Below are 57,671 nucleotides of genomic sequence, written 5' to 3' on the forward strand. Positions count from 1 at the left end.
GGCTGGAAGGAACTGGCCAAACCCTGGCTGCGGCCTGCGATCGTGGCGTCTGTCGGCGTGGCTCTTCTCTGCCAGCTGACCGGAATCAACGCCGTGTTGTATTATGCGCCGACGATTTTTTCCGGCGTCGGGTTCGGCGAAGGGTCGGCGCTGCTCGCCTCGATCCCCATAGGGTTCGCGATGGTCGTCGCGACTGTTTTCGGAAGCTGGGCCGTTGATTCATGGGGACGGCGCAAGCTGATGCTCGTGTTCCTTCCGTTCGCGGCGTTGTCGCTCGTCGTGCTTGGGTTTGTCTTCATGATGGGCGCGACGCAGGGCGCTAATCCGTGGGTCGCTGTCGGCGCGCTGGTCGCATATGCAATTTTCAACGCGGGGAGCCTGTCGGTCGCAATCTGGTTGATCGGCGCCGAGGTGTATCCGTTGTCAGTGCGTAGCAAGGGTATGAGCCTTGTCGCGGCCAGTCATTGGGGTGCCGATCTTATAGTCTCGCTGGTGACGCTGTCGTTGATCCAGTTCATGGGGCCGTCCGGCACGTTCTGGCTGTTCGCCGGGGTCAACGCTGCTGCCGCCGTGTTCGTGTATTTCTGCGTGCCGGAAACGCGGGGACGCTCGCTTGAAGAGATCGAGGCAAGCCTGAGGGAGCATCGGTTCACGGAAGCCTGAAAGCTGCTGGGCGCTTGCTCAGCGGGCGCTTCTGTCGGTTTGGTCGTCTGGTTTCCAATTATCGGTCAGGGTGCGCAGAAAGGCTGCGATGTCGTCGACATCCGCATCGGTCAGATGCGGGGCGTCTCCCGGTTTGCCGCCGAACGGTGGATCGTAGTTGATGTTGATCCAATAACGACGAGGCAGGTCGTCATAGGGTCGTATGCCGCGTGGTCCATGCGGGTACCAGTGCGCGGGATCGGTGTCCCGCGTCGCGTAAAACGCGATTGCGTCGCGCAGGTTATTCATGACGCCGTTGTGAAAAAAGCTCGATCGCAGAGCTACGTTACGCAGGGACGGCGTACGGAAAAGGCCACAGTATTCGGAGCGGTCGAGGAAATCTTTCCGCAGGGGACCGCAGAGTCCGAGATCATGGAACTGCGGGTCGCGGTTCGCCGGTATGGCGCGGTTCCTGGGAACCGCAAGCGCGATCATGCCGAAATCGGAAAACAGCGGCGGCGCCCCGTCCTTGCGGGGTTCGCTGATGTGGCAGGACGCGCAATTGCCTTTAGCCGGGTCTTCGAACGCGGCGAGGCCGCGCGTCTCCGCAGGAGACAGCCGCGCCTTTCCGGCCAGATAGAGATCATATTTGCTGTTGAACGGATAAAACGTCTTCCAGTCCTGTTCGTACGCCTCGAACGCGTCCTGCGCGACGGACAGGCGCGATTGCAACGCGCCCGACCGGATCGGCAGTCGGAGTGCGTCCAGTTCAGAGCGGTAACCGGCGCCGACCAGACGCGCCTCGGCGTCCTGCGGCGTTCGGTTCGCCATTTCGTCAGGGGAAAGTAGCGGGATAAGCGACTGAGCCGCCCCCGTGTCGACGCGCCCGTCCCAGGTCAGGCCCCCGGTCGGCCCGTTGTCGATGCTCTCGTCGGCCTCGTCTTCAGAGTCGAAGGCATGTTCGGTGAAGCGTGGAACGGCGGCGAGATAGGTCAGGGACGGCGGGGCGCGAAAGCTGAACCGGGTCATCGCGTCGCCACCGGGCTCGACGGCGCGGGCGTCCGGCGGCGCGAAGCCATGGGCCGGGTCATGGCATGAGGCGCAGGACTGGCGACCGGAGGCGGAAAGGCGGGGATCTCGAAACAGACGCGCGCCCAGATTCGACAGCGTTTCTACGCGCTTGAAGGCGTTTTCACGGGACAGGGCGGCAGCGGACGCGTCGCGGCTGATGGGCATTGCGAGTCCGGCCAGAACAAGTCCTGCCGTAATGTGGCGGGGCAGAGCGATGCGTGCAGCCGCGCCTGTGACTGTCACGCGCGTCAGAGCGGGCTTCGCTGGCGCGTGTTGTTTTGGCGGCGAGGTGGTTGGCCGCAGTTTTCGCTTCCGATACATTGCCTTCGCACCCATCGACGCGGCGTCGCCTCGTTCGAAAATCAGCCGAGGAGACTGACAATATGCGCCGCACCCCGCAAGCCGGGCTAGCCCTGCTGGCCGCCTGCGCTCTTGCGCCGCCCCCGGCGACGGGCGCGACTGCCGCTGCAGACCACGGTCTTGAGCAGATTCAGACGGTCGTCGTCATTTACGACGAGAACCGCTCGTTCGACAGCCTCTACGGGCGGTTTCCTGGCGCCGAGGGGCTGGCGCAGGCGCCGGAGTCCGCGCGTCTGCAACGTGACCGCAATGGTGAGGTCCTGCCGGAACTGCCGCCTGTATGGGGCGGCGTGACGATGCCCGGCGTTACGCCTCCGGTGACGCAGGCCATGAGCGCGCATCTGCCAAATGCGCCGTTTTCGGTTGACGGCAAGAGCGGTTTGAACGTTCCCGATTCAGCTGTGACGGCGGATCTGTGGCATCGGTTCTATCAGAACCAGATGCAGATCGACGGCGGTCTGAATGACAAGTTCGTGGCGTGGTCCGACGTCGGCGCCATGCCGATGGGGAACTGGGACGGCTCCCACATGAAGATGTGGGGGATAGCGCGGCGTTACACGCTGGCGGATCATTTCTTCATGGGAGCGTTCGGCAGCTCCTTCATGAATCATCAGTGGCTGATCTGTTCTTGCGTTGCGTTTTATCCGCACGCGGATCAAAGCCCGGCCCAACCTTTGATCGCGGTGACGACAGCCGACGGACGGGCCTTGCAGGTAGCGGCGAACGCGCCTGAGTCTGCTCTGGGCGGGCCACCGAAGTTTGTACATGACGGCAATCTGACGCCGGATTTCTACGCCGTGAACACGATGCAGCCGCCGTACCAGCCGAGCGAAAACCCACCTGCGCCGGGCGGCGATCCGGCGCTGGCCGACCCCGCGAAGAAGACGACGCTGCCTCCGCAGACCGCGCCGACGATAGGCGACGTCATGACTCGCGCAGGCGTCAGCTGGGCCTGGTATTCGGGCGGGTGGGACTATGTTCTGACTCACGGGTTGCGGTCGCGCGAGGTGCAGTTTCAGACGCATCACCAGCCGTTCAACTACTTTCTCGCCTACGCTCCGGGCACGGCGGCTCGGCGAGAGCATCTGCGCGACGGCGGGATGGCGGGCGCGGCGTTGCTCGCCGACATCGACGCCGGGCGTCTGCCGCAGGTTGCGTTCTACAAGCCGCAGGGGACGTTGAACGAGCATTCCGGTTATGCGGACATCATGTCGGGCGACGCCCATCTGGCGAACCTGATTGAACATCTCGAGCGGAGCCCGCAATGGGGTCATATGCTCGTTATCGTCACGTATGACGAGAACGGCGGCCTGTGGGACCACGTGGCTCCGCCCAGGGGCGATCGCTGGGGGCCGGGCTCCCGCGTGCCGGCGATCATCATCTCGCCCTTCGCAAAACGGGGCTTCGTCGATCACACGCCGTATGACTCTGGTTCCATTCTGCGGTTTTTGACCCGCAGGTTCGGTCTGGACGTGCTGCCGGGGCTGCAGGCGCGCGACGCTGCTATCGCGGCGCACGGCAATGCGCCGTTGGGGGACTTGAGCAACGCGCTGGCGCTGGGGAAATGAGGCCGGGTCGTGCGACATTCACAAACATAACCGGCTGGGTTACAGGATCGAATATGACGCGCTTCCCAAGGCTTCGCCTCTCTTTGCTCACCGCCGCGCTCGCTGGCGGTCTTGCGGTTTTTCCGGCTGGCTCATCCCGGGCGGAGGGCAGCTTTACGCCAGCGCAGCGGCAGGAAATCGTCGCCATCGTGCGCAATGCGCTCAAGACAGATCCGACGATCCTCGCCGACGCGATCACCGCGATGCGGGCGGAGACGGAGGCGCAGCAACAGGCTAAGGGTCTGCAGGCCGTGCGCGCCAATCGCGCCAAGCTTGCGGGATCGTCCGGCGACATCGTCTTGGGCAACCCTAAAGGGTCCCTGTCGGTCGTGGAGTTCTATGATCCGCGGTGTCCGTATTGCCGCAAGGTGCTGCCGGATCTCGACAGGCTGGTGTCGGCTGAGCCCGACCTGCGTCTGGTTGAGAAAGTCGTCCCTGTTCTTGGGCCGGCAAGTCAAATGGAGGCTGAGGCTATTGCAGCCGCAGGGTTGCAGGGCGGTTACCTCAAGCTGCAACAGGCGCTCATGAGCGATTCCCAACCCGCTTCGGTGGCGCGGATACGGGCTTTGGCGACTGCCACCGGTCTGGATGCGGACAGGCTTGAGCGGGATATGAAGGGACCGGACGTCGCTGCGATCCTGCACGAAAACATGGACCTGGCACGTCAGGTTGGGCTTGAAGGCACGCCGACATTCCTGATCGGCGAGAAGGCGATCATCCCGGGGGCGGCGTCGTTCGAGGACCTGAAGTCGGAAGTGGACAGTCTGCGCAAGCCAAGTTGAGCTTTCAGACGTATCCGATGGTTTCGCGAAATCGAAGTTCGGGGCGTTCTTTAGTCAGTCGCCTCCATTATCCTGTAAAAGACGTCCACGCCTTCGGCTTTCGTATCGACGATTGTCGCTTTCAGCGCGCCTGAGTCGGTTCCGGCCGGCGCCTCGACAAAGACGGTGGCAGGAGACGTTCGTGAGCCATAACGGCGTTTCGTCGCGTTGTAGCCGTCGCGCCCATAGCATCCGCTATCCGGTGCGCGCCACGGTTCGAAAATGGTCACATCTGGCGCAACACCCTGAAGCTTGCTGACAAGAGCTGGTCTGGTGTTGCGAGGAGCTATGAGCGTCTGCTGGATTCGCGTGATATATGCTGCGTCCGTTTCGGAAGTAATTCGTACGAGATCGCTTCCAAAGTAATCTGCGGCTGCAGCGTCAATAAAATTTCCTGTACTGCTTTGCAGACGCGCCTGATTCGCAGTGTAGGCGAGCAGCGCGTGCAATTGAGCCCAGGGCCACGCGAACCCGGTCAGCAGGCCGTCCAGAACGGGCGTGCTGTTTTCTTCGGTTGACGGAAACCATCCTTGCGGCAGCACTGCGCGGATACGCGCGGCCATATCGTCAAGATCGCCGATCGCCATGAGTTTTCAGATCCTGTACTGGTATATATTCCGAATAATCACGAACTGATCAGTGTGACCGTCACCGATGCGGCGCGCACGACACTTCCTGTGTCGCCGCCGATGTCCGCTGCAGCTCCATTGACGGTAACAATCCCCACACTCTTTACGAGGGTTCCCGCCGCCGTAAGTGCAGCGCTGGAGATTCTTGTGTAACTGCAGGTGGCGCCGACCGCGAGGGCGTTGACGTATGCGAGAACGCCACTTTCCACGGAGGTTTGCACAGACGCCAGCACGACGCCGTCGGCGAGCGTGACAGGCACGACGATTACCGCCGGAACCAGCGCTGCGCGGATGGTGGCCGTCTCGACGCCACAGGCGCGTTGCGCTTCGATCGCCGCCTCGACGCTTGCTACGGTGGCGTCCGGAGCGTCACCAGAGCCGTCGTCGATCGCTGCGAAGAAAAACCCAGGACGATAGACACTATTGGGCGTAGTATTTTCGATGACCTGATAAGTCAGGTTAGACGATACGCCAGCGATGGCGCCCTCAACGGCCTTCAGGGTCGCGGAAGACAGGGACGCGAACCAAAGAGTCACGCGCGCTTTCACAGCCGCGTCGCTCTCCTGATTGGATCCGTTTGTGGCGGCTGCGAGATTGGAACAGGTGTCGATACCAGAGATCTGCGTGCCCAGGAGATTGAGCACGCCTGCTGTCACGTTCCCTGTTGTTCCAGTGGCCAAACATTGAACCGGGCAGGTGATGGACGCCACTCCCTTTGCCCGGATATATCCGCCGGCGGACGTCGACCAGTAAGGATTCGACGTGTCGGATACTACGGAAAATGAAATTGTTCCATCTGAGGATTTTACGATCGCTCCGACGGGCACGACGGCGGACGAACTCTGTGGCGCGAGGCAGATGAATGTCTCGGTGGTGGTAGCGGCAGTCGCGCCCAATCTGCTCATGCCGAACTGGGCGATCCATGAATCGACATCGTCGCCATAAGAAGACGCCAGACGCGTCGTGGCCAGCACCTGGAGCAGAAGGTATTGAAGCCACAATGCGACTGTCGCATTGGCTTCCATCAGGGAGCGTGAGACAGAACCAGTTGTAAAGTCGAGAAGGGACTTACAGGCGCCCTGAGCGGCGGCTGCAGCGTTAGACACCATGGTCGAAAAATTCTGGAGTGAGGGGGTCATGTCAAAGTTCCAGCGCGACCGTGCCGCCTGTTTCTGTGTTGGTGTAGGTGATCGAAATACGCGTACTGCCTTGCCGCGGCCTAGTGACGGCTATGATCGGCGCGGGCGTCGAAGAAACCGATGCCTCAAGCTGGATCTGTTGGGAAATCAATGTTTCCAGATCAGCCGGAACGTCCGCGCCCCCTACTCGACCAGGAAGCCCGGCGCCATAATCGAGAGAAAATATGTAATCTCCCGCATTCGTCGCAAGACGGCGAAGAATTCTCTGGTTCGAAGCGTCAACACCTGACGCCACCGCAATGTCGCCCGAAGAACCCAGCGTCAGATCCGAACCGGGGACATGATAGACGTCAGGCATGTTTTCGTTCCGATCATTTGATGTGCGTGTGAAGCGGTGTCATTCCGAAACCGGAGTGCCGGAGAGGCTTGATCCACTTTGTACGCCACGGTGAATATGCTGTTCCAGGCTAACCCCAGAAGTAGAAATATCGCCTTGAGCGCTGATTGTTCCATGAACGGAAAGATTTCCGCGGATGACGAGGGGGCCTACGACGGTGATTCCGTTTTCAGAAACTACAAATTCAGTATCGGCAATTTTTATGCCAAATTGCCCTGCCTGAAGCACGGCGCCTCCAAGCGCCGAAAAAGCAGGCGGCATTGAGACGGCGTCGAAAATTCTTGTTACTACAATATAGTTGTCCCCATCGCCCTGCACTGTCTCAATAAGGACATGAGACCCCAGTTCCGAGGGCGCGTAGCAGACAGTCGCACCCACGGCGATCGCTGCATCACAGATCCAGCCCGTTTCGGTGTTCTCAGGTTGAAGCCTTACCTTGACCAGTCCTGAAGACGGATCGACGGCGCTCACGACGCCAAGTCGAGCGCGCCCAATCCTGCTGGCATGCGCGTGCATTTGCATGTCGAGAACGCTACGTAAACTATTCACGAGACGTTCCCCAGATTGCTTCTGTTCCTGAGCGTAATACTTTGCGTCACGCGAGGCCCGCTCAATGAAAAAATAACGTCATCGACGGTGTAAGGAACTCCGTCAAACGAAGTGCCGGTTCCTTGAAGGATCACGCGTTGGCGCGGTGATATGGACAGAGAGGGATGGACGTTCATGGACAACGTTCTCGCGTGAGCCATGGTTTCATTATATTTCTGTCGCGCCAGAGCGGCGCATTCATCCAGTGTTGTGCCAACAGCGGCCGTATAAGCATAGCGTGGACCGCCGGTTGATATGTCCGACGGGTAGGTCGCGGAGTGAGACGTTCTTTGCCGGGCGTCCCAAGCAGAAACGGTTACTGCAGTGCTGTCAGAATAGGCGATCCTTCGAGAAAGCGCGAGATTCCACACAGACGAAACGGGGTATTTTGTTTCTGAATCGGCCTGCTTCCAATTCAAATATAAAATTTCATCGTTTTCGTTCGGGGCTTTGAAGTAAAGAGTGTTGCCGTCGACCCATAGGTCGTAACCATACCGTCGCTGCATTCCGACGCAGAAATCCCATGCCGTCTGAAATCGGTGCATGCCTCGAAGGCCGTGAGCTTTGTGCTCGTACTGATAAAATTGCCCGACGAGGCCGGATGTCGTGTCCACGTCCGGTGTCAGGCCAACGTCCATGGCTAACTGAGCAATTGCCTCTGAGGCCGTAAAATTTAGAAACGACTGCCCCGAAAGTTCACGCTCGATGAGTCGCGCTGATCGGTCTCTGCCGGAGACGATCACGCTATTACCTGCTGGAGTATAGTGTGCGTGATCGACAACGCCTCCAAAGAGCAGAGAATAGGGCTGGGTTCCCTCATTTTGGCCGAGTGGGAGGAATCCCAGATAAATCTCTATGGGTAGTTCAAATGTGCCGACATCAGGATCGAACCAGTACGGAGATGACGCCTCCACCGGAAAAGTTACGGAAAATGTTCCAGATTCAGACAATCTGCTCTTTTTAATATGAACATTTGAGGCGGTAGGCAACGCTGTTCCGTTAGTCATGACCAGAAGGCGGGGCTGCGCCACTGAATCGCCTACGGTTGCGGGCAGGTTTAATGTAAGCATGGCTCGCCTCTCGTGATGTAGGGTGGCGTGTGGATTCCACGCTAATTGTGTTGTGCAGTGATCCGAGAATCAGACATCACATAATCATACCTGATCGACGCCTCCGGACTGGGTCGCATCAACTGGCGGCACTGCTATGGTTATGATCTGAGGAATCCAGATGTCGGTAAGTCCATTTAGGCTCATTATTCTGTTGGCTTGGGTTGCATCGCCGAGTAGGCGAGCAGCGACATGCCACAAAGATATATCAGAAGGGCCAATAGTTCGGATGTTCGCCATAGTCAGGGTGTAGTCGTCAAATTTGATGCGCCAGTTGCAATGTTTACATTTGCGGTTGCGCGACTGACGTAGGCGTTGGTAGAGGCGACGGATGCTATGATGCCGGAATGTCCTACGGCAGCCGATAGGGCGCTCATGCCGCCGACGACATCGGGTCCTGAGTTTTCTGCGATAGAAGAAAGTTCCTGCCCTGATAGACCCATCATGGAATACAAAGATGAACTGAGAGAACTCAATTGTTCTCCGACGTTGTTGATAGACGACGTAGAACTCGTGGACGAAAGGCCTCCCGCAACCGTTGCTACGCCGGTTAACTGACTATACAGCGTCGCCATCGAATTCCCCGTTCCAAAGAGACTCGCTAGAGGGGTTATTTGACCGGCATAGACGCCTATTGCTGACGTTACCGCTGCGGCATATGAAGTGAGGGAACTCATTGCGGCAGAGAGCGTCGATACTGCAGTCGCGCCGTCGGAGCCGATAAGGTTGGCCAGCGCCGATTTTGTGCCGTTAAGCGGGTTTGGAACTGAGCGTAAGACCTCACATCGTATGTTGTATGGAACAATGTTTCCATTTTCTGTGTATATAGCTTGAAACGACGTGATTATCACTTGCCTAGACAACGCGGCGCCAGCAAATGAAAGCACGTTACCCGACCGCGCCATGGTTTCAAGGGCTTGGGCGCGTGCTACTGCATTATACCCACGGAAAATGCCACTCCACTCCAAGGGTGCGTCGAAATATCCTTCTAGCGATATAGTCTTGGTTCCGCCGGAACTCCACGAGACTGAGGCGTTCTGAATTCCTCCCCAAGGTAAAAAAGAGGGAACCTCAGTGTCAAGAAAGGCGAAGGAACCGAGGGTAAACGCACGTGCACTTGATAGGGATGCGACAGCCGAGGCCGTCCTCAGGAGATTCGTCATGCGTGCCATCCTGGATAACTAGGTACCGCTTGTGGCCATGACAGGGTGGAGTTTGTTGGCGCGGCAGATAGTCCATTAATCAGATGAGAGGTCACTGCGTCAGCAAATTCGCTTATACTCGGCTGGTAGACTGTTGAAAATTTTTGGTTTTGAAAATTCGAATGTTCCATGTGCATGATTTGTGGAAAATTATAACTATTTCTAAGAAATTCGTGGGAAATTTTAGGATTGATCGTCTTTAGGTCATCTGTTGCCCGTAACTGAGATGTGCTGTAAGCAAGGGGTTGGTACGGAATCGGAGCGAAATGATCTCGTGTCGTACGTAATTTATTTCTGAAAATAGATGAAAAAATCGATGAGTTCTTCTGTTTTGTGGTGGTAGATTTTTTATATGTCGCACGAGATGCTCGGATTCGTTTAATTACCCTGGGTATCACGGTGAGATGTTTGTCAAAGAGATGAATGGGAAGTTGAACATTTCTTTTTTGAATAACATAGTCTGCGAAAGATCGTGTTAAAGAAGAGAGATATAAAAATTTTTTTGGAGTCACGTAGTTAATGTTTGATTTTTTGTGTGGAATTGAGTGTTTAAATATTTTTATAGAATTCGATTTTTTGTTTTCGAAAAAATTTTTATGTTGAAATTGTAAGTGGTTTTTTTTCAGAAAAAACGGAGCTTTCTTTAGGGTAGCGTTTTCCTGTGGACGCGCACCCTGTGCAAAATTACTTGTCGTGTAGAGAATGTTTGCGCGTAACTTACTCAGCGTCGGTATATTTTTTTTGATAAAAATTGAATTGTGTAGGGGGGGGGTAATATTTCTTAGAATGTGAAGAATTTTTTGAATGCGAGCCATGTTGTCTTGAGTATTGGGCGTGGAGAGGTGACAAATGCACGACAGGGGCGGCTTTATAATTTTCGAATTTTCCGAGATATCGAGGATTTTGTGAATGCTGTTTATGGAGAATTTCCTGAAATGTAGCCTTTTGGAATTTAGTTTTTTTTATATGTTTTTTTTCGAAATTTAAAGAAAATGGAAATGGCTTTGTAATTTGATTTATAGATATTTTTGATTTTTGTAATGATTGGCGGGCGATATTTGCGTCGCGTGCCTGTTTTTGATATCTTGCTACTGTTTTCACTTTAGGGTAAATGAAAATTTCCCGTAATTTTGCACTATGTAAGATATTAAATTTACTGTTAGATTGTTTTTGTATGATTTTTTGCAATATAGTTGAAGAGTCATTATGAAAAAAAGCTAAATTATTTTTAAAATTTCTGTTGAGGTCGCGAGGTCTAGAAAATTTAATTGAAGACACAGTTTAGACCTCGCGACCTGTAATATTAGTACAAATTGAATTATTGTCGGGGTAAGATAATTTTTCCATGAATGAAATATTATTTCATATATTTATCAATAAATTTATATGACACAAGAAAATGCGCTAAGTGCCTGCGCCGTCTGCCCATGTGCCGCTCTCCCAATTATAAACCCCTCCGTCCAGTTGACCTGCAACCACTAACGCGGCGGCGCGCAATCGTGGGTCCCAAGTGCAGATCACGTCATAGGGAACATTAGCACGCAACAGACCCATGAGCGTGGACAAGGACGGAGAGTTTGTCAGTTTTTTATTTCATCTTTTATTTTCGAATCGCAGGTTGAGCCGAGAGAGTCAATGTGATTGTGCAACGCGTCGAGTCCCTCGCTTCCGATCTGATTAGCAAGATCTCGGATCGTGGCATGATTGCGAGGAAACGGTACGGGAATTCCATCGATTGCGCGTATTGAGCACCATGTTTGGGCTACGCTTATATACGCCTGATTTTGTGCCCCGTCACCGCATGCGAGCAAAAGATCCAGGATTTCTCCCGGGTTTAACTCCCTATACTCCAGCTTTGTTCCTTTAGTGGTTGTGAGTATAACAACTTCTTTATGAGTGAAGGGCACGGTTAAATCTCGCGACGTTGGCTTGCGAAAAATGTTACTGTTTGCGTAACTATATTTTCCGCCTGAAACGAACCAGCGTTAGTAAATGTTAACGCTATTCCACTATATTCATATTTTGATGTTGTTCCATCTGATTCCTGAATGTAGCAGTAAAGAACGCCAGAAGAAATCGAATTGGCGTTCCAGTAAGCGAGTTCATCCGCATCGAATAATTTATCAAGAGCCGAATTTCCGCGATCGACCGTAAATGAACCGCGCCACCCGGCTGGTGTGCTGAATTCGACTGGCGGCTTGTTAAGGGGGTTTGTTCGTTGTCGACGACTTTCTTGTTGCACAGAAAAATTTACAACATCTTGCAGGTCGATACGTTCACCGTTCCAAATTAGAACGATCGATCCTTGACGGCCGATTGTGTAGGGAGTGCTCATGTATTCGCGGTGACAGTAACGTCAGCGCCTCCATTTATATTGAGAATAAATTTTCTATTGACACCGAAATATGTTACGCTGACGTCAGCTTGAAGATAGCCAAGAGCGATTCTTGATTGCGGGTTATTTTTTGTCGAACAGGTTACAGAGTACGCAGCATTGCCAGACGCGGTTCCAATAATGCCTTGACTTTGAAGGTCGGAAAGAAAACCCGTAAGCGTTGCATCAATGTTTGAAAATAAGGTCGAAGAAATTGGTTGTCCGACATAAACACCCATTCCAGATGCCACCGTGCCAGCGATGAAATTTGTCACACGTGTATATTCATCTCCGTCAATCTCTGCGTTGCTCGACACATTGAAGCCACCCCGTACACACCAGTAACTGCCACCAGGCGCGGGATTGCAGACAACGTCCAGCCCGTTCTGGAACAAAGAGGTCAATTCGGCAGATGAGTAGGTTGTTACTTGTCCCGTGCTTGTGAGTCCAGATTTCTGACTGCCTATTACGCCGTAAATTTGTTTGTTGAGGCTCGGAAGTTGCGGTGAGAGGCAAGATAGACATCCTGCGACGAAGCCCTGAGCCGGAACTAGGCGAGTAACTGCGTTTTCGGTGTCATACCAGTACAGCCAGTCGCCAAACATAACTTTTAGCGCATAAGAATCGACTCCGGCGGAGGTCCGTGTAGACACGGCATTGTTTATTGTGTCGCCAGATGGGCCGGAGGTTATCATATATACCCCCTCCTGAACGCCGAATGAGGCTTGTGTTGACCATGTTGTGGCGTCTGTGACGCCGGCAAGGACGCCGAGGCTGCATTTTTGTCCCCGGAGCGCGTACATTCCTGTGCGTTTGAGGTCGTCAGAACCAATCAACGTTGCGGCGGTTACGCCGGAGGTTCCATCAGAGCCGTTCATGAGATATTGGTCCGTAATGACCGTCGGGGACACGCTTGTCCCGGTTCCCAGTGAGGCGACGACAAGGGTGCTGGGACCTCGTGTGGCTGACTGGCCGCTGTTGATCGCAGCCACGACCGCAGCCCAAAAACTGGCGTTGCCCCCTTCTGTCGAGAGATTATCGAATGATTCAGGAACGGCGTTGGGCATTTGGACAACCAGCTTCCAGGTGCCGGGTGCTGAGCCGGCAGTTAACGCCACGCTGATAGTGTTGCCTGCTGAACCGGTGTAAGCGGCCGACAGCATCATGGGATAACTTGACGACGTGATGTCGTATTGCAAAGCGTATGTTGCTGCGACATCTGTGCCGTCTGTAACACGCACGCCTACAAAGCTGCTGGCGCCCTGAACGATAGCAACTGAGACGGGGGTAGCTAGGTCATAGGATGTCTGCTGCATAGGACCGAACAGGACGAAACGCTCCTGAGAGGTCCCGAAGGTGCAGGGAGCGTTGACTGGGCCCCAGGAGGCTGTTCCAACGACGCCTATAGTGTTGGTGCCGACGCCGGCCAGAGAGGTAGCTCCAGCCGTTTGAATCTGAACGTAGAGGTCGGGTACGGACAACGAAGCGGTGTTTAGTTCACCGCTTTGAGATATGGTCGCCATTAAATCGACGCCTTTTCTTCGGGAATAGAGTCGGTCTGTGGGACAGTGATGGTGATTTGCCGAACGTAACCTGCTTGACTCGATGAGAGGATATCTTCAATTGCATTTGGAGATGAAATTAATTGACCCTTTTTGTAGGATGAAAATGGCGTTGTCACTACGAGGAAGTTATTCATTCCTTCCTTATCCTTTCTATATCGTTACGATATGTAGATTTAATTCACGCGTTATGTGATGATAGGTAGCAATGGATAAAGTGTTTCCTGTTCTAATTTTTGTATAGCTGACCCTAAGGCGGAAACACGTTCGTCATTCGATCCCGATGCTAAATATGTTGGTGCAATCCAACCGCCTTCGGCGAATTCATTCCATGCATAGAGAAGTCCCGCGCCGCATGTAGCGGATGAAGTTGATTGAATGAAATCCGCCATGTTCGCAACATGAGCGGCGAGTGCGTCGGCGGTCGCCGTTTCATAGTAATCTTCAAGACTAAGACTCGGATCGAGAGGATAGAATGCTTGCGGATTTTTTATGAGCGGGCGTTGATCCCAACCGGCCATAGCGGTGGGCATCATTGGAAATCCGGACGCCGCTCGCGCGCTCCAATCTGCCTCTGCGGCCGCGGCTAGCGACGAATACGGTTGCGTCGCGCCGTTAAGTCGCGGCGTACAATATGCGCCGGACGCATCGGCGCCGACTGAATTTGCGGCGGTTGTGTTGTCATAATCTTGAAACGCAGCCCCAGAGAGGTATACTATGTAAGGGTCTTTCCCTGTGCCCTGGCTAACTCTGCTTCGAATGTAAGATACAGCCCCGTTTAATCCAGAGGGTAGCCCGCTAAGTTGAGCGCTGTTTGCGTCCAGCATCAAATACAGCGGTCTTCCGTCAAGCACAGTAAAGTAAAAATCGTCCGACATCAGATCGATATCACGGTGCAGTGTTGCGCTATATCCATCGACCCCACTTGGGTCGCTCCAGTTAGAGGACTGACCAAGCATGCAAAACTGCAAATTTCCTCTTTTTTCGCTGGAAAGATACAGAGAGAGAGCTGAACTCAATGTATTCGATGGCGAATAAGAGTCAAACGCCCAAAACGACAGCCCGGCTGATAGTGCAGCCATGATTTCCTGATCGATAGAGTCCTGGGTCGAGGTCGGCCACATAACAGAGCCATCTGTCGTTACGGACGCGTTTGCAGGCCAGCGATATTCCCATTGTTCGTCGGATAGCGCTGCCGCACATTGTTGATCAATCGTGTTTGCCATATCGTACCACGCGTCAAAGCGAATGGCGCCGATAGGGGAAGCTTTGGGCGGAGTGTATGTGCCCAAAACCCCAAAGGCCCATGCGTCGTTAACTACGCCGACAGGCCATAGAGTGGGCGCTACGGACTGCGTCTCAGTCCAGCCGTATTCAAACGTCCATATCAAATCAAGGCGGTATAGACCTTGATTTAAACTGGCGTCAATTGCATCACGTTTGATAAATTTCAAGGGCCCGCAATCGACGTCAGGCAGTAGGTCGCCCCCGGTTAACAGGGCGGTCATCACACTGCTCTCTAGCGTGTCACGGTAGGCAATTGAAGGTGCGAATAAGGAGACGCAAAATCCGTCTTCGACGCGACACAGCTCCCGCTCTATAGAAATATTGCTGGCGGTTTTTGCATAAAATGTCCGCGCAGAAGAGTTCAATAGGGAGGCGCCTGTGGTTGTAATGGTCGAGTGACCGACCGCCTGGATTTGTGCGCCAATTTTCTGAGCGATGAGGGTTGCGGTATCGCCGATCGATACATGCACGGGATAAGCCACGTCGTCTATGACTGCGCCCGCCACTCCGCTTGCAGAGGCGATACCATTGAACTGCAATACTCCGCTTGATGTTTTTGCTGTAATCCCGATATCACTTTGCACACGGCAGGGGGTCCAACTTTGGCCATACCGCGTTTTGTCACGAGCCATCCCGGATTTCTGATTGACCGTGATCCACGCAATTGCAGATTTGGCCGTCAAATCTACGTTCAACTCTACCGCCGGCGGCCATCCGCGAGCGATTTTGACGTCAAAACCGAAGATGCTTCCGCCGGACGACTCGTTTGGATATATGAATGAGGCAATTTTTGCAGCCAGAGACTGTTCGATATCAGGGGTAGTGATTGTCATAATTGGTCGATTTCAAGATCTGCACGCAGGCCGTAAGGAGAGTATTCTACTCCGGAAATGTGGTAACTTAAACCGAAGTTATCGCGAACGCGCAATCCACTTTTTACCTCTATTGTCGGAATGTTTGGCATTAAAAGTGAGTATGCCTGAGCCGGGAGGTCGGTGGGTAACCTGGCGGCAGGTGGTTTTCCTGAGTGTTTTGCTAAGAGGGAAACTGGCCAATTTTCGGCTATCATAGTATCAGCGCGGAATACGGGGCCTTGAGGAACTGTGAGTCCAACTGTCTTTTCGTTTGTGGGCGAGTCGCAACACCATAGCGATATCGTCGCATTCGTCAGCGTGACAAGGATTGCACGTGCTGATTCGCAGCGGCAAACAAAGTAAGTATCTTGCAAATAATTTTGCGCGGTTGGCGTCGAATTTGTGACCAGATAATCGCCTGGTATTATGCCGGAGTTATCTGGCGCAGCATACCGGAACGCGTGTCCCCATGGTGCGGGAGTTTTGAAGGCAAAGTTTGGTGTGTCGTCAAAAATGCAAAAAAAATCGCCGACCGGGTCATTGTCTAAGGGGGATTGCGAAGAGATTGACCTGTATTGTAAAGTTGGAGCGCCGCATGCTTGGGATGCTTTTTGAAACCCTAGGGCTATCCTGTTTTGTAGGCGGAAAATATCCATTAAACGGTCAATCGAACTGAAAATGTGGGTCTGCCTGGCCCAGGAGGGACGCCTAGAAATTGGACCAACTCCAACCTCTGCTGATTATATAAGTCGACGCGATCTTTCACTTCATCTTTGTTACGAGTCCAAATAGCAGCTTTGTCGGTGTCTATTTGATTGGCCGCGCCAGAAGGTCCCGTCTCAAGAGCAACCAGAGTGGAAAGCATACTTCTGACGACTGAAATTTCTGACATGGTTAGGTTTGTGAGCCGAAATTCAAGTTGGCCATAGTGATCGAAAAACCGCCACGAAGAAAATCCGGCGTCGCCGCCTCCGAAGACCGGATACCAGCAGTATCGACGAACATTGACTCGCTCAATGTCGGTCAGGGCATTTGAGTTGGATGTTCCGCTCATAGGTTATACCCTGACATGCTGTTTTTTATTCGATCACGAGAATTGTAACAATATTTTATTTAAAATCGGTCAGGTATTTAAAATTCAAAAGTGGTGTATCTAAATCACAAGCTTTCGATGACCACACCGCGTTTCAAGTAACTATTCGTAGAAGTAGGGATAATTGAAGGATTCACTGTCGCGTCGGTGGGAAGCGCAAAACCGCCGATCCAGTACCATGATTGGGCAATAATTTGTTTCAGGCGATCGAGGGGCTCTCGGGTAATCATCATGATTCCATCAAGGTTTTCGATCAAGGCCCGATCGCTGTCTGGAATCTCGACAACGCCATTGTAATCGCCCTCGATCAACGCTCCCTGCCCGCAGACAATGGCACGATGAATTACCCCAGCTCCCAAAGATGCTTGAAGAGGCGCTTCTGTGGTCGGGATAAAGCGGACCCCCAGCAACTCAACAACAGATCCGGCGCGATAGGTATCGCTACCGTATGCCCCTCTGTATAGGTACTTGAAATCTCCGTCTCGGAATAGGCCAAGCATCTGCTGATCGTCGAGGTAGCAGTGATATGCGCCGTCGATTGTCGGAACGTTGTTCATGCGCAGAGCGGCGACCGCCGCAAGAACGGTCTGAATGCCCAGCGTATCGCCGGGGACATATGTGCTGGACCCATAATTGCCGGTGGGTGCAACGAGTTGCGCTGTCGTCAGGCGATTATTCGGGCGAAGCACCAGCGGCGCCGTGGAAGCCACCACGGGGCTACCGGCGACCGCGTCGCTGACAGCTACGGAAGTGGAAAAAGTCAACGTGCCCGACTTTCCCAGCGGCGCAGTAGAGACATTCACTGCGTCCGCCGTGGCAGTGATCAAGGTATACGCGTTACTGCCGACTGTTACGGTCATGCCGGACGACTGCCCTACTGACACGACCTGTCCCGAGGAATTCAAGAGCGACAGGAAGCCACGGATATCGTCGACGGCCACGTCAGCGCCGGCAGCGCTGAGCGCAGTGGTCACACGGGTGTTGCCCCCAATGTATCCACCTACGCCTCCGATGCCGCCACCGAACAAGGTATTGCGAGCAATGCGATCGAGCGATTGGAGAGCCTGGATACCGTTCGTATTCGCATTTGCAAGAAATTGATCGGCAATTCCCACACCTTCGCTAACTACATTGAGGTCAATCGTGTCCCCATACTGGTTAATAGAAAGCGTATATTGTTCGACAGACCAGCTTGATGGCGTCAATCCGTTATCGAAGTTGGTGTTCTGAGAGGGATTCATTGGCGTGGTCACTGGGGCCTTGAGGCCCTTGCGTGTCTTTGTAATGCTTTCGCCAATTCGGTTAGGAAAAATCTCTCTGTCGGCAATTGCGCGAAAGGCAATTCGCGACTGGAGTCCTGCAGTGAACTCGCGTGCTAGGTAGCCCTGCTGAATAATGGGCTGTAATTGCGCCGGAAAATTATCAATAGCCAATTTAAATATTCCTTATTTAGTTCGAGCGCCGAGCGTATGATGGCGCAACTCTCTTCAAGGACGCACGATACTCGGCGTCGGTCATGTCGCGGACTGAGGAAAAGACCGGCGTTCTCTCTCGTGGGGCGACAGCCGGACGTGCGGCGCCTGTCTTTCTATTCTCGCCGTCCTTACAGGAAAATAGAAACGGCTTATTTGATTTCAGAGCGGAAAACGCGTCGTCGACGCCGATTATTGACCCGTCTTCAGATATGGAAACTCGCGATGTGTCGAGAAGCGGTAGGCAATCCATGTCGACAAAACCAACGCCAATTGCAGCCTCACGAATTGCAGCGTTACGCTTCATTAGCAAAATTTCCGCTACACGAGCCTCCGCATTAGCCTGTGCTTCGGCATGAGCATTTGTGAGTTCGGTTTCGAGTGCGACTGAACGCGCCCGCGCTTCTGCAAGATCGGCCTGCACTTGAGCAAGTTGCCCCGAGAAAGCGTTTGCAACGCTGTCGGCCGCTGACTGCGCTCCCTGTGATAGGTCGCGACCGATAGTCTCGTTGCCTAAGGATGAGCTGTGTTTGTCGGAACTCATTTATATCTCCGAAGTGTCGCGATCCTCGACCGCAGCTTTGATATTTTTTAAGCGTTGATCATGTTCTGCTAGATCGCTCATGATTTTCTCACGTTCCTCATGAATGTGTGGGACTCTGGTCGCTGGTCTCATCATCTTCACGGCAGTGTCCATCGAAACAGCGTTGGCGGTCCTGGCGGCTTGTACTGCGTGGGCCATAGTCTGCATGTCTCCAAAAGTTGGTTCAAACCATGGAGGCCATATCAAAGATAAATTCTTGGGACTTATTGAGCCGTAAGATTTTCCAGATATTAACACGTCTGGAATTTTTTCAGTAATTTTGCATATTAATCTGAGAAGGGGGAGTAATCCGGAATCGCCGTAAGACCGTCGAAGGCGACCAGTCAACCACGTCAATCCCAGACACATCAACTCCATGGCGCGCCCGGACTGGGCGGCGCTGACACGGTCGCCTTGTGCGCGGTTGCCGTGCATTGCTTCTAGCGCTAGGGAACGAAGCGCTTCCCACATACTCAGCGAAGCGGTGGCTCCGGTGCCGTTAATCTCCAAAAGTTTTGCGTCGCCGCCAGCTGGTACGGATATTGCGTAAGATGGATCCTTTGGAAGCGACGCGGAGATGCCGCCTGACATCTGATATTCATCTCCGGAGAGCACCATTGTAGGGTCGGCCGAGTAACGCAATCCACGAACCGTTTGGGAGAGTAGATAATCAGCGTCTATCATCGCATCAATCCCGGCGGAGAAGGTGCTTTTGCCATCGGGAGCGGTGGGGTCAATTGCGGGTAAATTCTTTATCCATATGATCGGCGTTACACCCAAGCTGTGACTTGTAGAGCGCTCCTGGTCCCTGATGAGATTCGCTTCTCTAGGAGAACCGTCTGCGACGGGCACGGGTTGGTACCAAATTGTCTCTTTCTCGGTGAAGTCGCGGATAAACCAGTAGTTTCCTGGCTCGAAGTAACCGATGTCCGATCTGTTGAGCGAATCTGCATCAACAACATATTGTTCGCGAACCATTATCAGCCGATTGGGCTCTGACAGGGAAAATGTTGGTTCGAGATAACATGTTCTCTTTATTTCTATAACGAGTTCGTTGTCTACTACCTGCACCAATATTGCGACGGAGCCCACCGACCCTATGATCGCGGCTTGTTCCATCAAAGATGGAATGTCGCTGTCGAAAATGATCGAATGAAGCTTCTGTTCACGGACTGGGTCGTCGCTCCCGTCATCGAAGCGGGCGGTGACGAGTGGCCAATGTGAGGCATTAAAAAGTAAGGATGTTGAATCCTCGACAACAATGTTACATAGATGCGTGCGGACTGATGGTCGCCTTCGGTTGATAGGAATATAAGATCCGTCTGCTCCACAACTTTTGAAAAATGGGTGAGGAATGTGATCGTACAGAGTTCCGTCCAGAACACGGCTGAGTGCAAGAAGCTCGCGGGATCGGCCGGACAATCGGGTTGAGAACATCATTCCTTTTTTTAATTCCGACCAATCCATCTTTTATCTTTCAAAAGGAAAAAATTGCATATGTCTAGAAGTGTAATATTGGAAGCATTTTAATATTATAGAGAGTCAACGATTCAAAATATTTGTTTTGATCGTAGAAAATTTATCATTTCCGAATCGTGCAACGAAGTAATACCCGGTGGCATCGACAAGATGGTCGTATCCTCCTGTCTTTTCCGGTTCGCTCGATCCACTTTTATATGAATACCGTTCGTAAGATTCTATACTTTTGGAGCAATACGAAGATACGAACGCCTTCCGAATCCCGAGTGAATTTTGAAACATCGCATTTGTAAAATTTAACCTGTCTCTAACAGGTGGCGCACGATTCATTACGAAAATTTGGAACCCGAAATCACGCAGAATAGATATATCGGTATGACCGCCAGACGAGGTGCGACGCGCCTGACCGGCTGGGTCCGGATATATCGTTATATGTGATAAGGCGACGCGCGATGAAGATGAGAAATCATTTTCATGACGTCCATATCGTCGCTTTATTTCATGGCCGATTTCTGAGGTGTTTGACGTGGAGAGAATCAGCTCGTCCACCTGGTGTGTTATAATTTGTCCGTCAACATCCAGGTTTTCTTGCCAGACAGTAGCCGACATGGGATTTATGTTGAAGTCCAACCCAATATGCAGTGTCAAATGCGGATCGTAGGCTAATTTTTTCACAGACTCTGATCTTGAAAAAGAGTAAAGACAGCGTCCAGAGTAATTTTCGAATGAAGCTTCGTATTCTTGGCGATATTGCCGAGAATCAAGGGTGTCGCGAGCCCCGTTTATTTCATGAGGGGGGACGTTGCCGCCGTCCATGGTTGTATAAAGGCAAGACCACCAGCCTGCGTGCTTAGCTTCGCCCGGTTGTCCGTTCATATAAAAATCGTAAAAATTCCCATATCCTTTTGGAGTGCCGAGAAACAGTGCATGTCCTTGTGTTGTTGACAGCATGGGACGCAGTATTTCAGGCCACACCGCAGCAGCTACGTCCGCCCATTCATCTCCTAGAAAAAAAAACAACCCGGTTCCTCGGAGCGAGTCGTAATTGTCGAGGCCAACGATGCGAATTGTGTGGCCATGAGGCTTGCACCGAATAGTCAGTTCGCTTTCGTTGGGGCTTGCGGCCAGCCAGTGGGCGGGAATGAGTCTCTTCAATCTGGGCCAGAATATTCTCTTGGCCTGTTTGTAAGTGGGAGCGCCATACCATATCTCGTTTTCTGGTGGAACATCACGAGTTATGGCGAGACGCACTGCTCGACGAATCTCCTCGGCAGCGAGGTAGGTTTTTCCGAAACGACGTCCGCAGACAGCGACCCGAAATCGCGAACTGTTGTTCCATCCAGCGTTGTATATGGTCATTTGGGGACGTGTCAGCGCCCGCTGCAAGGCCATCTAATCGTCACTCTTGCCAACTGTGAGCATTACGGGCGGTGGATCCAAACTGATTTCCTGTATGATCGAACTCACGGCATCTTCTGAACAGGCGGCGACGGTCCGTTCTCGGTCACGTTGTTCGGAACGTGTGAGGCGTGCGGAACTCTCCCTCAGAACGGCTGCTATCAATTGTGGATTGGGAGAGCGGTCTATAACAGGTTCTCCATCATCCCCCAAGATGATCGCTCCTTTTTCTCCGCGCCGGATTCCTGGTATGCCCGATATGGCCAAATCTCTTACAATTGCTAAAAAATCATCGTGAAACACGGAGAGCGCCAGCGTGAGGCGCGGGCGTTCGTCTGTATGGTGTCTGAGAAAGTGATAAAGATCGTCCAAGGAACGTCCGATGAGGCGTATGCAGTGTGACGTATTTCCGCTTTTCGCGACGCAGTCGCACAATTGGCCAAATTCGGCCTGCGTCATGGGTCTGCGTTGTTTGCGCATTTAGCCGCCTAGGCGACGATTGGGAGTGCGGCGTCCATTCCAGACAGATGAAGAGCTCATCAGGGCGCCTGCGGGCAGGGCGATCGCGCTGGCGCTGCTTGAGTGCCCAAAATCTTCGGCCTTCCGCGCACGAATTTCCATCGCAGCGATAGATTCGATCTGATCCAGAATATTCAACTCTATCGTTGCACAAACGGCCATATCTGGGTGTCGTGCGGTTCGTCCGAGGACGCACAAGATAGCCGACGCTTCGAAACGAACATTTTCTTCCAGATGTAGCATATCAGGAGTCAAAAATATAAAAGCACGATGATCATATGCGGGTTGAATTTCAAGCGGCGCACAAATAAGTTCGCCATTCGACAGAACAAAAATGACGACTGCAAACTTTTCTCGAAAAGCTATGATATCTCCGCGACTAATTGCACTCACGACTGTAACTCCGTGCGAATGAAAAATGAGGACAAAGAGCGGTCCCGGCGAGTCGAAACGAAACTTTTCATCTGGATGGCGCCGCACGAAATGTAGTTTCCAGCGGCCAGGGGTTCCCAGCCCTGTGCTTTGCGGCGTTCAGAGACGTTTTTCATGGCGCCTTGAGATAATCCGAGCTCAACAGATAATCTATGAATATAGCTTCTACTTACACCAAGACGCTTTGCTGTTTGTCGAACGGATAAACGTTCATGATGACAGCCTGGAAGCGCTAGAGCGCAACGTTCTCTTTCAGAATCATCAAATTTTCGAGCCATAGTTTAATCCGCAAAAGGATGTATGACGTGTGTATTTCCAGCCGCGGGAATGCGACCGTTTATTTCTGCTCTACGCAAGTCACGCGAAGAAGCATCGAGTCGTCGAGGGCGCGTGTAGCCGCGAGTGCAGGAGACGCTCATTTATATTATCCGAATTTGTATTTTGCATTACTTCGTAATGCATATCCTGCCACCGTGCGGGTAATATTGTATTACATGTCCCCAACTATTCATCAAACGACAATTTCCACCACAATCCCTCATGGAACGCGTGTGCGGCCACCTTCTGGGTGACGTGCCCGTTTATATAGCAAAAAATACCCAAATGGAAAACAAAAATCTCGTTTAGGTATTTTCTGTTCGTGCGTAGAGAAATATGCGAGACTTCGGGCCGTATTTTTTGGGGGATGGTTTGTTGAGAGAGTCGAAGCTTTCCGTCGGATCGGATACCATCACAGCGCGCGCTGATCGCCTGAAGGTGGCGATCAGGTTCGGTGGGGGCAATACAAAGGTTGCCGAGCGCTCTGGCGTGCCCTTCAGTACGTTGAGCAATTATCTGGCCGGCCGCGATATGAAGGCGGATGCGATGGTTACGCTCGCTCGCGCATGTGGGGTGTCACTGTCGTGGCTTGCGTCGGGCGATGGAGCAATGACGAATGATCCGCCCGAACTGGCAATGCAGAAATCAGACTCCGTGGTGTTGAAATTTTTTCATGCCGAGCCGTCCGCGGGAAGGGGCGTCACCCCTGATGAGTGGGAAGGATATGACGAATACGAACTGCCCCGTCATTTTCTCGCGGGCGTTTTCGGGACCTGGAAAAAGGATTTATTCTTGGTCCGTGTTCAAGGCGACAGCATGCAGCCGTCTATCAATCCAGGCGATGCGCTCCTTGTGGATTACACTCCCGACGCCTTGGCCCAGGCTATATATGTGATGAATTTCCACGGTATGTTCATCGTCAAGCGGTTGGCGATCAAGGACCGAGAAACCTTCACAGTAACAAGCGATAATGCCCGTTATCCGTCGTTCGATGTGCCTGTGGAGCAGGTGGCCTGGGTGCGTGCTGGCGAGGCGCGTGACCTGACGATTATTGGCCGCGTGGTGGCTAGATTTCAGCCAAATATTTGATGAGGCGGGGGATGTTCTCGATATCGGGCAGGCGGGATTCGAACCCACGACCCCCAGTCCCCCAGACTGATGCGCTACCAGGCTGCGCTACTGCCCGTCATATCGGTGAGCCTGTGTTAGCAGGGCGTGGAGAACGCTGCAAGCCCACGCGTTCGCCACAGTAGTTGCGACTCCGCGATTTCGACCTACCCTAGATAGTGGCGCAAAGCCTCCAGCTCCACCAATATCTCCGACAATTCCTCTCGAAGGCGATCGGCGCTGACGCGAGGAATCGGGGCGACAACGAGCGGGGTAGGGCTCAGATCAGCGGGCGCAGCAAAGCGTTCCCTGTCCAGAACTGTGTCGTGATCCATGGAGTTGGATGTGTGAGACGCATCAGATTGGCTGGCTACATCTTGATCTTCGGGACGTTCGCTCTCCTGTCCGCGCAAAACGCGTTGGACGCCACGAATGGTGTATCCCTGAACGTATAGAAGCGTAGAAATGCGCTTGAGGAGTTCGACATCCTCCGGGCGATAGTAACGCCGCCCCCCACCCCGCTTGAGCGGCTTTACCTGTTCAAAGCGCGCCTCCCAGAAGCGCAGCACATGCTGGGGAACGTTCAGCTCGTCGGCGACCTCGCTGATCGTTCTGAACGCCAGCGGTCCTTTTCGCCCTTTCAGGTCCCCGTCTTCAGACGCCTGATCCGCAGACGGCGGCAAGTCTTCACTGAAATCAGCTGATCCAGCCGTTTCGCTGGTCATTCGTCCAGATCCACATCGGTTTCAGTTGTAAGCTCCTGCCCATTCGCCTTGGCGCGAAGTATCTGGCTCGGCCGGAAAACGATCACGGAGCGCGGAAGGATTGGAATTTCGACGCCTGTCTTGGGATTGCGCCCGCTGCGACGCCCCTTTTTGCGCACCATGAATGTTCCAAAGCCGCTGATCTTGACGGTCTCGCCCGTCTCCAGCGTCTGTCCCATCGTTTCCAGAACAGCTTCAAGCAGGGCGGTCGAGTCGCTTCGCGACAGTCCGACCTGCGTGTAAATCTGCTCCACCAAACTTGCGCGCGTAACAGTGCTCATGGAACGAGGGTAACACGCCATGATCCCTCGTCAATCGGGACACGCAACGTGTGCAGCGCTCTATATGCGGGCGAGCGCGGACCCCCAGGTCAGGCCACCGCCCAGTGCTTCCATCAACACGAGATCGCCGCGTTGGATGCGTCCATCTCGCACGGCTTCATCGAGGGCAAGAGGGATCGACGCCGCAGAAGTATTCGCATGGCGTTCGACCGTCACCACCACGCGTTCGATCGGCATCTGCAGCTTGCGCGCGACAGCCTCGATAATGCGGATATTAGCTTGGTGCGGCACCAGCCAGGAAACGTCCGCGTAGGTCAGTCCCGCAGAATCAAGAGCCTCGTCAACCGACGAGGACAGCTTGGCCACAGCGTGACGAAATACATCCCGCCCGCTCATGCGCAAGTGACCTGGATGCTCGCGGCGTCCAACGGCGCCGTCTACATAAAGCAGATCGCCCGTAGAGCCGTCGGCGTGCAGATGGGTCCCGATCAGTCCGGTCGATCCGTCGCCATCGGTTGCGCGCAACACCACGGCGCCTGCGCCATCGCCGAAAAGTACAGCGGTTCCACGATCAGACCAGTCGAGAATCCGCGAATAAACCTCGCTGCCGATGACCAGAATCGTGCGGGCCTGCCCGGATCTGATGAACGCATCCGCGGACGACAGGGCGTATATGAAACCACAGCACGCCGCTGAAACGTCGAATCCGAAGCCGTGTGCGACGCCGAGTTGGTGCAAAACGCGCACCGCCGTGGATGGAAAGGCTTGATCCGGCGTGGCCGTCGCCACGATGACCGCGTCAACATCCTTCGGCGCGATGCCTGCAAACGTCAACGCCCTTTCGGCCGCCCGAGTCGCCATGCTGACCGCGGTATCTTGTTCGCTGGCGATATGACGCTGGCGGATGCCGGTTCGCGCGCGAATCCACTCATCGGACGTGTCGAACCGTTCGGACAGCTCGTCATTTGTCACTACGCGTTCAGGCAGGTAGCCGCCAAAACCAACCATAGCGGAGCGAGTCGTCATATCTATCTACTCTCAAAGCACGAAAACGGCCCCGCGCTACGAACGCAGATTCGACGCCGCTTCAGGTTGACAGCACCGCGTCCTCACGCTCCTGCCCGGCTGCGGACTTTCCGCCCGTAAGGGACGGCATATGCAGCAGGCCTTCGCGGATGCTTTCGTTGAAGCCGTGCGTGACCATATCCATAGCCACATCGAACGCCGACGCGAAGCCCTCCGCGTCCGTGCCTCCGTGGGATTTGACCACCACGCCGTTCAGGCCGACGAACACGGCCCCGTTGTAGCGCCGGGGATCCAGCCAGTCGCGCATGCGCTCCAGAGAGGGGCGAACCAGAAGATACCCGATTCGTCCCAACAGGCTGCTGGTGAAGACCTGTTTGAACAGGCCTGACGCCAGCTTCATTGTCCCTTCGCCGGTCTTCAGCGCGACATTGCCGGTAAATCCGTCGGTCACGACGACGTCCGTCGTGCCTGCCGTAATGTCGTGGCCTTCGACGAAGCCATAAAACTGCGAGGCCAGAGGGCTTTCGCGCAGCGCTTCCGCCGCCTGCCGCAATTTCTCGTCGCCCTTGAGTTCTTCGGACCCGACGTTGAGGAGCCCTATAGTGGGCGCAGGAAGGCCAAGGACGGCTTTGGCGAAGGCGCAGCCCATGACGGCGAATTCGACCAGATTGCGCCAGTCGCACGTGACGTTGGCCCCGAGGTCCAGCATCACGGCGTCACCCTTCATGGTCGGGTTGATCGCTGCCATCGCAGGGCGCGAAATACCCGGAAGGGTTTTGATGACAATCTTGGCGAGCGCCAACATGGCCCCGCTGTTGCCTGCGGAGACCACGCCAAGGGCATCGCCGTTCGCAACCGCGTCCATGGAGAACCGCATCGACGAGTCGCGAACCCGCAACGCCGCCGTGGGCTTCATGTCCATCGCAATTGCAGAAGCGGCATGCCGGATCGTGCAGATCGCCGCAGCCTTGGGGTGCTTCGGCAGTATCGCCTTCAGACGGGCTTCATCGCCGATAAGGAGAATCCGTACGCCCGGATGACGATCAGCCGCCACCGCGAGTCCCGCGACAACGACCTCAGGGCCGCCGTCGCCGCCCATGGCGTCGATCGCCAGCGCGTAAGGCTCTTCGGGCGTCCCGGACAGCACGTTGGAGCTATCAGTCATGCTCATGAACGGTTTCAGCCAATCCGATCCAAGCTGGCAGCCGCCGCGTCAAAGCGACAATAGTCTCCCCGGCGGCCGTTTTTCAGGCGCGAACTGCGACCTTAAGCGCCTTGCCGGCGGCGATGACTTCACGGCCGTCGTAGTGTCCGCAGTGGCTGCAGATGTGGTGCGGACGCTTCAGCTCGCCGCAGTTTCCGCATTCAGCGCTGGATTCGACGCGAAGAGCCTCGTGGCTGCGACGCATGCCGCGACGTGAGGGGGAAGTTTTTCTTTTAGGTACAGCCATGGGTCCGAGCCCCTCCAAACTGGAATCAGCCCGGAGCCGCATAGCGCGATGCCGGACAAAAACATCAATTGAGCGGGGGCCTCTACCAGACAGACGGTGGTTTCGCAAGAACCCAACGGTCTGTCCGGTTGCAGATCCCCGCGTCTCATTTATTTTTGACGCCGCTTCAACTGCTCCAGCGCCGCGAAGGGACGACGCGTCGAGCCACCGCTCTCTTGCTCGCCGCTCTTGTCCGCGCCGCCTTCCTCCCCCCGCCATTCCGCTGGAACTTCGACGCCTGGCTGACGCGGGTACGGATCGAGAATGAGGCCCAACTGCTCCGTGGCCGCCTCTCCAATGTCGATGTTGTCGCCGGCGTAAGGCGTCTCGTCGATGGAGTCGACATCGCTGAGATCGTCCTCGCGCATGTCTGTCTCCGGGACGAACCTGACAGCGAAGCGCTCGACCAGCGCGTCCTCGAACGGCTCCAGCGTGACGACGCAGATTTGCGTCAGGCGTGTGGTGAGCGTCGCCTCGGCGAGGACGCGCCCGCGGGATTCGGCGCTCAATCGGTAGCGGCATGAAAAGCTTGCGATCGCAGGCAGCCCGAGGCGCCGGGCCATAGCATTTCTCTCGATTTCATTGGCTTCTATCGAGACTTCCCGCGGAGCGCCCGACTGGCTGCTGCGCAACGACCGCACCAGGATCGGGCGGGAGAATTCGAGAGATTCATGATCGGCCATATTCTGCAGTCCCCCAACGCGCCCGGCGCCTGATGGCGTCGCCGTCCGACATGATTGACAGAAAGCATGCTATCAGGCACCGGACAATCAAGTCCCGCGATTTCCGATCGACGCCCGGCACGTGGCGTTAATCGGACCGCAGCGCCTGCGAAGGATAGCAGACCTCTCGATGCCAGCACGCGAAACGCCCCTGTCTCCTCCGTTTGGACTCCGACCGCGCGGCGGCCGCGCTGCGCTGGTGCCGGTGCTGGCTCTGATCGGTTCCGCGTGCCTGCTTTCGGCCTGCTCGTTCTTTCAATCGCCACCGATGCCGCGCGGCTCGCTCATCGAGGCCGATGACTATACCCAACTCAAGCCAGGCGTCAGCAACCGCGCGGACGCGATTGATCTGTTGGGATCCCCGACGACGAAGGCGACCTTCGACGACAATACATGGATTTACATATCCATGATGACCATACCGGAGCCGGCGAGCTTTCCGCGCATCACCAAGCAGCAGGTCGTCGTGCTTAATTTCGATCCGGCTGGCACCTTGCGTTCCTTACGGACGCTGGATCTGAAGGACGCCAAGAAGGTTGGCATGGTTGGCGCCGTCACCCCGACGCCCGGCACCAAGATCAACGTCATGCAGCAGATTCTCGGCAACGTCGGACGCTACAACCCAATGTCTGGCATGGGCAGCACCTTCGGCGGGTCGACTGGCCCCATGGGCAGCAACAACGGTCCTGGTCACGCCGGCTCCGGCAACACCTTGCCGTAATCGGGATTCAACGCGTCAGTTGAGCGCCTGACCACGAACGTTCAGGCGTCAACGTGGAAGCGTAATCTTTACATTGAGGCCGCCCATCCGGCTGCTCTCCAATCGGATTTCTCCCCCATGCGCTCGCGCGATGTCGCGCACGATGGTGAGCCCGAGACCCGTTCCGCCGCCGCCTCCACCGCTGCTGAACGCACGGAAGACATCCTCTCGACGGTCTGCCGGTATGCCGGGGCCGTCGTCGTCGATTTCGATCACCGCCATGTTTCGCTCTCCGCGCCCGGAGAGCCAGACGCCTGCGCCATGTCTGCGCGCATTTTCCGCGAGATTGCCGAGCATCCGGCGCATCGCGTCCGGACGCGCCTGCAGCGTAATGCCGGGACTGCAATCCACCGCATGCACCGCGACGCCGGCCCGCCGCGCCGACGCGGCTACATCGTCGAGTAGTGTGGCCAGATCCATTGTGACGGGGATCTCCGCGCCCTCTCCACGCGCAAATGAGAGGTAGCTTTCGATCATGCGCTCCATTTCCGCGACGTCGGCGACCATGTCGGCGATATCTTCGCGGAGCTCAGCGGCGTCCAGAGAACCTGCATGCGGCAACATCGCCAGAGATAGTCGCATGCGCGTAAGTGGGGTGCGCAGGTCGTGCGACACTCCGGCCAGCACGGCGGTGCGTTGTGACACGAAGCGAAGAATGCGGTCCTGCATACGGTTGAACGCCACTGCGGCCTTGCGCACTTCCTGCGCTCCTTCAGGGCGAATCGGCCCCGGATCGCGCCCAAGGCCGAACTGTTCGGCGGCTTTCGCCAGCCGACGTATCGCCCGCACCTGATTTCGCATGAACAGTGCCGCGACGCCGAATAGCAAAATCGATCCGCTAAGCGCCCACAGCACGAACAGCCAGATCTGCCCGACATCAAGGCGTTTTCGCGGCGCCTCCACGGCGAGCACGCCGTCCGGGACCTGAATATCGATGAACACCGTATGCTCGTCGCGCAGCCAGTCGATGAAAAACGGATAGGCGACGATCTCCTGCATGGCGCGAACGAGGTCATCGTCCATGGGGCCAAGCACATGCGTCGATCCGAACCGCGTTAGCCGTTGTCCGGGTCGCCACGTCATCGCCAATTGAGTGCGATTGCGCGCCGTTGTGATCAGCCACGCCCGATCGCCGCGTGCGTGGTAACGCTCCATCAAATCGAGGGACAGCGCGATCTCCGAAGCAACGCTGTCCGAAAAACGACGTGAGACGACGCGTAGGTAGTTCCCGTAGAAAAGTTCGAGAGCGATGCCCTGCGTCACCAGTAGCGGAAGCAATAGAATCAGCAGTGAACGGGCGAGAAACGAACGGGGCAGCACACGGCGCACCGATCTGTCGACGCGCTCTTCGCTCCACATGCCGCGCCATCGTAACATGCCGAAAATCGTCGCCTCCAATAGGAACCGGTCGTCAGTGGGCCAGCGGCCGCTCGGGCACCTCGAATGTCGTCGGGCGAGGCTGTTTAATCGTCAGGGCAGCCTTTGCTCTGGGCCGAAGGCAGGAGCTCGATCATTGGACCGCCATGAGAGGAACCCATTAATTTTCGCCCTATCATACACGTCCGGCAGATTGGCGGCGTCCATCGAAAGAAGGCATGGCGGCCTCGATATGCGAATGCTTGCTTCAAGAGCGGAGGCAAAGTGGTCGGAAACGTCCTAAAAGCCCGGCTTTAGAACATACCCCTTGCCCCGAATGGTGTGCAGATAGCGTGGCTCTCGCGGGTCCGGCTCGATCCTGCGCCGAAGCCTCGTCACCTGTACGTCGACAGCCCGCTCCCCGATTTCCGTCATGTCCAAGGCTATGGCGATCTCTTCGCGCGACAGCACTTCGTTAGGGCGGCGCGAGAGCGCTGCGAGAAGCGCCGCCTCGCCGCCGGTCAGATGCACCGGGCCATTTTCGCCCGTCAGCACGCCACGCGCCGGATCGAACTCGACCATGCCCAATCTTACGACACGCAGGTTATCCGCTGGCGCCGAGGGCGTTAGTCGCCGCAGATGCGCTTTCAGGCGCAGCAGCAATTCGCGTGGTTCGAACGGCTTGCCAAGATAATCGTCAGCCCCGGCTTCAAGGCCAGTGATTCGGTCCTCTGGTTCGCCACGCGCCGTCAGAAGCAGGATCGGGATGTCCAGTCCCTGTGTCCGCAGTGCGCGTGTCAATTCGAGTCCCGTTTCCCCAGGCATGGTCACGTCGAGCACAATGGCGTCAGGCAGCATGAATCCCAGCGCCTGCCGCGCCTCAAGCGCCGACGCCGAGGCGGTGACACGGAAACCGTGCTCGACCAGATAACGCTGTAACAGCCGCCGCAGGCGAGGATCGTCGTCCACCACCAGCACGTGGGCGCCTGACACGCTTTCGTCGCGCGCCACCTGAAAGGGCGCAGGCCGTTCGTCGAGAACGCTCTTGTCTCCAGCCTGCTCACTTGCCATCGCGAGATCTTCCTTTCATAGGCTCTCTCGTCTGGGGCGAACCTCCCAGAAGCGCCTTGCTCTCAGGCGTCAGCAACCCTCTGAGCACATGGCGGAATCCCGCAACGGCTGGGCCGCCTGCGTCACGATAAGCGGCGACAAGACGCTCCCGCTGCACACCGAATAGCCGTGCTTCGGCGGCTTTTCCCGTCGCAGTCAACTCCAGAAAGCGGCAGCGACGATCCTGTTTCCCGGCGCACGCCGTCACCATCCCCCGATCCTGTAATTCGGACAGCGTTCGCGCAAGACTCTGTTTCGTGACCGCCAGGGCGTCTTGCAGGGAGCCGACGGTCATTCCGGGGTGAAGCGCGAGCATCTGCAGGGCTCTATGCTGCGCGCCGCCAAGTTTCAGTTCTTCAAGCACCGGGGCTATAGCCTCGCCCATGTCGCGCGCCGTCAGGATCAACAATTCCTGCGCGAGCCTGAGCTGCTGTTCGCGTAAAAAAAGTACGCCGTCGCCGGGTGCATCCTCAGCGTCAGTCGATGTCTTGCGCTGCTCGATCGCCATGGTTCAGCCGACGCCTGGACGAAAGCGCGTAGAGAATTTTTGCCGACAGGCGCCAATACGCCGCGCGCGTTCAAGTCCGGCGTCAAGGGTGCGCTCGACTCTTCCTCGATCATCGCTCGCAAGCCACGTTGCGAACGTAGGGGCATATACGGTGGACAGGGACACGCGTTTTGTCGCCCAGGTGAAGCCTGTGGCATCGTCGCCTGCGGCTTCCCAGATCGCATTTACTGTCCTCATCGCAATACGCGCAGCAGCGGCCTGCCCGCCTGGTAGCGTCAGAAACGTCACTGCGCGGCGCTCTGCCGCCTTGTAAGGCGTCAACGCATCCAGCCGCGCCAGCACGGCGCGCCGTACGCGCCGGCTCAGGCGGGGCTCCGTTGCTTCCGCCCCCTCCATTGCGGTGAGCATCCACCGATCGGCCAGATCGCCCCAGGCTTCAGTGACCGCGCGCAGTCCGCCCGGAAACAGGAGGTCGGCGTCGGGGCCAGCAGCTCTCTGAAGGGTCGCTATCGACCAGCCTGCCTGCCCGGCCTCTTTGGCGAACGCTTTCAGCGCCGAGTCGCGTTCCTCGCTGCATTCGATCGCTCGGGGGGCGGCGAGGCGCGTCGCCAGCCCGATCACGAACGGGCGCCTTGAATCTGGTCAAGCCGGAGATGGCGTTCGGCTTCAGTGTCAAAGCCGATGAGACGCAGATCGGTCATGCGCATTGGGTACAGAACGCCATCAAGGTGATCGACCTCGTGTTGCAGCACATTCGCCTGAAATCCGCCGACTTCGCCGGCGACTCGGTCGCCCCGCCGATCATATCCCTCATAGAAGACCCGCGTGTAGCGCGGCACCCAGCCGCGCAGGCCCGGAATAGACAGGCAGCCCTCGAGGCGCAGCGTCGTCTCGACGCCTGAAGGCTTTAGCACCGGATTCACCAGCACCTTGACGCTGTCGTCCTGATCGCTCTCTTCCTCGACGCGGCCAGGTGGTGTGCGATATACAATTATTCTTTTTGAAACATGCACTTGTGGAGCCGCGAGTCCAGCGCCAGCCGCATCAAACATCGTCTCGATCATATCGTCGATAAGGCTCTGCACAGCGGGATCGTCAATCGCGTCGACGCTCTGGGCCGGTGTGAGAAGCACAGGGTGCCCCATGCGTGCTATCTTGAGTAACGCCATAAGACAAAGACCACCCCTGCAGACTGCACGAACGATAGCCCGATGCGCCGTTCAGGAAAACGTGTTCAGCGGAATCGAGTTGTCTTTTCCTGTTCGTCCGTGCTAAGCAGCGGCCCTCTTCGACGTAAGGGCGTCTCAGGTCGCCGCTTTCGTCCTTACCAATCGGCATGAATCCGGCGCGCCGTCACGGTCACCAGGTTCGATCAGGAGTAGACCACGCAGTGCAGGTTCTCGTTCGCGACAACAATGTCGACCAAGCTCTCAAGGCGCTCAAAAAGAAAATGCAGCGCGAAGGTATTTTCCGCGAGATGAAGCTTCGTCGTCATTACGAGAAGCCGTCCGAGCGTCGTGCGCGTGAAGCGGCCGAGGCCGTGCGTCGCGCCCGCAAGATGGAGCGTAAGCGTCTCGAGCGCGAAGGCTTCTAATCCGCCTTTTCTGGACAGATTATGCGTAAAACCGGCTTCGTCTGAAGCCGGTTTTTTTTTGCCTTCTCTGATGCGGCAAGCTGAACCGACGCAGGAGAACCCACTTCGCGTGTCCGGCGGTTTGCCTTGTCGTGCTGGGGTTCGAGCGAGCAGGTTGATGAAGCGCGAGACTGACATTTCTGGCGCGTGTCTGTAGAGACGCCGATTTTTTTGCCCGTTCTGGCGCTCGCCCGGTCATGTAGCCATGCACGGGTGATCATGAACTTTCCTATCAGACCATAGGAGTTTTTTCCCTCGAGTGTTCAAGAGGGGCTCGCAGAGAGATTTGTGTCTGAGGCGTGAAATAGGGGGTTGCAGAGACGAATCCTCTCGGCTACATAGCCCCTCGTCCGCACCCGTAGCTCAATTGGATAGAGCACCAGACTACGAATCTGGGGGTTAGAGGTTCGAGTCCTTTCGGGTGCGCCAGATTATTTCTGAAAATTTTTGAAATTGACCTTTCGGTCTTTTTCCTTGTCAGAAACTTCCCAACTCACTCCGGACACATCCCATACGGTGCCTGGCCCGCGCCACTTGCAGGCTGTGATGTCCACTCGCTGCTCACGTTAGCGACGTCTGGCCTCAGGCCAGGACAGGGTGTCTGGCGGCGCTGAAACCGTTTCACGCTCTTATCCCCAACATGATCGAGATCCGGCTGCGACGCGAGGCGCTGAGGGGGGCGTCACACGTCTGGATGGCTACCTCGCCAAGGCTCTCGCTCAGCGCTGGAGCTTGCGCTCGACGAGCACCAGCAGATCTCCCGTGGAGCGCGCCAGGCGGTCCGGCTTCGTGGCCACGAGAGCGTCACCTTTGCGCAGGAACGAGATGGCAGTGGCAAGCTGCGGGCGACTGTCCTTCACGGCACTGATCCGTTCGGAGAGCACCTTCTCGCAACCTGCCGCCCGAAGATCCCGCCCCTGCGCAGCAAGGCCCGCGTCCTGATCGGTGGTGCTGACGCGCGCGTATCCGATTTTCACGGCAAAAATGTTCCAATAGAGCGCCTTGGGATTATGCCACACAGTCCCAAATTCCGTACAACGCGTGTGGAGCAATAAACAGGGAGTCCCGCACTGCTCCGCTAGGCATGCCCGGGTGAAACGTTTTGGGTGCGTTACTCGTACGGCAGGTCTAGGGATTGTTGGTGGAACCGGCTTGATGCGGCTGGATAAATTCTTGTTTTGAAATGTGAAATTCGTAGTAATCGAATGGTGCTGGGCCTAGTTTTTCATATGTTATCTAATTACCATTGCAATGGGGGAAGCAGAAGGTTCGATTTCGGCCGCAAACCTTACAGTCCTGACCTCACTCGCTGATACTCCCCGAGGAATGCGCTTCATATTGGCGTGTGGCCAAACCGGAGCGTCGCTCCGGCTTAAGCCTGAGCCGCAGGCGTCGAGAAACCGGAACATACGCCCGTCGCCCTGAAAGCCGTGTCGTCGCAGGAAGGCATGGATGTCATGGCCCGTGGTCACTCTGGCTTGGGCCAGTTGATTTTCTGCGGCCTCTGCGCCTCGCACCGCGAGAGCGCCTCACGAACGGCCAGACCGAGTTCCTCGTCGGATGCGGACAGGGAAATGTGTATCCGCTTGTCCTGATGCTTCGCATTGTCAGGCCACGCGCTGTGTCCGCCGGCGCGCCGCTTGCTCGCCGTGAGAATAATGATGTCGTCGACCCGGTAATGCCAGGTTCCGAACACCAGATCGCATCGTTTGCCGATATCGACGACTTCCTTGTAGCCGTAGGTTGTGGCGATATCGGCCTCGAAAGCCCGACGCCGCGCTTCGGAGACAGGCTTCATTGCGTCAAGCCCATCGGAATCGATCGGCCCTGTCGGGTTGCCGAAATACTCGCTGGTCTCGATGGCCTTGCGGAAGTTCTCGCCGATCCATTGCGGCGTGGCCTCCTCCCACGACGCATGCGCGCACCAGCCCGTGCGCGAGAAGTGCTGCCCACCCCAGGTTTCCAAAGATTTGATCGAGATATATTTTGGCGAAAGAACAACATCTGCATTTTTTCTGTGCAGCCAGGCGATGCGCTCGGGCGTGAGGTAGGGGTTATTCATGTGATGGCGTCGATCTCGAAGGTCAGCGGTTTGTTCGCGGCGCCATAAGACACCATTTTGGCGGCGGCCCCATGGTAAGCCAGACAGATCTGCTCCCATTGTGCGTCCGTAGTCACCGGTTTGTCGTCTGCGTCTTTGTCGTCACGCACGCCAAGTTCAAACGTATAGGATTTGATGTCAGCCTGCTGGAAACGCACGACCTGGTTCGTTCCTTCACGGCTTGCGTCATTATCATACGTCATCGCCATTTTCTTCAGATCGGCCCATATCCGGTATTTAATATTAACCGGCTTGTCCCTTAAGGTGTCGAGGCCCGTGTTGATCGTCTTGTCGCTGACGGCGTTGCCAGATTTCTCATTCCAGTGATCGAAGACTTTCCAGTTGGACTTGTGGTCCTGCAGCCAGACATAGGACCCGTCCGGGCTGCCGCCGTTGAGCTTTTGCTGCACATACGCCTCATATGGGGTTCCCTGAAGCGTCGGACCAACGCCGCCGCCTGACGCGTTCCAGACGATCCCGTCGGTCTTGTAGGCGTCAGGCCAGTCTCTCTGGTTGACGATCTGCCATTGCGCGTTGGCGGCTGTAATCTGCCCCTTGTTGGTCACCGTCTTCGGCACATCACGCTTGAACTGGTCTATGTCCTTGCAGGGCTGCTGCGGGTTGTTCTGGTCGTCCATGACGACGGAATTCACAACGCCCTGATCGACGGTGGCGCTCAACATCTGCGCGCCGCCCTGTATCAGAACGTTGCGCGCATCCTGCGTCGTCCAGGCGTTTTCCATCAGGGGCTGATACAGCATGCTCGCTACGATATTGCGGGCCTGATCGCTCGAACTGGCGAGGTTCGTGATGTAATCGCCAAACGAGGCGTTTGCGGGTAGCGCCTGATAGGCGCCGGTCTCGCTCGCCCAGTCGGTGGAATTCTGTCCCTGAACGACCTGCCAGCCGCGCGAGAGGTTGTATAACGCTGCGCCCGCCGTCTGCAGTTCGGCGTCACTCGGCGGCAATTGGCCCCAGTCGGCGTAGACGTTCTGGATCTGGGTCTTCGCGGCGTCGCTCTGGGTCAAGGTCTGCACCGCGCCCCAGAACGTCGTCTGACGCGCGCCAATCTGTTGCTCCACACTGCTGATCCACGCGTCGTTTGTAGGGACGGTCTGTCCCGTGACGAACTGCACCTGCTGTTGCAGGATGTCTGAGTCGAGCGTCGCCAGTCCCTGATACGCAACAGCGCTTCGAATACCCTGCAAAGTTGCTCCGTTCGCGAGGTTCGCCTGCCGAAAAATTAATAACTTACTTCCCCTACGGCACCCTGTTCGTTGTTGATTTTTGAGAAATATTTCGAACTGGCAGAGCATCTATCGACAACGAGTGGCGCTCATCAGATTGAGGTGCGGGGCGTTTCCCTGATGTTGCAGGCGCCCTTGGCTTTCAGACGTCAATGATGATGATCTTCCCGTTAACCTCTGACGATAGGAAAGCGGTTCCGTGACCTCAGAACGCGGCGCCGTCGATCACCGTGACGACGCCATTGTTGCGCGTTACTGTTGGATCGTTGAGGTTGCCCGACGCACGCTGCTCAGGACACGATACAGCCCTCGGCTGGCGCGAGAAATAAGCGTCATTAACAGCTATATTGTGCCGGGCGGCAAGGTAAGCCAATTGTGCGTAGCGCCACACGAGTTGCGGTTCACAGGCGAGCATTGGCTCCAGTTGTAATGCAGTCGCGCCGTCCAGACGGGCGTCAAAGCGAGCCTGTTCCGCCGTAAAAGGTGTTGCTTCCCAGCTTAACGCCAGACGTGCGTCCGCACGCAGCTGCTCAGTGTCAAGAAGTTGCACGGTTACGCCAAAAGCCAGCAGCCATAACCGCCACCGAGTGAAGACCGCAAAGCGTACACAGGCAATCATTGCGAGATCCAGAACTGGCCAGATCAATCGTAGACTGACCCTGCATTGATCAACCGTGTCAGCGACGTGGACAAGCGAAAAGTAACGCAGCCAGTTGGCGATCACGTGGCCCTGGGTTGCACCAAGAGCCAGCGCCAGAACTGCGAGAAGCAAGCCGCCATGGTTTCTGATCGCTACGATCAACTGCAATCGTACTTGAGCGAACAAGAGCAGAACTGCCGGCATCACGATCAGTCCGGCGCCCGCATAAGCGACGCCGGCGTCGACGCTGGGTAGTGAGTCGGAAATCCACGTCCACCGCGGAACAAGGCGAACGACGGGTCCGAGAAAATCGCGTAGCAAAAGGGGATACAGTGCGACGTGATTAGGTTGAACCGCGTCCAGACCGATCATGCGAGCCAACAGACGGATCGCAAGTAGCGTCATGCCCAGGGCGCAGCTTGACGCGGCTGCTGCGGGCCACTGTCCTCGCAGAAGCGGCGTCAACACTCCGGCGCCGAAGACTGCGAGCACCATCAGCATCAGGTAGGGATGGATAAGCAAGCAGGCGATCGACAATGTGGACAGCGCCACCAAAAGCCGAAGCGAGGTTTGGCTGTGGCGGACAAGACGAAAGTAGAGCCCGAACGCTGTTAAAACGACGAAATGACCTGTGAGCGCCTGCTCCGCAGGCTCAGCGACAATATGAGGTATGCCGATGGACAGTAATGCGACCGCCACGGCTGAGCCGATGTCGCGGCAGCCTGTGCCGCGCAAAGCGAAGGCAGCTGCGATCGGCTGCATCAGGTAAGAGAGCGCCAGATATGGACCAAGCGATTGTTCCACCCACGGCGTGAGCGGATGAAGCGCTTTGAAAATAATTGCGACGAGGGGATTGCTGTCAGTCAGTGATATTGAAACACCGTTCGCCAGTTTTGGCGCTTCCAGAAGCGGCCAACTCCATGGCTGGTGCAGAAAATAAAGTAACCCTGTCATATGTTGCAGATCGTCGAATGTAGCCGCTCGTGCTCGCAACAATGACGGGTCGTTCAAATATTGATCGGGGACGCCGATCAATCCGGCGGGCAGCTTCCCGGTGATTACACGTAAAGGCAAACAGCGGAGCGCGAAAGCGAGACCAACGACAGCGGCCAACCCGTAACTAAAAAGACGAACGGTCAAGGCGCGTAAAGTGACGATTTTCACAATTTTATACCTGACACGATTGCGGTCTGGTCAACGGCTCGACCATTTTAGTCACGAGGTCAACAGTGAATTCAACTCATTTACGCGAGATTATGACTGCATAAAATAGCACACTTGGAATTATTTTCTATTCGGGAGAAATGCCATGTGCTGAGCAGCCAGATTTTCAAATATTGTCGGGTGTGAGGGGCTTTGAGGCTCCAACGAAGATACAAAAATCTCATCGAAAAACGTCAACATCGGACGTTGAAGCCAAAAACTATCGACGGCGTTGAACGTGCGTAGGTTAAATGCATTTGTGAGTGTCATATTCCTCCCCGATTATTTGCAGAGATACTCGGTTTCATGTGAGGTTGCCGACTCAAGGTGGTCAGACATGCGCTGCATGGGTCCAATCCTTGCGGCGTCAATAGTGTCAGCCTTCAGGAACCTCGAAAGTTCTTTTTATGTCAGGAAGGAAGGGCGAAAGCCGCTCGTCTGTTTCGTTCAAGCTGTCCCTCACCCCTCATCGCCAGCATCCGCCCCGAGTATCCTCGCCCTGACCTCATAGGCCCGCACACCCCTCAGCCCCGCTACGCCCCCTTCATGCCCGTTATCCGTGGCGCGGAGGTGGTCATTTTTTGAATAAAATATCCGATATTTATTTTCAATTATATATAATTAGTTATAATTGAAACTAACTATTCTTCAAAATTAATATGTTGTCGATTTATGTACGGATTTATAATATAAATATACCTGCGTCTGCAGTGATATTGACCCCGCTGTGATTTCCTCACCGGTCACACCTCCTTCAAACATTTTGACTCCAGATCGTTCCGGGGTTTAAGCTCCAATCAGGTGAGCGCCCGTCAGCGGCGGCGCGGCGCGTTACGGACCCGACATACGACGAATCAACGAAGGTTCGTCAGCCCGATCAGGGCGTGATGTCTGCGCTCGCGCACGCATCATTCGGAACCGATTGTGGACAGAGGCTTCCTCAAGGCCGGTCACGCGCCGACATTGCTCGCCGCCTTTCTCTATTTCGACGTGTCGTTCATGGTCTGGGTGCTGCTCGGCCCGTTGGGCGTTGCGATCGCTCACGATCTGCATCTTGACCCGGCTCAAAAAGGGCTTCTGGTTGCGACGCCCGTTCTGGCGGGCGCAGCCTTCCGCGTCGTGGCCGGAGCAGCCGTGGACCTGTTCGGCCCGTACCGGACGGCGATCGCAGCGCAGCTGATCGTGATCGTCGGGTTGTGGACGACGTGGCTGATGGCTCCGCATAGCTATTCTGCGATGTTTGGTGTGGCGCTTGTCCTGGGCGTTGCAGGGGCGTCCTTCGCCATCGCGCTTCCGCTGGTGTCGGGATGGTACCCTGCGCGTTATCAGGGGACAGCGCTGGGGATCGCAGGCGCAGGCAACTCAGGCACGGCGCTGGCGGCGCTGTTCGCACCCGGGCTTGCAATGCTTGTCGGATGGATCAACGTTCTGGGGCTTGCAAGCGTACCGCTTGTCGTTGTTCTCGGGGTTTTTCTGGCGCTTGCGCGGGAGCCGGCTCGTCGTTCAGACGCCGGCGGAATCGCATCGTGGTGGCCGGTGCTTCGGTCTGCCGACTGCTGGTCCCTGATGCTGTTCTATGGCGTGACGTTCGGCGGTTTCGTGGGACTCGCCTCGTTCTTGACCATATATTTCAATGATCAATACGGACTTTCTCCTGCCATGGCCGGGGCCTGCACGGCCGCCATCGTCTTCGTGGGATCGTTCGTGCGGCCATTGGGCGGCGCCTTGGCGGACAGGATCGGCGGTACGCAGGCTCTCACCCTGCTCTACGCCGCCGCCGCCGCCATCTTTGCAGTGATCGCAATCGGGCTGCCGTCTATTATGCTGGCATTTCCGACCTTTTTTCTTGGCATGATCGTGCTCGGGCTCGGTAACGGCGCCGTGTTTCAACTGGTCCCGACGCGATTTCCTCACAAGGTTGGCATTCTGACTGGCCTCGTCGGCATGAGTGGCGGAGTGGGCGGATTCTATCTTGCCGCCTCCCTGGGCGCGGCGCGTCAGGCAAGCGGCTCATACGGGCCCGGCTTTCTCGCCTTTTCTGGCGTCGCATTGCTTGCTCTCGTGTGTGTCCTGTTCTGCAGGCGGCGTTGGACGCAGCAGCCGGCGCCCTGGGGCGCAGCGGAGGCCGCACAATGAAGTTGCGCGCGTTGGGTTTCGCGCCGCTCACCGGGTTTGTGCTGGCGGCCCCCGCCCACGCCACGCCCGGGGGTAGCTCCGATTATGGCGTATTCAGCGCAGGCAATGGCGCGGCCGCAGGTTTTGGGATCGTGGGGGCCGCCGGACAGGCCCGCTGGGCCGAGGACTGGTCCTCCCTCACTTCGACGCCACCGGAGCGTCGTCGCGAGGACTGGTTCAACCGCCTCAAGCACGTGAAACTGACCGACAAAGGGGACGTCTGGATCTCGTTTTCGGGTGAGGAGCGGCTTCGCTACATCTTCGAGAATCAGCCCGTCATGGGAACGGCTGGCAAGACGGACGCCAGCCGCCTTTTGCTCAGAAGTCAGTACGGCGCGGACCTGCATCTCGGAGAGCATGTCCGTGCTTATGCAGAGTTCCTGTATGGGAACGCTGGCGGGTCGAACTATTATGGATATCAGGCTGGCACCCAGCGCGAACGCCTTGATCTTCAGCAAGGCGTCCTCGAGATCAAGGGCGCACTGCTTGGAGCGAAAACCGGCGTGATAGGCGGCAGGCAGGTGTTTCTAGACGCGCCTGTTTCCATGCAGTCCGCACGCGACCTGACCAACGTTCAGCAGACTTGGGACGGATTTCGCGGTTATGCGATCTGGAAAAGGTTCAGGGTCGATCTGTTCGATTTCGTTCAGACCAACAAATTGCCTCTTGGCGTGTTCTCCGATGGCACGAATTACAATGCGCGCATGTATGGCGCCTACACGTCCACAGCCCTGCCCGCATTCACGCTGATGGGGCACAGGAACCAGCTGTTCGCCGACGTCTTTTACATTGGTTACCTTTACGGCGGCGCGCTGGCCGCTTTGCCGACCGCAGCGCAGGGAAAATCACAGGCCGGGTCGACGCGTCGTGACAATGTCGGAGCGAAGCTCTGGGGTACGGTCGGCCCGTTTGGCGTCAATCTGACCGGCGTCTTTCAGGGCGGGCAATTTCGCCCGGCGAATGAGTCTCAGCCTACGCGCGCGGTGCGGGCCTACGCCGTCAACGCCGCCGTCATCTACGACAGGCGAGACCTCGCCTGGCGTCCGTCGGTTGGTGTTCAGGCGGATCTGTTCTCAGGCGGATCTTATCATTCGAAAGACGGCGCGGTCGGGACATTCGCGACGCCGTACTTTCCGTTGCCCTATTACAACGACGTCACGTTGTCCCTGACGTCGCAGAATCTCGTTGGCTTAGGGCCAATCATGGATTTTGCGCCGACCAAAAACTTCCACATCAAGCTGCATGTTCCGCTATTCTGGCGAGCCAGCACCAATGACGCCGTCTATGCCGTCGGCAAGACCTACACATGGCGCGACAACCTGTCGGGCGGCTTTATCGGCACGATCCCGCAGGCGCAGGCGGCATGGAATTTCGCGCCGCACTGGACCTGGACAGAGGATCTCGCGGGCTTCGTGGCGTCGCATGGAATGCATCAGGCTGGCGCAAAGAACGGCGTCTTCATCATGCAAACCCTGGCCTTCAGATTCTAAGCAAAGGACACCCGAACCATGGCGGAAAAACCGAATATCATCGTCGTCGGCAACGGCATGGTCGGCCATTACTGCGTCGAACAGCTTGTAGCCCATGGCCTGCATGAGAATCACCGCATCCATGTTTTCGGTGCGGAGAAACATCCGGCTTATGATCGCGTCCATCTCACGGAATACATGACCGGCCAGAACGCTCTTTCCCTGAGACTGCACCGGGACGATTTCCATGCAGCTCATGACATTGCGTTGCATCTGGGCGTCAACGTCACCGACATCGATCGCGCCGCGCGCATCATCCAGACTGACGCAGGGCCATATCCCTATCAGTCGCTCATCATTGCGACGGGGTCCTACCCGTTCGTGCCGTCGGTTCCGGGTAACACCGGCAGCGCAGGGCTGGTCTATCGCACGCTCGACGATCTCGACGAGATCCGCGCGGCAGCCAAAGATGCGCGCCATGGCGTCGTGATCGGCGGCGGATTGCTGGGGCTTGAAGCCGCCAATGCGGTCAAGTCGCTTGGTCTCGACGTCTCGGTCGTGGAGTTTGCGCCGCGCCTGATGCCGGTGCAGCTCGACGCAGAGGGCGGCGCCGCGCTCCGTCGTCGGATCGAAGCGATGGGCATCGAAGTTCGGACCAGTCACGTCACGCAGGGCATCGAAACCGGAGATTCTCGCCGTCACAAGCTTACATTCGCCAATGGCGACGTTCTGGAAACGGACCTCGTCGTATTTTCGGCGGGCATTCGACCGAATGACAAGATCGCGCACGCATGTGGACTTACGTTGGGCCTGCGTGGCGGCGTAGCGATAGACAACCACTGCCGCACCTCCGACCCCCATATCTTTGCGATCGGTGAATGCGCTGCGTGGCAGAACCGTTTGTTCGGCCTTGTCGCCCCCGGTTATACCATGGCGCGCACGGCGGCGGCCGTGATCGCGGGTGAGGACGCGGCCTTCACAGGGGCTGACATGTCCACGAAGCTCAAGTTGCTGGGCGTTGATGTTGGTTCGATCGGCGACGCGCACGGCGCCGAGGAAGGCTCCACAAGCTATCGCTTCATAGGGGAGGCGGACGGATCCTATCGCAGGCTGGTGCTCTCGGCGGACGGGTCACGGGTTACGGGCGCGGTTCTGGTCGGCGACAATGCGTATTACGACACGATCCTGCAGTTTGTTCAGAACGGCATCAAGCCGCCTGCAGATCCTGCCGCGCTGATCCTCCCGCGTGGCGAAGGGGCGGAGCTTCTGGGAGCGAGCTCGCTTCCGGATACGGCCATGATATGCTCCTGCCACAACGTCACCAAGGGCGCGATCTGCTCCGCGCTCGATAATGGCTGTACCGATCTCGCGAGCCTCAAGGGGATCACCAAGGCCTCCACGGGCTGCGGAGGGTGCGCGGCGTTGTTGAAAAGCGTGTTCGAAACAGAGCTTTCCGCCCGCGGGATCGAAGTGGATCACTCGCTGTGCGAGCATTTCTCGCACACGCGGCAGGAGCTGTACTCCCTCGTGCGAGTACACGGCATTCGCACGTTCGAGGACCTGATGGACCGTCATGGCAACGGCGGCCTGGGGTGCGATATCTGCAAGCCCGCCGTGGGCTCGATTCTCGCATCCGCATGGAACAAGCCGATCACCGATCCGGCTTATATTCCGCTGCAGGACACGAACGATACGTTCATGGCCAACATGCAGAAGAACGGCACATATTCGGTCATGCCGCGAATTGCCGGGGGCGAGATCACTCCGGACAAGCTGATCGTTCTCGGCTCGGTCGCCCGCAAATATGGCCTGTACACCAAGATAACCGGCGGACAGCGGATCGACCTGTTCGGGGCGCAGATCCATCAGCTTCCCGATATCTGGGGTGAACTGATCGAGGCCGGGTTCGAAACCGGCCATGCATATGGAAAATCAACACGGACCGTAAAATCCTGTGTCGGCAGCACATGGTGTCGCTACGGCGTGCAGGATAGCGTAAGTCAGGCGCTCGATATCGAGAACCGTTACAAGGGGCTGCGCTCTCCGCACAAGCTCAAGTTCGCCGTCTCGGGCTGCACACGCGAATGCGCTGAAGCACAAAGCAAGGACGTTGGCGTCATCGCCACCGAAAACGGGTGGAATCTCTACGTCTGTGGAAATGGCGGCATGCGCCCCCGTCACGCCGAGCTTTTCGCGACTGATCTCGATTCTACAACGCTCCTGAAATATATCGACCGTTTCCTGATGTTCTACATCCGTACCGCTGACAAGCTGCAACGCACATCCGTTTGGCGGGAGGGTCTCGAGGGCGGTCTGGATTACCTCAAGGACGTCATCATTCACGACTCGCTCGGCATTGCCGAAGAGCTTGAGCAGCAGATGCAGGCTGTTGTCTCCACGTATCATTGCGAATGGCGCGACGCGCTTTCGGATCAGGAAAAACTCAAGCGCTTCCGTACATTCGTGAACGACAGCCGTCCTGATCCGAATATCGCGACTGTGCCCGAACGCGACCAAGTGAAGCCAGCCGATAATACGCCAGCCTCTCCAATCGCCCTCGGACCGCAGGATTGGAAGGCGTTGTGTGGCGAGAGCGATCTGGTCGCGCGTTCCGGCGTCGTCGCGTGGGACGACGGCGCCCAGATCGCCCTGTTTCTGATTCCGGAAAGCCACGGTCGTTCAGCGGAGGTCTTTGCCGTCGACAATCACGACCCGTTCTCGAACGCCAACGTCATCGGCCGCGGTATCATAGGCGATATTGCAGGGCAATTTGTGGTCGCCTCCCCACTATACAAGCAACACTTCCGCCTGCGCGATGGCGTGTGTCTTGAGGATCAGACGAAGCGGCTGCGGACTTGGGACGCACGTATAATCGAGGGGCGTGTCGAGGTCCGCGCACGGGATAGAGCCGCGGCGCGGCAGTCGGATCTGGCGCCCGTCTGACCGATGATGCGTCAGGATATCCGTTCAGCCTGTCCTTATTGCGGTGTCGGCTGCGGCATTGTTTTTGAGGTCGAGGGCGGACGGATTGTCAAATTGCGTGGCGATCCGGAGCATCCGGCCAATGGCGGGCGCCTATGCACGAAAGGAAGTTCCTGCGACCTACCGATCACGTCGTCGGCGCGGCTTGATCGCGCACAGATCAGACGAGATCGTACTGCGCAGCCGGTCGCCACAGCAATCGACGACGCGATTAATGAAACCGCCCGTCGATTGCGCGCAATCCTCGATGCGCACGGCCCGGACGCCATCGCGCTTTACGTGTCCGGCCAGATGTCGATGGAAGCGCAATATCTCGCGAACAAACTCGCCAAGGGCTATATCCGTACACAGCATATCGAATCCAACTCGCGCCTGTGCATGGCGGCGGCGGGGGCCGGTTATAAACTCTCGCTCGGCGCCGATGCGCCTCCCGGGTCGTACGAGGACTTCGACCAGACCGATCTGTTCTTCGTCATCGGCGCGAACATGGCCGATTGTCATCCGATCCTTTTTCTGCGGCTGCTTGATCGAAAACGGGCCGGTGCAAAGTTGATTGTGGTCGACCCCCGGCGCACGGCCACCGCTGAAAAGGCCGACCTTTTCCTGCAGATCCGTCCCGGTACGGATCTCGCGCTGCTGAACGGCATCCTGCATCTGCTGGTCGCATGGTCAGCAATCGATGCGGCGTTCATCGCGGCGCATACGACGGGCTGGGACGAGATGCCCGTATTTTTGGCGGACTATACGCTCGACCGCTGCGCCGCCATCACCGGGATCGAACCGGACAGGATCGAGCAGGCTGCCCGATGGATTGCGGATGCGGGCGACTGGATGAGCCTGTGGACGATGGGGCTCAACCAGAGCGTCACGGGCGCATGGAACACCAACGCCATCTGCAACCTTCATCTTGCGACGGGCGCTATCTGTCGGCCCGGCTCAGGCCCATTTTCCCTGACCGGCCAGCCCAACGCCATGGGCGGGCGCGAAATGGGCTACATGGGGCCGGGCCTGCCGGGGCAGCGTTCTGCGCTGGTGGCGGAAGATCGCGCGCTGGCCGAACAATTGTGGCGCCTCCCGCCAGGAACTATCCGTGCGGAAGAGGGCATTGGCGCTATCGGGATGTTCGACGCGATGCGGCGGCAGGATATTCGCGCCTGCTGGATAATCTGCACCAATCCCGTTGCGACCGTCGCCCGGCGCGCCAACGTCGTGGAGGCGCTGCAGGCGGCGGATTGCGTCATCGTGCAGGATGCCTACGCAGATTCCGAAACAGGCCGCCATGCTGATATTCTGCTTCCTGCGGCGCTTTGGGCCGAAGCTGACGGCGTTCAGGTCAATTCCGATCGGACCATGACACTGACGCGCCAGGCGGTCGCATCTCCGGGAGACGCCCTCGCGGACTGGGAGCTGATCGCGCGTGTCGGACGGGCCATGGGGTTTGCTGACGGATTTTCGTACGTCTCTGCGGCCGAGGTTTTCGCAGAGGCAAGTCAGTTCGCGAACCCGAGAACGGATTACGACATATCGGGAATAAGCCACGAGCGCCTTCGTCTGGGGCCGGTGCAGTGGCCGTGTGGGCCCGGGGATTCAGAGACCCGTCATCCAATCCGTTATCTTCCCGGACCGAGCTTCCCATTTCCAGATGGCCGTGCGCGTTTCCTTGCCCGCCCGTATCTTGGCGCCGGCGAACAACCCGACGATGACTTCCCTCTCGTGCTCGGTACGGGGCGTCTGCAGCACCAATGGCACACCTTGACCAAAACCGGCCGTGTGGAGAGCCTGAACAAGCTGAACGCGGGCCCGTTCGTCGAATTGTCGCCGCATGACGCCCGGCGAAATAAGATCAAGCCTGACGACCTCGTCGAGATACGCTCGCGCCGTGGGCGCGCCGTGCTGCCCGTGCGGATTACGGACCGTGTCGGCCCGGGCGTCTGCTTTGCGCCTTTCCACTGGAACGACCGCTTTGGCGATGACCTTGCAGTCAACGCTCTGACGCCCGATGCGGTCGATCCCGTTTCGTTGCAGCCCGGCTTCAAATTATGCGCGGTCGCCATCGCCCGGGTCGCGCCGCCGAAAGAGGAGGCCCAACTCATGCCTGCCGACGCCATCCCGGACCGGATCGCCGCGCATTTGGGCCTCGCGCCTCACTCGACGTCTTACCTGTCCGCTCCTGCGGCCAACTGGCTGTCGGGCTTCCTTGAGGGCCTGCGCCTTTCGCCACCCGACGGTCAACTCCCTGTGGTGCCGGATCATGCGCCGCTGACGACTGCTGAACGACTTCGGGTCGACGGTCTGTTGTCCGGTCTCTATTCGCGGGCAAGAAGCAGTCTGCAAATCGTGGACCCTGCGCCGGAAGACGACTCTGGCTACGACATCACGGTGTTCTGGGCCTCCCAGACCGGCCGCGCCGAGACAGCGGCCACAGAAGTCGCCCAGGGGTTGAAGGACGCGGGGCGGCGCGTTTCCATAGCGTGCCTGGATACAGTCTCGGCGGACAGGCTGCCAAACGGGCCGGTCGTTTTCGTAACGTCGACATTCGGAGATGGAGACCCTCCGGACTGCGCAATCGCGTTCTGGAACGGGTTGCACGCGCGCAACGAGCCGCTGGACAGCACTTCGCACGCCGTGCTTGCGCTGGGTGACTCCACCTACGGGCGCTTTTGCGGTTTCGGTCGCGCACTGGACGAAAAGCTTGTAGAGCTTGGCAGCAGAGTTCTTGTCGCCCGGCAGGAATGCGAACCAGATTATGAGGATGCGGTGGCCGACTGGCGACCCCGCCTGCTCGCGGCTCTGGCCCCAACGACATCGAGTGCGGTTCAGGCGCCTCCAAAGGCGAAGACGTCGCGAAGGGACGCCTCTGTCGTCGCCGTTCTCTGCCGTAATGACCGTCTGACGTCGGAGTGCTCCGGGCGGGAAACTCGTTTGATCGGTTTCGACCTGACATCCAGCGGCCTGCGTTACGAACCGGGAGATGCGCTTGGCATATGGCCGCTCAATCATGCCGAAGCAGTGGACGCGGCGTTATCCGCTATCGGCCTGCCTTCGAAGACGCCGGTCACATTGAAGCACCACGGGATTGTTTCACTTCGCGATGCATTGATCCGCCATTTCGATCTGGGGCGTCCGGCGCCAGCTATGCTCGAACGCCTTGGAACGGCAGAAGGGTATTTGCCGGAAATGCTGGCGAACGTACGGCTTTCGGCAAGTCCGGATGAGATCTCGCAGTTGTTTCGCAAGATTCAGCCGCGCCTCTATTCCATAGCGTCCTCACAGCGCCGTCATACAGCGGAGGTCCATCTGACGGTCGGCGTAAGCCACACGCCGTATCGCGGCCTCTGCTCGCCATGGCTCGCCGATCTGGCGTTGGGGGCGCCCGCGAATGTCTTCGTTCAGTCGAATGCGCATTTCAGGCTGCCCGCAGACGGCGCGACGCCGATCATCATGATCGGACCAGGCACCGGAATCGCACCTTTTCGCGGCTTTCTGCAGGAACGCGCAGCGACTCAGGCGTCGGGCCGCGCGTGGCTGTTTTTCGGGGAGCGGCATGCAGCCAGCACCTTTTATTTCGAGGAGGAGCTCAAGTCATTTCTGGTTGCAGGAACGTTGACCCGTCTCGACACGGCGTTCTCGCGCGATCAGGATGCACGCATCTACGTTCAGGATCGCATGGAGGAACATGGCGCCGAACTCTGGTCCTGGCTCACTGCCGGAGCTCACATCTACGTCTGCGGCGACGCCGCTCGCATGGCGCGCGATGTGGATGCAGCCTTGCGCCGTCTTGTAGCGCGCCACGGCGACATGAGCACGGGCATGGCGGATGCGTTCGTCTCGGACCTGACGCGCGCAGGGCGTTACCGCCGGGACGTTTACTGAGCCGTGCGCGTGCTTCTTGCCGATGAAAACTCCCGACGCGTTAATGCGCTCTCCGATCTGCTCGCGGCCGATGCCTCGCTCACCCTCATCCGTCTGAGCGCAGGTACGGCGCTGATCGACGCCGTGCGGGAATTTCAGCCCGATATCGTGCTCGTCGATCTGGCGCGGCCTGACCGCGATGCACTCGACGGCGTGCGCGCTCTGTCCGGATCTGACATGGAACGGCCAGTGGCGCTGTTCGTCGATGAGGACGATGAGCATCTGATGGAAGACGCCTTCGAAGCTGGCGTATGCTCCTATAATGTCATCGATACGCCACCCCGCGACGTCAAGCCGCTGCTTCGAGCGGCGATTTCACTTTACGCGCGCTTTCGGCGCACACAGCGCGCGCTCGATACGGCGCAGAAAACGCTTTCCGAACGTGATCTGGTTGATCGCGCCAAAAAGCTTTTCATGAAAAACGAGCGTTGCGGCGAAGCCGAGGCATACCGCTGGTTTCGACGGCAGGCGATGCGTGAAGCCCGTAAGATTGTTGACGTCTGCGCAAGTTACCTCGACGCGCAGGCGCCCGCCGCCGAGGACACCAGTAAAAAATGACCGCATCCATTCGCATAGGCCTGCTCCGTCTCGCCGACAGCGCGCCCGTCCTCGTGGCTGAGCATCTCGGGTATTTCCGCCGCAACGGGCTCGATGTCTCTATCAGGGTTGAACCATCCTGGTCGAATATCGCCGACGGTCTTGCCTGGAACCGTCTGGACGCAGCCGTCGTTTTCCCGCCGCTTGCGATCATGACCGCATTGGGACGACGCGGAAGACCTGTCGCACTAAACCCTCTCATGGTCTTGTCGAAGGGTGGAAATACCATCGTTTTGCGCAAGAGCATTATGGAGGCGGAGCCGGGCGGGACGCCCCCCAGGCTTGCGGTCGTGCATCCGTACTCGACCCATTTTCTTCTTCTGCGTCGCTATTTGGCGACGAAGTCCGAGACGCCTGACAGCTTTGCACAAATCGTTGCTATGCCGCCCGATACTATGCTGGACGCGTTGCGGGACGGCGGCATCGATGGATTCTGCGCCGGACCGCCTTGGGGCGCTGCCGCTGAACATGAAGGTATTGGCGGGATTGTCGCCGGATCATCCTCAATCTGGCCGGGGCATGTCGAAAAAACTCTTGTGACGACTCGATCATGGAGCGTGACGAACCCGTCGGCCTCTGAATTACTTATTAATGCTCTTCGCGACGCCATTACTTTCTGCAACGGGATTGAGAATCGAGAAACGCTTCTGCGCCTTCTTTCAGCGCCAATCAAGGAAGGTGGTCTTGCTCTTCCTGCGGGCGCGACACGCGAAATTCTGCCGGGTGCGAGCAATAAGGATAGTATGGTTTTCGGTGGTGAGAATGCGATGGCGCTCGAATTGATGTTGGATGAAATGATTTCTCTTAAATGGGTGAATTCCGTTGAACTCTCTGGATTGAATTTTTTTGAAAAACAAAAATAATCGTACGATTTTTTATAAATTTTCTGATGAAATTTTAATTACGTAATCTGTGGCGGAGTGTTATTTCGGAAAGGCAGTGTGACATCTCGCTGTCACGGACAAAAACGACTCACGGTCAGTTCGTGACCAGCGTCATCATCCGGACGATCAAAGGCATACCGACGACGCACGGGAGAGTAATCCCAAGCGGCGCCTGGATGTGAATAAATGCCTGCTGTCCACTATGGCGAATGCAGATCGCAATGCTGGGCGACCGCCATGTAGACGACTGTCAGTTGGTGTTTCTCCGTCTTCGCGGCGTTCGTTTTTCGTTTGGAGCAAAGATATCAGCCTGTCTGCGGATGGTGCGGCATGTAGCAATGATCGCCGCCCCGGAGATTAAGGGGAGTGCGTGATTTCAAAGCGCGCTCTGGCGAACTTCAGGCGGGAAGTCGTGTAGGTCCCTGATCGATGTGGTAGGAAAACGGCATGATCGATTTCTCTCTTCTTTTAGCCTTCGTTCTGGCGGCGTCCATCCTGAGCCTCACGCCGGGTGTGGACACGGCGATGGTGTTGCGTTCGGCGACTGTCGATGGACGACGTCCAGCGATTCTTGCCGCGATCGGCATTGCGCTTGGGTGTGTGATGTGGGGTGCGGCAGTGGCTCTCGGGCTTGGCACATTGCTGCGCGCTTCCTATCTGGCCTACACGATGGTGAAAATCGCCGGAGCGGCCTACCTTATTTGGCTTGGCGGTAAGCTCTTGTTGAAACCGAGGGCAGCCTTGCGGACAGAAGATCAGTCTCCGGCGCCGGGCGGATCTGGCGCGTTCTGGCGTGGTTTCCTGACCAATCTGCTCAATCCCAAGGTGGGTGTATTCTATGTCACGTTCCTGCCGCAGTTCGTGCCAGCTGGCGCGCCGGTGGCGGGATACATATTCTTTCTGGCTTGCATCCACGTCGCCATAACGCTCGCCTGGTTTGCGGCCCTGATCACCGCCACTGCGCCGCTTGGTCGCTTTCTGCGCCAACCTGAGGCTGTCCGGGCGCTTGATCGCATTACGGGTCTGGTATTCATCGCCTTTGGGCTCAAGCTGGCGACTTCGCGAGTCTCCTGATTGTAAGCGTTGTCGACCCACGCTCACTAAAGCCGATATTTTGTCAGGATGCTCCCAGATTGGCGTGGTGGTGGTTTCAATTGAGCCGCCGCTCTTTGGCGACGCTGCTACGCCAGCGATACGGCTATGGTTCGGACGGTAACGTCGGGCGCACTCCATTTGCGTCCGGTGTCCTGAATGCAGGAAAGTTGCTCCTACAGCCGGTTAGGAGCGCGAAGCCGTCTGCTTGCAACGTGCCAGGGGCGGTCAGCCCCTCAAACCTCCCCCCAACACCTCTTCGTGTTGACTTCATAGCGCTGGACGGCCCCGAGGCATTGTGACCGAGCATCCGGACGAACGGGTCCCCAGCGCCGCGCGAGGCTTATCCCTCTGGCGTCCATGAGAGCAATGTGTCGAGCAGCCCGTTGATAGCGTCCCGCAGACGCGCGCTTTTCGTCGCATCCGCAGGCCATGGGTCATCCTCACTGGCCAGATAGGTCGATTGCGCGATTTCCAGCTGGACAGCGTGCACGCCCGTCCCTGGCGTGCCGTAATGACGCGTTGTGTAGCCTCCACGAAACCGCCCGTTCAGAACATGCGTGTAATCGGGCGACATTCCGACCTGCTCCATCACGGCATTCGACAAGGAGGCTGCGCAGGACGCGCCGCTATTGGTGCCAACGTTCAGGTCCGGCAGCACGCCCTCGAACAGTCGTTCAACCTGCGAACGGATCGAATGCGCGTCCCACAGGATCGCCCACCCATGCTTTGCTCTCAGCCGTTTGAGTTCCGCAGTAACGGCGTCATGGTAGGGGCGCCAGTAAGCCTCCGTTCGTTGCGCGATTTCTTCCCCGCCGGGCGCCTCTCCTTCGAGATAGATCGGAGTCCCGTCGAAGGTCAGATGTGGCGCAAGGCCGGTGCTCGGTCGTCCAGGATAGAGCGCCGCATCATCGGCGCCGCGATTCAGATCGACGACATATCGCGAGTAATGGGCGGTAAGGACGCCGACCCCACGCAACGCTGCTCCGTTGTAGAGATCCGGCATGTACCAGTCCGTGTCAGGAAGGCGCAGTCCGCGCACCGTCATGCGGGCCTCCATGCCCGGCGCGAGGGCCGTACCCGCATGTGGGATGGTGACTAGGATGGGGCTTGAACCCGGCGTCAGAGTGAAGACTGGAGACATTGTTTTGTGGTTCCCGATTATTTTAGATGATATAAGATTATTTTATCAATTTGAGTAAAACCTGCGGCCCCTTGCGTCACTCTTCCAGCAACGCGGCGGCGGTCATGTTAAAGCGTTCCCGCGCAGCGTCCTGCAGAGGGTGGCGCCCGTCACACACCCGCCACTCTCCAGCGCACATGACATCACGGATCGGTAAGGCCGTTCCCGCGAAAATCGCGGCGTCGAGGATCGCATCTCCCGTCAGTCCGGGAAGCGACAGCCGCGCAGCGTCGAGTGTGCAGAGATCTGCTCTTGCGCCGACTGTGATTCCCCAGAGCGTATCGCCGCCCGCGAGAAGCCCGCAGGCCTGCGCGCCGCCTTGCGCCGCCGCCCGATAGAGTGCTGCGCCTGTCGAACCGACCTCGCCTTCCGGCAGGCCGAGGCAGCGCTGTCGCCGACTGAGTCTCTGTCCGTATTCGAGCAGGCGCAGTTCTTCGCCTGGGCTGATCAGCACGTTGCTGTCTGACCCCACGCCCCACGCGCCCTTGCGTGCGATGTAATCCTGAAACGGGAAAAATCCATCACCCAGATTGGCTTCCGTGATCGGGCACAATCCGGCGACGGCGCGACTGTCTGCGGCTCGCGCGGTCTCCTCGACGTCCATATGGGTTGCATGGACAAGGCACCACCGATCATCCACAGGCGCGTTGTCGAGCAGGTAGGAGACCGGGCGCGCGCCTGTCGCCGCGAGACATTCGTCCACTTCACGCGTCTGCTCCGCGACGTGGATATGGACGGGGCCGCCATGGACCCGCCGTTCTGTAAGGCGCGCAGCGTCAGCGATATCGACGGCGCGCAGGGAATGCAGGCCGAGCCCGACGACAAGACGACTGTCGCCCACCGCGCCTGCCGCCCGTTCGGCAATCTCCATGATGGTCTCCGCGCAGGTCGCGAAGCGGCGCTGGTCAGTCTGAAGGCCGGACGCTCCGAAACCGGAGCGGGCGTATAGCGTGGGAAGCAGCGTCAGCCCGATCCCGGCATCCTGCGCCGCAGCGATCAACTGGACGGACATCTCGGCAGGGTTCGCGTATGGCGCGCCGTCGGGCGCGTGGTGCAGGTAGTGGAATTCAGCGACCTGCGTGTACCCGGCGCGAAGCATCTCGATATACAGATGCGTCGCAATGGTCCGCATGTCGTCAGGGCTGATCCGCAGCGCCAGGCGATACATCAGCGTGCGCCACGTCCAGAACGTATCCGCCGGATTCTGACGGCGCTCGGCAAGACCCGCCATGGCGCGCTGGAACGCGTGAGAATGCAGGTTGGGCGTCGACGGGATCGCGACATCCGCCCGCCAGTCGGCGCCATCGGGCGTCGCATCAGGCTCGATATGCGCAAAACGCCCGTTTTCGTCCGTCGCGATCCGCACGTTGCAACGCCATCCCTGGGGGAGGAGAGCTTGTTTCACGAATCCGATGCGGGTTTGCGTCATGCCGGTGCGTCCGCTTTTTCTGTCGTTGCGTAAACGCACCATAGCGGCTTTGATGGGGTTGTATAGACTTACCTAGAGTTCTACCGGAGGCGTTCCATGCGCATGGTATCTCGCGCAAGGGCTTTGTAAACAGGATGACGACGATGTGGGACAGGCTCTGGATTGGCGTTCATCTCGCGACGCTCGACCCGACGGCGACCCAGGATGCTTACGGCTGCATACGCGACGGCGCCATTGCGTCGCGCGACGGGCGGATTGTCTGGCTCGGGCGGCGACAGGACTTGCCGGATGCGCCCGAATCTCTTGCGCGTGAGGTCATCACGTGCAGCGCCGGGATTCATGCTGCAGATCCAGTCGGGGCGCGCATGCCGTGGGTGACTCCTGGTCTCATCGACGCGCACACGCATCTTGTTTTTGCCGGAGATCGTAGCGCGGAGTTCGAACGGCGCCTGAATGGCGTAAGCTATGAGGAAATCGCCCGGGCTGGCGGCGGCATAGCCGCGACCGTGCGCGCGACCCGCGCGGCGAACGAAGAGGAGCTGCTTGAAATCGCGCTCCGCCGCGCGCAGGCGATGATCGCGGCCGGAACCACGACGATCGAGATCAAGTCGGGTTATGGACTGACGCTGGCGGACGAGGTCAAACAGCTGCGCGTGGCGCGCGCCGTCGGCGAAAGATTGCCGGTGCGCGTGCATACGACGTTCCTCGGCGCCCACGCCCTGCCGCCGGAATTCGCCGGACGACAGGACGACTACGTCACGCATCTGATTGAAGATATGCTGCCCGAAATCGCGCGGCTCGGCCTCGCGGACAGCGTGGACGCATTCTGCGAGAGCATCGCCTTCACGGCGCCGCAGGTGGACCGGCTGTTTGCCGCCGCGCGCGAACTCGGCTTGCCGGTCAGGCTGCATGCGGACCAGTTGTCCGATGGCGGCGGAGCGTCGCTGGCGGCGAAGTATCGCGCGCTCTCGGCTGATCACGTCGAATATGTAGGGGAGGAGGGCGCCGCCGCATTGGCGGAGGCTGGGACGGTCGCCATGCTGCTGCCCGGCGCGTTCTACTTCATCCGTGAAACGCAGGCGCCGCCTGTCGATCTTTTCCGGCGTTACGGCGTGCTGATGGGGCTGGCCACAGACTGCAACCCCGGCACGTCGCCATTGTCCAGCCTGACGGCGACGATGAATCTCGCCTCCGTGTTGTTCAGGTTGACGCCGGAGGAAGCTCTGAAAGCCGTGACCCGGATCGCCGCACAGGCGCTCGGCATGTGCGGCGATATCGGCGTTCTTTCTACAGGCAGTTTTGCAGACTTCGTGCTCTGGGACGTGACTGGTCCACATGAACTGTCCTACTGGATCGGTGGCGTGACCCCCATCGCACGCGTTTTTGGAGGCGTTCCCGATGGCGTCTGATACGGACACCCTTCCGCGTCGTACCGTGTTGTCGGACCTGACTGCTGCGCGCCCTGCTTCCCGCTACGAACAGGTGAAGCACTACATCACCGAGCGGATCGCCTCGGGCGAGTGGGGCGTCGGTTCGCGCCTGCCATCTGAAAATGAACTGGTGGAAACGCTCGGCGTCTCCCGGATGACCGTGCATCGCGCTCTGCGCGAACTCATGGGCGAGGGGATCGTCACGCGCGCCCAGGGCGTGGGCACGTTTGTCGCCCGACCGGCGCCAAGGGCTGAGGTGCTCGAGCTTCGTGATATCGCCGACGATATTCAGGCGGGTGGGGGACGGCACCGATCGCGCGTCGTATTGCTGGAGACGATCCGCGCTGATGGACATCTCGCCCTCGCTTTTGACCAGCGGCCGGGCGTCAAGCTGTTCCACTCCGTGCTGATCCATTACGAGGACGACACGCCCCTGCAGATTGAAGAGCGTTTCGTCTCTCCGCATTTTGCGCCGGATTACCTTGATCAGGATTTCGCCACGACCCATCCACATCGGTATCTGTTTCAGATCTCGCCGCCGCACGAAGTCGAGCACGTGATCTTCGCCGTGACGCCGGAAGCGGAACAGCAGGCCCTCCTTGAACTCGATGGCCCGGAAGCGTGTCTGCAACTGGTGCGGCGTACCTGGGTCGAAGGGCGCGTGGTGATGCGCGGCGTGTTCACTTATCCCGGCAGCCGCTACAGTTTCGGCGGGCGACGGCAGACCTGAGTCGCAACCTCGCCATCAGGCAATCAGGGAGATTCCAGCATATGAGCCTTGAGTCCGTTCGCGCCTTCTTCGCCCAACACGCGCCCGATATCGCGCCCGTCGTGATGGAGGCGAGCACGGCGACCGTGTCGGAGGCCGCGCAGACGCTCGGCGTGGAAGACGGGCAGATCGCCAAGACGCTGGCGATAAAGGTCGGCGAAGAACGCCTGCTTGTCGTCATGGCGGGCACGGGGCGTCTGGACAATCGCAAGACCAAAGCAGCATTCGGCGACCGTCCCCGTATGCTTCCGCCCGACGAGGTGCTTGAGTTGACCAGTCACCCCGTTGGCGGCGTCTGCCCTTTTGGCCTGCCGCAACCCTTGCGCGTATGCTGCGATATTTCGTTGCGTCGGTATGCCGAGGTCTGGCCGGCGGCGGGTTCAACCACCAGTTCGGTCTGCCTGACGCCTGAGCGCCTGACTGAATTGGTGAACGGAGAATGGGTCGATGTGTGTCAGGCGGTCGCTGACGCGTGATCAGGAATCTATCTCGTAATAATCTTATATAGTCTTCATTGTGCAGCGCATAGTGAAGGTCGGGCGTCGAGCGAGTCGGACGTAGATACAGCGAACGACTTCGACTTCCTGGCGGACAAATCCGGTGGCGCATTCCTCGCGTCGTTCAGCGTCGCCACATCTCCCGTTTGCTCGATATCGAAGGAAGCAATTCGACGACCCGTTTCATCAAAAACTCGCAGATGTATCGCCCGCCCGGAGTGTGCCGTACGCAGCTTCAGGGCTGTTCGGACGGCTCTCTCCCCGCAAATTGATTCTCCTTTAATTTTGGAAAAAACAAGTAAAGTTCTTCTTAAATTCATAGTGTCAAATCGCGGGTCCAAACATCTAAGCCGCGACAGCGGTTGCCT

The 57,671-nt window shown here is 57.4% G+C and carries 51 protein-coding genes, 2 tRNA genes and 1 pseudogene (2 of these 54 cut by a window edge); 17 read left to right on the forward strand and 37 right to left on the reverse strand.

Annotation, left to right across the window (positions count from 1 at the left end; genetic code table 11):
• Positions 1-663, forward strand: the final stretch of a protein-coding gene (locus G442_RS0110320) for a sugar porter family MFS transporter (protein WP_026397935.1). Its footprint begins 681 nt before the window's first position; only the last 663 of its 1,344 coding nucleotides appear in the window; its start codon lies beyond the left edge, outside the window; it ends in the stop codon at positions 661-663.
• An 18-nt stretch (positions 664-681) separates the two neighbouring features.
• On the opposite strand, the gene G442_RS0110325 is transcribed toward G442_RS0110320, so the two are convergent.
• On the reverse strand, positions 682-1,956 hold the full coding sequence (locus G442_RS0110325; RefSeq protein WP_246789408.1) for a cytochrome-c peroxidase: 1,275 nt from the start codon (positions 1,954-1,956) through the stop codon (positions 682-684).
• Between the two features lie 140 nt (positions 1,957-2,096).
• Here G442_RS0110325 and G442_RS0110330 point away from each other — a divergent pair, with 140 nt between their 5' ends.
• Together G442_RS0110330 and G442_RS0110335 are read left to right on the forward strand one after the other, a co-directional pair.
• On the forward strand, positions 2,097-3,641 hold the full coding sequence (locus G442_RS0110330; protein WP_026397937.1) for an acid phosphatase: 1,545 nt from the start codon (positions 2,097-2,099) through the stop codon (positions 3,639-3,641).
• A gap of 53 nt (positions 3,642-3,694) precedes the next feature.
• Positions 3,695-4,462, forward strand: coding sequence for a DsbA family protein (locus G442_RS0110335; RefSeq protein WP_035376505.1), 768 nt, complete (start codon positions 3,695-3,697; stop codon positions 4,460-4,462).
• A gap of 50 nt (positions 4,463-4,512) precedes the next feature.
• On the opposite strand, the gene G442_RS21820 is transcribed toward G442_RS0110335, so the two are convergent.
• From G442_RS21820 to G442_RS0110400, 17 genes are all read right to left on the reverse strand, one after another.
• Positions 4,513-5,088 carry a hypothetical protein gene (locus tag G442_RS21820; RefSeq protein WP_051292191.1) on the reverse strand — a complete coding sequence of 192 codons (576 nt, stop codon included), beginning with the start codon at positions 5,086-5,088 and terminating at the stop codon, positions 4,513-4,515.
• A gap of 38 nt (positions 5,089-5,126) precedes the next feature.
• Positions 5,127-6,269 (reverse strand): baseplate J/gp47 family protein, encoded by a 1,143-nt coding sequence (locus tag G442_RS0110345; protein WP_026397939.1) that lies wholly within the window; start codon positions 6,267-6,269, stop codon positions 5,127-5,129.
• A gap of 1 nt (position 6,270) precedes the next feature.
• Positions 6,271-6,627 (reverse strand): hypothetical protein, encoded by a 357-nt coding sequence (locus G442_RS0110350; RefSeq protein WP_026397940.1) that lies wholly within the window; start codon positions 6,625-6,627, stop codon positions 6,271-6,273.
• Between the two features lie 39 nt (positions 6,628-6,666).
• Positions 6,667-7,137: a hypothetical protein gene (locus G442_RS23950; protein WP_161628351.1), complete on the reverse strand. Its 471-nt coding sequence runs from the start codon at positions 7,135-7,137 to the stop codon at positions 6,667-6,669.
• Positions 7,138-7,211: 74 nt separating this feature from the next.
• Positions 7,212-8,324, reverse strand: a complete 1,113-nt coding sequence (locus G442_RS25050; protein WP_146882266.1) for a phage late control D family protein — start codon at positions 8,322-8,324, stop codon at positions 7,212-7,214.
• Positions 8,325-8,605: 281 nt separating this feature from the next.
• A complete protein-coding gene (locus tag G442_RS25055; protein WP_146882264.1) occupies positions 8,606-9,526 on the reverse strand; it encodes a hypothetical protein in 921 nt (306 codons plus the stop codon).
• Positions 9,523-10,380, reverse strand: coding sequence for a hypothetical protein (locus G442_RS25060; RefSeq protein ID WP_146882261.1), 858 nt, complete (start codon positions 10,378-10,380; stop codon positions 9,523-9,525). The genes G442_RS25055 and G442_RS25060 overlap by 4 nt, the downstream gene beginning before the upstream one ends.
• A 1,094-nt stretch (positions 10,381-11,474) precedes the next feature.
• Complete coding sequence (locus G442_RS25065; RefSeq protein ID WP_146882259.1) at positions 11,475-11,900, reverse strand: hypothetical protein; 426 nt, start codon at positions 11,898-11,900, stop codon at positions 11,475-11,477.
• Positions 11,897-13,462, reverse strand: a complete 1,566-nt coding sequence (locus tag G442_RS0110365) for a phage tail sheath protein (RefSeq protein ID WP_026397942.1) — start codon at positions 13,460-13,462, stop codon at positions 11,897-11,899. The genes G442_RS25065 and G442_RS0110365 overlap by 4 nt, the downstream gene beginning before the upstream one ends.
• A gap of 227 nt (positions 13,463-13,689) precedes the next feature.
• The gene (locus G442_RS0110370; protein ID WP_026397943.1) at positions 13,690-15,621 is read right to left on the reverse strand and encodes a glycoside hydrolase family 71/99 protein; all 1,932 of its coding nucleotides are present in this window, start codon (positions 15,619-15,621) and stop codon (positions 13,690-13,692) included.
• A complete protein-coding gene (locus G442_RS25070; protein ID WP_146882257.1) occupies positions 15,618-16,298 on the reverse strand; it encodes a hypothetical protein in 681 nt (226 codons plus the stop codon). The genes G442_RS0110370 and G442_RS25070 overlap by 4 nt, the downstream gene beginning before the upstream one ends.
• A 502-nt stretch (positions 16,299-16,800) precedes the next feature.
• On the reverse strand, positions 16,801-18,168 hold the full coding sequence (locus G442_RS0110380; RefSeq protein ID WP_026397944.1) for a hypothetical protein: 1,368 nt from the start codon (positions 18,166-18,168) through the stop codon (positions 16,801-16,803).
• 16 nt (positions 18,169-18,184) lie between these two features.
• The gene (locus G442_RS26555) at positions 18,185-18,751 is read right to left on the reverse strand and encodes a phage scaffolding protein (RefSeq protein ID WP_026397945.1); all 567 of its coding nucleotides are present in this window, start codon (positions 18,749-18,751) and stop codon (positions 18,185-18,187) included.
• A complete protein-coding gene (locus tag G442_RS21830; protein ID WP_246789409.1) occupies positions 18,752-20,257 on the reverse strand; it encodes a phage portal protein in 1,506 nt (501 codons plus the stop codon).
• A 75-nt stretch (positions 20,258-20,332) separates the two neighbouring features.
• Positions 20,333-21,661 carry a hypothetical protein gene (locus G442_RS0110395; protein ID WP_026397946.1) on the reverse strand — a complete coding sequence of 443 codons (1,329 nt, stop codon included), beginning with the start codon at positions 21,659-21,661 and terminating at the stop codon, positions 20,333-20,335.
• Entirely contained in the window at positions 21,662-22,039 is a 378-nt protein-coding gene (locus G442_RS25075; protein WP_146882255.1) for a hypothetical protein, read from the reverse strand.
• A gap of 108 nt (positions 22,040-22,147) precedes the next feature.
• On the reverse strand, positions 22,148-22,579 hold the full coding sequence (locus G442_RS0110400; RefSeq protein WP_146882253.1) for a hypothetical protein: 432 nt from the start codon (positions 22,577-22,579) through the stop codon (positions 22,148-22,150).
• A gap of 732 nt (positions 22,580-23,311) precedes the next feature.
• Here G442_RS0110400 and G442_RS21835 point away from each other — a divergent pair.
• Complete coding sequence (locus G442_RS21835; protein ID WP_211229136.1) at positions 23,312-24,025, forward strand: S24 family peptidase; 714 nt, start codon at positions 23,312-23,314, stop codon at positions 24,023-24,025.
• Positions 24,026-24,048: 23 nt separating this feature from the next.
• On the opposite strand, the gene G442_RS0110410 is transcribed toward G442_RS21835, so the two are convergent.
• The 7 genes from G442_RS0110410 to G442_RS0110440 form a co-directional block, all read right to left on the reverse strand.
• Positions 24,049-24,122, reverse strand: a tRNA-Pro gene (locus G442_RS0110410).
• Positions 24,123-24,210: 88 nt separating this feature from the next.
• The gene (locus G442_RS0110415) at positions 24,211-24,768 is read right to left on the reverse strand and encodes a MerR family transcriptional regulator (RefSeq protein ID WP_084440510.1); all 558 of its coding nucleotides are present in this window, start codon (positions 24,766-24,768) and stop codon (positions 24,211-24,213) included.
• Positions 24,765-25,088 (reverse strand): integration host factor subunit alpha, encoded by a 324-nt coding sequence (locus G442_RS0110420; RefSeq protein WP_026397949.1) that lies wholly within the window; start codon positions 25,086-25,088, stop codon positions 24,765-24,767. Before G442_RS0110420 ends, G442_RS0110415 begins: the two co-directional genes overlap by 4 nt.
• 60 nt (positions 25,089-25,148) lie before the next feature.
• On the reverse strand, positions 25,149-26,114 hold the full coding sequence (locus tag G442_RS0110425) for a beta-ketoacyl-ACP synthase III (protein ID WP_026397950.1): 966 nt from the start codon (positions 26,112-26,114) through the stop codon (positions 25,149-25,151).
• A 61-nt stretch (positions 26,115-26,175) separates the two neighbouring features.
• Positions 26,176-27,285, reverse strand: a complete 1,110-nt coding sequence (gene plsX, locus G442_RS0110430; protein ID WP_026397951.1) for a phosphate acyltransferase PlsX — start codon at positions 27,283-27,285, stop codon at positions 26,176-26,178.
• 76 nt (positions 27,286-27,361) lie between these two features.
• A complete protein-coding gene (gene rpmF / locus G442_RS24405) occupies positions 27,362-27,565 on the reverse strand; it encodes a 50S ribosomal protein L32 (RefSeq protein WP_084440511.1) in 204 nt (67 codons plus the stop codon).
• Positions 27,566-27,714: 149 nt separating this feature from the next.
• Positions 27,715-28,287: a DUF177 domain-containing protein gene (locus G442_RS0110440; RefSeq protein ID WP_035376468.1), complete on the reverse strand. Its 573-nt coding sequence runs from the start codon at positions 28,285-28,287 to the stop codon at positions 27,715-27,717.
• Between the two features lie 169 nt (positions 28,288-28,456).
• Between G442_RS0110440 and G442_RS0110445 the strand changes: the two genes are divergently transcribed.
• Positions 28,457-29,047 (forward strand): outer membrane protein assembly factor BamE, encoded by a 591-nt coding sequence (locus G442_RS0110445; RefSeq protein WP_084440512.1) that lies wholly within the window; start codon positions 28,457-28,459, stop codon positions 29,045-29,047.
• Positions 29,048-29,095: 48 nt separating this feature from the next.
• Here G442_RS0110445 and G442_RS0110450 read toward each other — a convergent pair whose 3' ends face one another.
• The 5 genes from G442_RS0110450 to def all read right to left on the reverse strand — a co-directional run bounded on the left by G442_RS0110450 (position 29,096) and on the right by def (position 33,229).
• Positions 29,096-30,463, reverse strand: a complete 1,368-nt coding sequence (locus G442_RS0110450) for an ATP-binding protein (protein ID WP_026397954.1) — start codon at positions 30,461-30,463, stop codon at positions 29,096-29,098.
• A gap of 279 nt (positions 30,464-30,742) precedes the next feature.
• A complete protein-coding gene (locus tag G442_RS0110455) occupies positions 30,743-31,513 on the reverse strand; it encodes a response regulator (protein ID WP_084440513.1) in 771 nt (256 codons plus the stop codon).
• Positions 31,503-32,060, reverse strand: a complete 558-nt coding sequence (locus tag G442_RS0110460) for a MarR family winged helix-turn-helix transcriptional regulator (protein WP_026397956.1) — start codon at positions 32,058-32,060, stop codon at positions 31,503-31,505. Before G442_RS0110460 ends, G442_RS0110455 begins: the two co-directional genes overlap by 11 nt.
• A 3-nt stretch (positions 32,061-32,063) precedes the next feature.
• Positions 32,064-32,681, reverse strand: a complete 618-nt coding sequence (locus G442_RS21845) for a ubiquinone biosynthesis protein COQ9 (RefSeq protein WP_051292194.1) — start codon at positions 32,679-32,681, stop codon at positions 32,064-32,066.
• Positions 32,678-33,229, reverse strand: coding sequence for a peptide deformylase (gene def, locus G442_RS0110470; RefSeq protein ID WP_026397957.1), 552 nt, complete (start codon positions 33,227-33,229; stop codon positions 32,678-32,680). The genes G442_RS21845 and def overlap by 4 nt, the downstream gene beginning before the upstream one ends.
• Before the next feature lie 221 nt (positions 33,230-33,450).
• Between def and rpsU the strand changes: the two genes are divergently transcribed.
• A complete protein-coding gene (gene rpsU / locus G442_RS24410) occupies positions 33,451-33,654 on the forward strand; it encodes a 30S ribosomal protein S21 (RefSeq protein ID WP_084440514.1) in 204 nt (67 codons plus the stop codon).
• A 391-nt stretch (positions 33,655-34,045) separates the two neighbouring features.
• A tRNA-Arg gene (locus G442_RS0110480) sits at positions 34,046-34,122 on the forward strand.
• 308 nt (positions 34,123-34,430) lie between these two features.
• Here G442_RS0110480 and G442_RS21855 read toward each other — a convergent pair.
• The 4 genes and pseudogenes from G442_RS21855 to G442_RS0110500 all read right to left on the reverse strand — a co-directional run.
• Positions 34,431-34,670 (reverse strand): annotated as a pseudogene (locus G442_RS21855) (recombinase family protein); the annotation flags it as partial.
• Positions 34,671-35,161: 491 nt separating this feature from the next.
• On the reverse strand, positions 35,162-35,755 hold the full coding sequence (locus tag G442_RS0110490; RefSeq protein ID WP_026397959.1) for a contact-dependent growth inhibition system immunity protein: 594 nt from the start codon (positions 35,753-35,755) through the stop codon (positions 35,162-35,164).
• Positions 35,752-37,002 (reverse strand): endonuclease toxin domain-containing protein, encoded by a 1,251-nt coding sequence (locus G442_RS0110495; RefSeq protein ID WP_026397960.1) that lies wholly within the window; start codon positions 37,000-37,002, stop codon positions 35,752-35,754. Before G442_RS0110495 ends, G442_RS0110490 begins: the two co-directional genes overlap by 4 nt.
• 244 nt (positions 37,003-37,246) lie before the next feature.
• A complete protein-coding gene (locus G442_RS0110500) occupies positions 37,247-38,635 on the reverse strand; it encodes a DUF6311 domain-containing protein (RefSeq protein WP_146882251.1) in 1,389 nt (462 codons plus the stop codon).
• Positions 38,636-39,808: 1,173 nt separating this feature from the next.
• Here G442_RS0110500 and G442_RS0110505 point away from each other — a divergent pair.
• The 7 genes from G442_RS0110505 (at position 39,809) to G442_RS0110535 (ending at position 51,977) form a co-directional block, all read left to right on the forward strand.
• Positions 39,809-41,020, forward strand: a complete 1,212-nt coding sequence (locus G442_RS0110505; protein ID WP_026397962.1) for an MFS transporter — start codon at positions 39,809-39,811, stop codon at positions 41,018-41,020.
• The gene (locus G442_RS21860) at positions 41,017-42,549 is read left to right on the forward strand and encodes an alginate export family protein (protein WP_084440516.1); all 1,533 of its coding nucleotides are present in this window, start codon (positions 41,017-41,019) and stop codon (positions 42,547-42,549) included. The genes G442_RS0110505 and G442_RS21860 overlap by 4 nt, the downstream gene beginning before the upstream one ends.
• 18 nt (positions 42,550-42,567) lie before the next feature.
• Entirely contained in the window at positions 42,568-45,471 is a 2,904-nt protein-coding gene (nirB, locus tag G442_RS0110515; RefSeq protein ID WP_026397963.1) for a nitrite reductase large subunit NirB, read from the forward strand.
• Between the two features lie 6 nt (positions 45,472-45,477).
• Positions 45,478-49,383 (forward strand): bifunctional nitrate reductase/sulfite reductase flavoprotein subunit alpha, encoded by a 3,906-nt coding sequence (locus tag G442_RS0110520; RefSeq protein ID WP_246789410.1) that lies wholly within the window; start codon positions 45,478-45,480, stop codon positions 49,381-49,383.
• Between the two features lie 3 nt (positions 49,384-49,386).
• Positions 49,387-49,980: an ANTAR domain-containing response regulator gene (locus tag G442_RS0110525; RefSeq protein WP_026397965.1), complete on the forward strand. Its 594-nt coding sequence runs from the start codon at positions 49,387-49,389 to the stop codon at positions 49,978-49,980.
• Entirely contained in the window at positions 49,977-50,882 is a 906-nt protein-coding gene (locus tag G442_RS21865; protein WP_051292195.1) for an ABC transporter substrate-binding protein, read from the forward strand. Before G442_RS0110525 ends, G442_RS21865 begins: the two co-directional genes overlap by 4 nt.
• Before the next feature lie 468 nt (positions 50,883-51,350).
• A complete protein-coding gene (locus G442_RS0110535) occupies positions 51,351-51,977 on the forward strand; it encodes a LysE family translocator (protein WP_026397966.1) in 627 nt (208 codons plus the stop codon).
• A 361-nt stretch (positions 51,978-52,338) separates the two neighbouring features.
• On the opposite strand, the gene hutG is transcribed toward G442_RS0110535, so the two are convergent.
• Both hutG and G442_RS0110545 read right to left on the reverse strand, forming a co-directional pair.
• Positions 52,339-53,139: an N-formylglutamate deformylase gene (gene hutG / locus G442_RS0110540; RefSeq protein ID WP_026397967.1), complete on the reverse strand. Its 801-nt coding sequence runs from the start codon at positions 53,137-53,139 to the stop codon at positions 52,339-52,341.
• 76 nt (positions 53,140-53,215) lie between these two features.
• Positions 53,216-54,607 (reverse strand): formimidoylglutamate deiminase, encoded by a 1,392-nt coding sequence (locus tag G442_RS0110545; RefSeq protein ID WP_026397968.1) that lies wholly within the window; start codon positions 54,605-54,607, stop codon positions 53,216-53,218.
• Between the two features lie 143 nt (positions 54,608-54,750).
• Here G442_RS0110545 and hutI point away from each other — a divergent pair, with 143 nt between their 5' ends.
• From hutI to G442_RS0110560, 3 genes are read left to right on the forward strand one after another with little or no spacing between them, the layout of a single operon-like run.
• Complete coding sequence (gene hutI / locus G442_RS0110550) at positions 54,751-56,016, forward strand: imidazolonepropionase (protein WP_026397969.1); 1,266 nt, start codon at positions 54,751-54,753, stop codon at positions 56,014-56,016.
• On the forward strand, positions 56,006-56,767 hold the full coding sequence (gene hutC / locus G442_RS0110555) for a histidine utilization repressor (RefSeq protein ID WP_084440517.1): 762 nt from the start codon (positions 56,006-56,008) through the stop codon (positions 56,765-56,767). Before hutI ends, hutC begins: the two co-directional genes overlap by 11 nt.
• A gap of 41 nt (positions 56,768-56,808) precedes the next feature.
• Positions 56,809-57,282 (forward strand): YbaK/EbsC family protein, encoded by a 474-nt coding sequence (locus G442_RS0110560; RefSeq protein WP_026397971.1) that lies wholly within the window; start codon positions 56,809-56,811, stop codon positions 57,280-57,282.
• 366 nt (positions 57,283-57,648) lie between these two features.
• On the opposite strand, the gene G442_RS21870 is transcribed toward G442_RS0110560, so the two are convergent.
• Positions 57,649-57,671 carry the final stretch of a TylF/MycF/NovP-related O-methyltransferase gene (locus tag G442_RS21870; RefSeq protein WP_161628352.1) on the reverse strand. 541 nt of this gene lie beyond the right edge of the window, so only the last 23 of its 564 coding nucleotides appear in the window; its start codon lies off the right edge, out of view — the gene reads right to left on this strand; its stop codon occupies positions 57,649-57,651.

It is taken from the genome of Acetobacter nitrogenifigens DSM 23921 = NBRC 105050, from assembly GCF_000429165.1.
Classification (GTDB): Bacteria; Pseudomonadota; Alphaproteobacteria; order Acetobacterales; family Acetobacteraceae; genus Acetobacter; species Acetobacter nitrogenifigens.

What these genes read in the sequence shown, in the direction of transcription:
- G442_RS0110330 (WP_026397937.1), top strand. Translation starts at nt 2,097, where the DNA reads ATGCGCCGCACCCCGCAAGCCGGGCTAGCCCTGCTGGCCGCCTGCGCT.
- G442_RS0110335 (WP_035376505.1), top strand. Translation starts at nt 3,695, where the DNA reads ATGACGCGCTTCCCAAGGCTTCGCCTCTCTTTGCTCACCGCCGCGCTC.
- G442_RS21820 (WP_051292191.1), bottom strand. Translation starts at nt 5,088, where the DNA reads ATGGCGATCGGCGATCTTGACGATATGGCCGCGCGTATCCGCGCAGTG.
- G442_RS0110345 (WP_026397939.1), bottom strand. Translation starts at nt 6,269, where the DNA reads ATGACCCCCTCACTCCAGAATTTTTCGACCATGGTGTCTAACGCTGCA.
- G442_RS0110350 (WP_026397940.1), bottom strand. Translation starts at nt 6,627, where the DNA reads ATGCCTGACGTCTATCATGTCCCCGGTTCGGATCTGACGCTGGGTTCT.
- G442_RS25050 (WP_146882266.1), bottom strand. Translation starts at nt 8,324, where the DNA reads ATGCTTACATTAAACCTGCCCGCAACCGTAGGCGATTCAGTGGCGCAG.
- G442_RS25055 (WP_146882264.1), bottom strand. Translation starts at nt 9,526, where the DNA reads ATGACGAATCTCCTGAGGACGGCCTCGGCTGTCGCATCCCTATCAAGT.
- G442_RS25060 (WP_146882261.1), bottom strand. Translation starts at nt 10,380, where the DNA reads ATGGCTCGCATTCAAAAAATTCTTCACATTCTAAGAAATATTACCCCC.
- G442_RS25065 (WP_146882259.1), bottom strand. Translation starts at nt 11,900, where the DNA reads ATGAGCACTCCCTACACAATCGGCCGTCAAGGATCGATCGTTCTAATT.
- G442_RS0110365 (WP_026397942.1), bottom strand. Translation starts at nt 13,462, where the DNA reads ATGGCGACCATATCTCAAAGCGGTGAACTAAACACCGCTTCGTTGTCC.
- G442_RS0110370 (WP_026397943.1), bottom strand. Translation starts at nt 15,621, where the DNA reads ATGACAATCACTACCCCTGATATCGAACAGTCTCTGGCTGCAAAAATT.
- G442_RS25070 (WP_146882257.1), bottom strand. Translation starts at nt 16,298, where the DNA reads ATGGATATTTTCCGCCTACAAAACAGGATAGCCCTAGGGTTTCAAAAA.
- G442_RS26555 (WP_026397945.1), bottom strand. Translation starts at nt 18,751, where the DNA reads ATGAGTTCCGACAAACACAGCTCATCCTTAGGCAACGAGACTATCGGT.
- G442_RS21830 (WP_246789409.1), bottom strand. Translation starts at nt 20,257, where the DNA reads ATGGATTGGTCGGAATTAAAAAAAGGAATGATGTTCTCAACCCGATTG.
- G442_RS0110395 (WP_026397946.1), bottom strand. Translation starts at nt 21,661, where the DNA reads ATGGCCTTGCAGCGGGCGCTGACACGTCCCCAAATGACCATATACAAC.
- G442_RS0110415 (WP_084440510.1), bottom strand. Translation starts at nt 24,768, where the DNA reads ATGACCAGCGAAACGGCTGGATCAGCTGATTTCAGTGAAGACTTGCCG.
- G442_RS0110420 (WP_026397949.1), bottom strand. Translation starts at nt 25,088, where the DNA reads ATGAGCACTGTTACGCGCGCAAGTTTGGTGGAGCAGATTTACACGCAG.
- G442_RS0110425 (WP_026397950.1), bottom strand. Translation starts at nt 26,114, where the DNA reads ATGACGACTCGCTCCGCTATGGTTGGTTTTGGCGGCTACCTGCCTGAA.
- plsX (WP_026397951.1), bottom strand. Translation starts at nt 27,285, where the DNA reads ATGAGCATGACTGATAGCTCCAACGTGCTGTCCGGGACGCCCGAAGAG.
- rpmF (WP_084440511.1), bottom strand. Translation starts at nt 27,565, where the DNA reads ATGGCTGTACCTAAAAGAAAAACTTCCCCCTCACGTCGCGGCATGCGT.
- G442_RS0110440 (WP_035376468.1), bottom strand. Translation starts at nt 28,287, where the DNA reads ATGGCCGATCATGAATCTCTCGAATTCTCCCGCCCGATCCTGGTGCGG.
- G442_RS0110445 (WP_084440512.1), top strand. Translation starts at nt 28,457, where the DNA reads ATGCCAGCACGCGAAACGCCCCTGTCTCCTCCGTTTGGACTCCGACCG.
- G442_RS0110450 (WP_026397954.1), bottom strand. Translation starts at nt 30,463, where the DNA reads ATGTTACGATGGCGCGGCATGTGGAGCGAAGAGCGCGTCGACAGATCG.
- G442_RS0110455 (WP_084440513.1), bottom strand. Translation starts at nt 31,513, where the DNA reads ATGGCAAGTGAGCAGGCTGGAGACAAGAGCGTTCTCGACGAACGGCCT.
- G442_RS0110460 (WP_026397956.1), bottom strand. Translation starts at nt 32,060, where the DNA reads ATGGCGATCGAGCAGCGCAAGACATCGACTGACGCTGAGGATGCACCC.
- def (WP_026397957.1), bottom strand. Translation starts at nt 33,229, where the DNA reads ATGGCGTTACTCAAGATAGCACGCATGGGGCACCCTGTGCTTCTCACA.
- G442_RS0110490 (WP_026397959.1), bottom strand. Translation starts at nt 35,755, where the DNA reads ATGAATAACCCCTACCTCACGCCCGAGCGCATCGCCTGGCTGCACAGA.
- G442_RS0110500 (WP_146882251.1), bottom strand. Translation starts at nt 38,635, where the DNA reads ATGACAGGGTTACTTTATTTTCTGCACCAGCCATGGAGTTGGCCGCTT.
- G442_RS21860 (WP_084440516.1), top strand. Translation starts at nt 41,017, where the DNA reads ATGAAGTTGCGCGCGTTGGGTTTCGCGCCGCTCACCGGGTTTGTGCTG.
- nirB (WP_026397963.1), top strand. Translation starts at nt 42,568, where the DNA reads ATGGCGGAAAAACCGAATATCATCGTCGTCGGCAACGGCATGGTCGGC.
- G442_RS0110520 (WP_246789410.1), top strand. Translation starts at nt 45,478, where the DNA reads ATGCGTCAGGATATCCGTTCAGCCTGTCCTTATTGCGGTGTCGGCTGC.
- G442_RS21865 (WP_051292195.1), top strand. Translation starts at nt 49,977, where the DNA reads ATGACCGCATCCATTCGCATAGGCCTGCTCCGTCTCGCCGACAGCGCG.
- G442_RS0110535 (WP_026397966.1), top strand. Translation starts at nt 51,351, where the DNA reads ATGATCGATTTCTCTCTTCTTTTAGCCTTCGTTCTGGCGGCGTCCATC.
- hutG (WP_026397967.1), bottom strand. Translation starts at nt 53,139, where the DNA reads ATGTCTCCAGTCTTCACTCTGACGCCGGGTTCAAGCCCCATCCTAGTC.
- G442_RS0110545 (WP_026397968.1), bottom strand. Translation starts at nt 54,607, where the DNA reads ATGACGCAAACCCGCATCGGATTCGTGAAACAAGCTCTCCTCCCCCAG.
- hutI (WP_026397969.1), top strand. Translation starts at nt 54,751, where the DNA reads ATGTGGGACAGGCTCTGGATTGGCGTTCATCTCGCGACGCTCGACCCG.
- hutC (WP_084440517.1), top strand. Translation starts at nt 56,006, where the DNA reads ATGGCGTCTGATACGGACACCCTTCCGCGTCGTACCGTGTTGTCGGAC.
- G442_RS0110560 (WP_026397971.1), top strand. Translation starts at nt 56,809, where the DNA reads ATGAGCCTTGAGTCCGTTCGCGCCTTCTTCGCCCAACACGCGCCCGAT.